This is a genomic window from Vibrio mimicus CAIM 602, from assembly GCF_000338875.1.
Taxonomy (GTDB): Bacteria; Pseudomonadota; Gammaproteobacteria; order Enterobacterales; family Vibrionaceae; genus Vibrio; species Vibrio mimicus.
In genome coordinates, this window is record NZ_AOMO01000030.1 from 1 (window position 1) to 57,671 (window position 57,671).

The 57,671-nt window shown below is 46.8% G+C and carries 50 protein-coding genes, 1 pseudogene, 1 riboswitch and 2 other annotated features (1 of these 54 running past the window's edge); of the genes and pseudogenes, 22 read left to right on the forward strand and 29 right to left on the reverse strand.

Annotated features, from left to right (window positions below; genetic code table 11):
* Positions 1–291: 291 nt before the first annotated feature.
* Positions 292–1,596 (forward strand): inosine/guanosine kinase, encoded by a 1,305-nt coding sequence (locus D908_RS10040; protein WP_005524403.1) that lies wholly within the window; start codon positions 292–294, stop codon positions 1,594–1,596.
* Between the two features lie 51 nt (positions 1,597–1,647).
* Here the strand turns inward: D908_RS10040 and D908_RS10035 are convergent, their stop codons facing one another.
* Positions 1,648–2,055 (reverse strand): H-NS family histone-like protein, encoded by a 408-nt coding sequence (locus D908_RS10035; protein WP_001290198.1) that lies wholly within the window; start codon positions 2,053–2,055, stop codon positions 1,648–1,650.
* A gap of 400 nt (positions 2,056–2,455) precedes the next feature.
* Positions 2,456–2,638: riboswitch (Lysine riboswitch) on the forward strand.
* Between the two features lie 115 nt (positions 2,639–2,753).
* Between D908_RS10035 and D908_RS10030 the strand changes: the two genes are divergently transcribed.
* The 9 genes from D908_RS10030 (at position 2,754) to hisIE (ending at position 11,873) form a co-directional block, all read left to right on the forward strand.
* A complete protein-coding gene (locus D908_RS10030; RefSeq protein ID WP_005524405.1) occupies positions 2,754–4,355 on the forward strand; it encodes a Na+/H+ antiporter NhaC family protein in 1,602 nt (533 codons plus the stop codon).
* Between the two features lie 190 nt (positions 4,356–4,545).
* Positions 4,546–4,677 (forward strand) — a sequence feature (His leader region).
* Between the two features lie 55 nt (positions 4,678–4,732).
* The gene (gene hisG, locus D908_RS10025; RefSeq protein WP_005524407.1) at positions 4,733–5,629 is read left to right on the forward strand and encodes an ATP phosphoribosyltransferase; all 897 of its coding nucleotides are present in this window, start codon (positions 4,733–4,735) and stop codon (positions 5,627–5,629) included.
* Positions 5,630–5,633: 4 nt separating this feature from the next.
* Positions 5,634–6,929 carry a histidinol dehydrogenase gene (hisD, locus tag D908_RS10020; protein WP_005524408.1) on the forward strand — a complete coding sequence of 432 codons (1,296 nt, stop codon included), beginning with the start codon at positions 5,634–5,636 and terminating at the stop codon, positions 6,927–6,929.
* A gap of 3 nt (positions 6,930–6,932) precedes the next feature.
* Positions 6,933–7,973: a histidinol-phosphate transaminase gene (gene hisC, locus D908_RS10015; protein ID WP_005524410.1), complete on the forward strand. Its 1,041-nt coding sequence runs from the start codon at positions 6,933–6,935 to the stop codon at positions 7,971–7,973.
* Between the two features lie 51 nt (positions 7,974–8,024).
* A complete protein-coding gene (hisB, locus tag D908_RS10010; RefSeq protein WP_005524411.1) occupies positions 8,025–9,098 on the forward strand; it encodes a bifunctional histidinol-phosphatase/imidazoleglycerol-phosphate dehydratase HisB in 1,074 nt (357 codons plus the stop codon).
* On the forward strand, positions 9,098–9,709 hold the full coding sequence (gene hisH / locus D908_RS10005; RefSeq protein WP_000193244.1) for an imidazole glycerol phosphate synthase subunit HisH: 612 nt from the start codon (positions 9,098–9,100) through the stop codon (positions 9,707–9,709). The genes hisB and hisH overlap by 1 nt, the downstream gene beginning before the upstream one ends.
* Positions 9,710–9,751: 42 nt before the next feature.
* Positions 9,752–10,489, forward strand: a complete 738-nt coding sequence (gene hisA, locus D908_RS10000) for a 1-(5-phosphoribosyl)-5-[(5-phosphoribosylamino)methylideneamino]imidazole-4-carboxamide isomerase (RefSeq protein WP_000586510.1) — start codon at positions 9,752–9,754, stop codon at positions 10,487–10,489.
* A complete protein-coding gene (gene hisF, locus D908_RS09995) occupies positions 10,471–11,244 on the forward strand; it encodes an imidazole glycerol phosphate synthase subunit HisF (protein ID WP_000880139.1) in 774 nt (257 codons plus the stop codon). The genes hisA and hisF overlap by 19 nt, the downstream gene beginning before the upstream one ends.
* Entirely contained in the window at positions 11,241–11,873 is a 633-nt protein-coding gene (gene hisIE / locus D908_RS09990; protein WP_005524412.1) for a bifunctional phosphoribosyl-AMP cyclohydrolase/phosphoribosyl-ATP diphosphatase HisIE, read from the forward strand. The genes hisF and hisIE overlap by 4 nt, the downstream gene beginning before the upstream one ends.
* Before the next feature lie 202 nt (positions 11,874–12,075).
* Here hisIE and rluE read toward each other — a convergent pair whose 3' ends face one another.
* Positions 12,076–12,801, reverse strand: a complete 726-nt coding sequence (gene rluE / locus D908_RS09985) for a 23S rRNA pseudouridine(2457) synthase RluE (RefSeq protein ID WP_005524413.1) — start codon at positions 12,799–12,801, stop codon at positions 12,076–12,078.
* A 308-nt stretch (positions 12,802–13,109) separates the two neighbouring features.
* On the opposite strand from rluE, the pseudogene D908_RS0119350 reads away from it, so the two are divergent.
* Positions 13,110–15,334 (forward strand): annotated as a pseudogene (locus D908_RS0119350) (NADP-dependent isocitrate dehydrogenase).
* Between the two features lie 101 nt (positions 15,335–15,435).
* On the opposite strand, the gene cspD reads toward D908_RS0119350, so the two are convergent.
* Positions 15,436–15,657 (reverse strand): cold shock domain-containing protein CspD, encoded by a 222-nt coding sequence (cspD, locus tag D908_RS09980; protein ID WP_000190602.1) that lies wholly within the window; start codon positions 15,655–15,657, stop codon positions 15,436–15,438.
* 472 nt (positions 15,658–16,129) lie between these two features.
* Between cspD and clpS the strand changes: the two genes are divergently transcribed.
* Both clpS and clpA read left to right on the forward strand, forming a co-directional pair.
* Complete coding sequence (gene clpS / locus D908_RS09975; protein WP_000041730.1) at positions 16,130–16,450, forward strand: ATP-dependent Clp protease adapter ClpS; 321 nt, start codon at positions 16,130–16,132, stop codon at positions 16,448–16,450.
* A 39-nt stretch (positions 16,451–16,489) separates the two neighbouring features.
* Positions 16,490–18,757: an ATP-dependent Clp protease ATP-binding subunit ClpA gene (clpA, locus tag D908_RS09970; protein ID WP_000932417.1), complete on the forward strand. Its 2,268-nt coding sequence runs from the start codon at positions 16,490–16,492 to the stop codon at positions 18,755–18,757.
* 100 nt (positions 18,758–18,857) lie between these two features.
* On the opposite strand, the gene D908_RS09965 is transcribed toward clpA, so the two are convergent.
* On the reverse strand, positions 18,858–20,534 hold the full coding sequence (locus D908_RS09965; RefSeq protein ID WP_005524414.1) for an aspartate:alanine antiporter: 1,677 nt from the start codon (positions 20,532–20,534) through the stop codon (positions 18,858–18,860).
* A 204-nt stretch (positions 20,535–20,738) separates the two neighbouring features.
* Positions 20,739–21,002, reverse strand: a complete 264-nt coding sequence (locus D908_RS09960; protein WP_000498418.1) for a GrxA family glutaredoxin — start codon at positions 21,000–21,002, stop codon at positions 20,739–20,741.
* Between the two features lie 307 nt (positions 21,003–21,309).
* Here D908_RS09960 and D908_RS09950 point away from each other — a divergent pair, with 307 nt between their 5' ends.
* Positions 21,310–22,557 carry an iron-containing alcohol dehydrogenase gene (locus tag D908_RS09950; protein WP_005524415.1) on the forward strand — a complete coding sequence of 416 codons (1,248 nt, stop codon included), beginning with the start codon at positions 21,310–21,312 and terminating at the stop codon, positions 22,555–22,557.
* A 73-nt stretch (positions 22,558–22,630) separates the two neighbouring features.
* Here the strand turns inward: D908_RS09950 and D908_RS09945 are convergent, their stop codons facing one another.
* The 5 genes from D908_RS09945 to D908_RS09925 all read right to left on the reverse strand — a co-directional run bounded on the left by D908_RS09945 (position 22,631) and on the right by D908_RS09925 (position 28,123).
* Positions 22,631–23,485 (reverse strand): MurR/RpiR family transcriptional regulator, encoded by an 855-nt coding sequence (locus D908_RS09945; protein ID WP_001093848.1) that lies wholly within the window; start codon positions 23,483–23,485, stop codon positions 22,631–22,633.
* 307 nt (positions 23,486–23,792) lie between these two features.
* Entirely contained in the window at positions 23,793–25,439 is a 1,647-nt protein-coding gene (panP, locus tag D908_RS09940) for a pyridoxal-dependent aspartate 1-decarboxylase PanP (protein ID WP_005524416.1), read from the reverse strand.
* A 109-nt stretch (positions 25,440–25,548) separates the two neighbouring features.
* Positions 25,549–26,058 (reverse strand): hypothetical protein, encoded by a 510-nt coding sequence (locus D908_RS09935; protein WP_000826837.1) that lies wholly within the window; start codon positions 26,056–26,058, stop codon positions 25,549–25,551.
* 218 nt (positions 26,059–26,276) lie between these two features.
* Positions 26,277–27,182 carry a LysO family transporter gene (locus D908_RS09930; protein WP_000948494.1) on the reverse strand — a complete coding sequence of 302 codons (906 nt, stop codon included), beginning with the start codon at positions 27,180–27,182 and terminating at the stop codon, positions 26,277–26,279.
* A 20-nt stretch (positions 27,183–27,202) separates the two neighbouring features.
* On the reverse strand, positions 27,203–28,123 hold the full coding sequence (locus tag D908_RS09925) for an HDOD domain-containing protein (protein ID WP_000019005.1): 921 nt from the start codon (positions 28,121–28,123) through the stop codon (positions 27,203–27,205).
* 378 nt (positions 28,124–28,501) lie between these two features.
* Between D908_RS09925 and D908_RS09920 the strand changes: the two genes are divergently transcribed.
* Complete coding sequence (locus D908_RS09920; RefSeq protein ID WP_001005359.1) at positions 28,502–29,092, forward strand: TfoX/Sxy family DNA transformation protein; 591 nt, start codon at positions 28,502–28,504, stop codon at positions 29,090–29,092.
* Positions 29,093–29,161: 69 nt separating this feature from the next.
* Here D908_RS09920 and D908_RS09915 read toward each other — a convergent pair whose 3' ends face one another.
* The 3 genes from D908_RS09915 to D908_RS09905 form a co-directional block, all read right to left on the reverse strand.
* A complete protein-coding gene (locus tag D908_RS09915) occupies positions 29,162–29,716 on the reverse strand; it encodes a hypothetical protein (protein ID WP_001232586.1) in 555 nt (184 codons plus the stop codon).
* Between the two features lie 190 nt (positions 29,717–29,906).
* Positions 29,907–30,404 (reverse strand): response regulator, encoded by a 498-nt coding sequence (locus tag D908_RS09910; RefSeq protein ID WP_005524419.1) that lies wholly within the window; start codon positions 30,402–30,404, stop codon positions 29,907–29,909.
* Positions 30,401–32,350, reverse strand: coding sequence for an ATP-binding protein (locus D908_RS09905; RefSeq protein ID WP_005524421.1), 1,950 nt, complete (start codon positions 32,348–32,350; stop codon positions 30,401–30,403). Before D908_RS09905 ends, D908_RS09910 begins: the two co-directional genes overlap by 4 nt.
* Before the next feature lie 222 nt (positions 32,351–32,572).
* On the opposite strand from D908_RS09905, the gene D908_RS09900 reads away from it, so the two are divergent.
* Positions 32,573–33,838 carry a DUF945 family protein gene (locus tag D908_RS09900; RefSeq protein WP_000835825.1) on the forward strand — a complete coding sequence of 422 codons (1,266 nt, stop codon included), beginning with the start codon at positions 32,573–32,575 and terminating at the stop codon, positions 33,836–33,838.
* Between the two features lie 121 nt (positions 33,839–33,959).
* On the forward strand, positions 33,960–35,054 hold the full coding sequence (serC, locus tag D908_RS09895) for a 3-phosphoserine/phosphohydroxythreonine transaminase (protein ID WP_000400860.1): 1,095 nt from the start codon (positions 33,960–33,962) through the stop codon (positions 35,052–35,054).
* A gap of 87 nt (positions 35,055–35,141) precedes the next feature.
* On the opposite strand, the gene D908_RS09890 is transcribed toward serC, so the two are convergent.
* The 6 genes from D908_RS09890 to D908_RS09865 all read right to left on the reverse strand — a co-directional run bounded on the left by D908_RS09890 (position 35,142) and on the right by D908_RS09865 (position 41,342).
* Positions 35,142–36,128 carry an alpha-L-glutamate ligase-like protein gene (locus tag D908_RS09890; protein WP_005524432.1) on the reverse strand — a complete coding sequence of 329 codons (987 nt, stop codon included), beginning with the start codon at positions 36,126–36,128 and terminating at the stop codon, positions 35,142–35,144.
* On the reverse strand, positions 36,128–37,636 hold the full coding sequence (locus D908_RS09885; RefSeq protein ID WP_005524434.1) for an inactive transglutaminase family protein: 1,509 nt from the start codon (positions 37,634–37,636) through the stop codon (positions 36,128–36,130). The genes D908_RS09890 and D908_RS09885 overlap by 1 nt, the downstream gene beginning before the upstream one ends.
* Positions 37,637–37,644: 8 nt before the next feature.
* Positions 37,645–38,382: an ATP-dependent zinc protease family protein gene (locus tag D908_RS09880; protein WP_000476331.1), complete on the reverse strand. Its 738-nt coding sequence runs from the start codon at positions 38,380–38,382 to the stop codon at positions 37,645–37,647.
* A gap of 119 nt (positions 38,383–38,501) precedes the next feature.
* Positions 38,502–39,473, reverse strand: a complete 972-nt coding sequence (gene cmoB, locus D908_RS09875) for a tRNA 5-methoxyuridine(34)/uridine 5-oxyacetic acid(34) synthase CmoB (RefSeq protein WP_005524438.1) — start codon at positions 39,471–39,473, stop codon at positions 38,502–38,504.
* A gap of 132 nt (positions 39,474–39,605) precedes the next feature.
* Positions 39,606–40,334 carry a carboxy-S-adenosyl-L-methionine synthase CmoA gene (gene cmoA / locus D908_RS09870; RefSeq protein ID WP_001068378.1) on the reverse strand — a complete coding sequence of 243 codons (729 nt, stop codon included), beginning with the start codon at positions 40,332–40,334 and terminating at the stop codon, positions 39,606–39,608.
* Between the two features lie 138 nt (positions 40,335–40,472).
* A complete protein-coding gene (locus tag D908_RS09865; protein WP_086028627.1) occupies positions 40,473–41,342 on the reverse strand; it encodes a DUF72 domain-containing protein in 870 nt (289 codons plus the stop codon).
* Between the two features lie 291 nt (positions 41,343–41,633).
* Here D908_RS09865 and aspS point away from each other — a divergent pair, with 291 nt between their 5' ends.
* Both aspS and D908_RS09855 read left to right on the forward strand, forming a co-directional pair.
* Entirely contained in the window at positions 41,634–43,406 is a 1,773-nt protein-coding gene (gene aspS / locus D908_RS09860) for an aspartate--tRNA ligase (RefSeq protein ID WP_005524442.1), read from the forward strand.
* Positions 43,407–43,665: 259 nt separating this feature from the next.
* A complete protein-coding gene (locus tag D908_RS09855; protein WP_005524444.1) occupies positions 43,666–44,244 on the forward strand; it encodes a thymidine kinase in 579 nt (192 codons plus the stop codon).
* A gap of 121 nt (positions 44,245–44,365) precedes the next feature.
* Here D908_RS09855 and D908_RS09850 read toward each other — a convergent pair whose 3' ends face one another.
* From D908_RS09850 to trpL2, 8 genes are all read right to left on the reverse strand, one after another.
* Positions 44,366–45,622 (reverse strand): dicarboxylate/amino acid:cation symporter, encoded by a 1,257-nt coding sequence (locus D908_RS09850; protein ID WP_000453422.1) that lies wholly within the window; start codon positions 45,620–45,622, stop codon positions 44,366–44,368.
* Between the two features lie 317 nt (positions 45,623–45,939).
* On the reverse strand, positions 45,940–46,746 hold the full coding sequence (gene trpA, locus D908_RS09845) for a tryptophan synthase subunit alpha (RefSeq protein ID WP_005524447.1): 807 nt from the start codon (positions 46,744–46,746) through the stop codon (positions 45,940–45,942).
* Complete coding sequence (gene trpB / locus D908_RS09840; protein ID WP_001096424.1) at positions 46,746–47,936, reverse strand: tryptophan synthase subunit beta; 1,191 nt, start codon at positions 47,934–47,936, stop codon at positions 46,746–46,748. Before trpB ends, trpA begins: the two co-directional genes overlap by 1 nt.
* Before the next feature lie 40 nt (positions 47,937–47,976).
* Positions 47,977–49,386, reverse strand: coding sequence for a bifunctional indole-3-glycerol-phosphate synthase TrpC/phosphoribosylanthranilate isomerase TrpF (trpCF, locus tag D908_RS09835; RefSeq protein ID WP_005524452.1), 1,410 nt, complete (start codon positions 49,384–49,386; stop codon positions 47,977–47,979).
* Between the two features lie 5 nt (positions 49,387–49,391).
* Positions 49,392–50,390 (reverse strand): anthranilate phosphoribosyltransferase, encoded by a 999-nt coding sequence (gene trpD / locus D908_RS09830; RefSeq protein ID WP_005524456.1) that lies wholly within the window; start codon positions 50,388–50,390, stop codon positions 49,392–49,394.
* A 20-nt stretch (positions 50,391–50,410) separates the two neighbouring features.
* A complete protein-coding gene (locus D908_RS09825) occupies positions 50,411–51,016 on the reverse strand; it encodes an aminodeoxychorismate/anthranilate synthase component II (protein ID WP_032467596.1) in 606 nt (201 codons plus the stop codon).
* Positions 51,017–51,018: 2 nt separating this feature from the next.
* Entirely contained in the window at positions 51,019–52,590 is a 1,572-nt protein-coding gene (locus D908_RS09820) for an anthranilate synthase component 1 (RefSeq protein ID WP_005524459.1), read from the reverse strand.
* 86 nt (positions 52,591–52,676) lie between these two features.
* Positions 52,677–52,779: a sequence feature (Trp leader region), on the reverse strand.
* Positions 52,726–52,863 carry a tryptophan operon leader peptide gene (gene trpL2 / locus D908_RS09815; protein ID WP_005524460.1) on the reverse strand — a complete coding sequence of 46 codons (138 nt, stop codon included), beginning with the start codon at positions 52,861–52,863 and terminating at the stop codon, positions 52,726–52,728. Its footprint overlaps the feature before it by 54 nt.
* 64 nt (positions 52,864–52,927) lie before the next feature.
* Here trpL2 and rnm point away from each other — a divergent pair, with 64 nt between their 5' ends.
* From rnm to rluB, 3 genes are all read left to right on the forward strand, one after another.
* Positions 52,928–53,800 (forward strand): RNase RNM, encoded by an 873-nt coding sequence (gene rnm, locus D908_RS09810; RefSeq protein ID WP_005524461.1) that lies wholly within the window; start codon positions 52,928–52,930, stop codon positions 53,798–53,800.
* 48 nt (positions 53,801–53,848) lie between these two features.
* Positions 53,849–54,424 (forward strand): L-threonylcarbamoyladenylate synthase, encoded by a 576-nt coding sequence (locus D908_RS09805; protein ID WP_050557228.1) that lies wholly within the window; start codon positions 53,849–53,851, stop codon positions 54,422–54,424.
* Between the two features lie 132 nt (positions 54,425–54,556).
* Positions 54,557–55,516 (forward strand): 23S rRNA pseudouridine(2605) synthase RluB, encoded by a 960-nt coding sequence (rluB, locus tag D908_RS09800; protein ID WP_005524463.1) that lies wholly within the window; start codon positions 54,557–54,559, stop codon positions 55,514–55,516.
* Between the two features lie 136 nt (positions 55,517–55,652).
* Here rluB and cydC read toward each other — a convergent pair whose 3' ends face one another.
* Together cydC and cydD are read right to left on the reverse strand one after the other, a co-directional pair.
* Positions 55,653–57,374: a heme ABC transporter ATP-binding protein/permease CydC gene (cydC, locus tag D908_RS09795; RefSeq protein ID WP_005524464.1), complete on the reverse strand. Its 1,722-nt coding sequence runs from the start codon at positions 57,372–57,374 to the stop codon at positions 55,653–55,655.
* On the reverse strand, positions 57,367–57,671 hold the 3' end of the coding sequence (gene cydD, locus D908_RS09790; RefSeq protein WP_005524465.1) for a heme ABC transporter permease/ATP-binding protein CydD. It continues 1,483 nt past the right edge of the window; only the last 305 of its 1,788 coding nucleotides appear in the window; its start codon lies beyond the right edge, outside the window; its stop codon occupies positions 57,367–57,369. The genes cydC and cydD overlap by 8 nt, the downstream gene beginning before the upstream one ends.

Sequence of the window (57,671 nt, forward strand, 5' to 3'; positions counted from 1 at the left end):
TGTTTGCACTGTGCTCTACAGACATCACTTATCTACCACTTGATGAACTTRGTACGGGGAGTTCTAACAGAAAGAATTTTTAGAGGACAGATCCGAGACGGTAATCACACTTCGTTGTGCCTTATCCAAATGTTGCTAAATCATTGAATCACTTGTGCTCCAAGCGCTAAAGATAGGGTGTGAAATAAAATCATTGCAATGCAAACGTTTGCTATTTTTTCCTTTGTTGCTGCACTAAAAGGTGCGCGGTAGAATCGGCGCTCCTTTCATCCCAGAACCCAAGTAACCCTTATGAAATTTCCTGGCCAACGCAAATCTAAGCATTATTTTCCGGTTCACGCGCGTGATCCTCTCGTGATTCAAGCGCAAGAAAATAAGAAGATGTCGCGCACTCATATTATCGGTATTGATCAAACGTTGGTGGATATTGAGGCCAAGGTGGATTCAGATTTGATCGAGCGTTATGGTCTGAGTAAGGGACACTCATTAGTGATCGATGATCAAGCTGCAGAAGCTTTATATAACGAATTAAAAGATCAGCGTTTAATTACTAATGAATATGCAGGTGGAACCATAGGAAATACGCTGCACAATTATTCAGTATTAGCTGATGACCGTTCAACACTGCTCGGTGTTATGAGCCAGGATATTAAGATTGGCAGCTACGGCTATCGCTACCTATGCAACACTTCTAGCCGTATGGATCTCAATTATTTACAAGGTGTAGAAGGTGCAATTGGCCGCTGTTTTGCTTTGATTACCGAAGATGGTGAACGCACTTTCGCGATCAGCGAAGGGCAGATGAACCAATTACGTCCAGAAAGTATTCCTGAAAAAATATTTACCAGTGCATCTGCATTAGTTATTACGGCTTATTTAGTACGTTGTAAAGAAGGCGACCCTATGCCTGAAGCAACGATGCGTGCAATTGAATATGCAAAAAAATATGATGTTCCAGTGGTATTAACTCTAGGTACCAAATTTGTTATTCAGGATGATCCTAAATTCTGGCAAGACTTTTTACGTGATCATGTCACTGTTGTTGCGATGAATGAAGATGAAGCATTAGCATTAACGGGAGAAAGCGATCCACTAGCGGCCTCTGATAAAGCATTGGATTGGGTAGATTTAGTGTTATGTACTGCTGGCCCTGTTGGTTTATTTATGGCTGGATATACAGAAGATTCAGCGAAGCGTGAAACCTCATTACCATTATTACCAGGTTCAGTTGCGGAATTTAACCGTTATGAATTTAGTCGACCAGCACGTAAAGAGAGTTGTATAAATCCTATCCGTGTTTATTCACATATTTCACCATATATGGGTGGCCCGGAGAAGATAAAAAATACTAATGGTGCAGGTGACGCAGCATTATCGGCCTTGTTGCATGATATGGCGGCAAATAAATACCACAAAGAAAATGTACCTAACTCAAGTAAGCATCAACATGAGTTTTTAACTTATTCCTCATTTTCTCAAGTTTGCAAATACTCTAATCGTGCGAGTTACGAAGTATTGGCTCAGCATTCTCCACGTCTTTCACGTGGTCTTCCTGAACGGGAAGATAGTCTTGAAGAAGCGTATTGGGAAAGATAATAAAAAGGCTCCTTCGGGAGCCTTTTTTGTATAGGTAATTTGCAATCTAAATTACAGAGCAAATTCTTCCAGAGACTTACCTTCATCCAGTGCTTTTTGGATCGCTGAAGGAGTACGGCCTTGGCCTGTCCAAGTCTTTTCTTCACCGTTGGTGTCGATGTACTTGTATTTCGCAGGGCGAGGAGCACGTTTGCCTTTTGCTTTAGTTTTAGTTTCGCCTGAAAGTGCAGAAATAAGCGCTTCTAGGTCAATACCATCTTTAGCAATTTGTTCAGCAATCGCTGCCAATTTTGCTTCTTGTTCTGCACGAGCTGCAATTTCTTCAGCTTCTGCTTCTTTACGCTCTTGAACTACGATAGTTAATTTATCTAAAGCTTCTTCAAGTTGCTCAATAGTCAGTTCACGCGCATAAGCACGTAGGCTACGAATATTTAATAAAGTCTTAGTGATTTCCGACATTACCATTTCCTGTTCACAATTTGGATAACGATTTAATAATAAACCTAGCTTATAATACTGACAAGTTTCCGGTGCAAATATTAAGTCAAAATAGTAAGAAAGTAAAAATATAAAAATAAATTAGATCTTTTTTTCTTAGTTTTTTGAAAAAACATCTGAGCATATAAAAGTAGCTGCACGAAACTTATCACACAGACAAATAATATTAGAAGCATATATCAAGAGTTGATGCGTTTTTATGAAATAAGTTTCTATCAAATGATTGTTATGTGAGCTGTGCCACTTGTTTTTCCTATCTATGCCTAGTTGCATTGATAATTTTGTTAAGTAGAATATCTCTCACCTAATGCGAAAAACGTCCGAAACTGAACCAAATGAGTTGGTCGGTTAGGGTAAATTTTTTCGCCGTAGAGGAGCGGTTACGAAGAGTATCCACAATTGGGGTGATGCCAATGAGTTGTGGGGAAAGGCGTTGTCGCCGAAGTCAACTTGCCGATCAAAGCAGTTGGCTGGGGTTGCATCAAACAGGTGTAACACTGCCATAGTCTATATTGTTGTTAAACTATGGAGCGCTACTGTAGGGTTGGGTGAAGTGTTCGCTTCCCTTTCGCTTAGTTCAACATAAATTAAGTTGACATGAAGTCGCTTAGTTTGTCTGCAGTAGATCTCTAACCATTTTTTACTGGTTTAGGAAGATCATGAATTTAATCGATTTTGCTTCTTCGCCACTCTCAGTTTTACCACCGTTAGTGGCATTGAGCTTGGCTATCGTTACTCGCCGTGTATTACTTTCTCTTGGTGTGGGTATTTTCTTAGGTGCTTTACTGTTGGCTGATTATTCTGTCGGTCAATCTGTGCAATATATTGCAACCCAAGTTGGCAGTGTGTTTGTTAAAGAAGGTGCCATTAATGCTTGGAATATGAGCATTGTGGGTTTCTTACTTTTACTTGGCATGATGACAGCGTTGTTGACTCTGTCTGGCGGCACTCGCGCTTTTGCTCAATGGGCCCAGATTCGGGTGAAAAGCAAACGTGGCTCAAAACTGTTAGCGGCATTTTTAGGCGTATTCATTTTTGTTGACGACTATTTTAATAGCCTAGCCGTAGGGTCTATTGCCCGTCCTGTGACTGATCGCTTTTACGTTTCTCGCGCTAAGCTGGCCTACATTCTGGATTCAACAGCCGCTCCAATGTGTGTTGTGATGCCAGCATCAAGCTGGGGCGCTTATATCATGACCATCATCGGCGGGATTTTGGTATCGCATGGCATTGAGGAGTATTCAGCATTAGGCGCTTATCTACGTTTAGTGCCGATGAACTTCTACGCGATTTTTGCTTTGTTGATGGTGTTTGCTGTGGTGTGGTTCCAAATGGATATCGGCCAAATGCGCAAACATGAGATTGCAGCTTCTCAAGGGCGAGGCTTTGAAGAAGATTCAAGCACGGATACCAAAGAAGCGCATGAACTGAATGAAGAGCTCGACATTCATGAAAGTGAACGTGGTACCGTTTTAGATTTGGTTTTGCCTATTGTTTTCCTTGTTGTCGCAACAATTAGCGCCATGATTTGGACTGGTGCCAATGCGTTAGCTGAAAGCGGCCAATCGTTTAATATTCTCGGTGCTTTTGAAAATACCAATGTCGGTAACTCACTGGTTTATGGTGGTTTAGTCGGTTTGGCCATGGCGTTTGTGACCGTGCTACGCCAAAAGCTAGCGGTAACAGAGATTGCAAACACGCTGTGGATTGGCGCGAAATCTATGTTTGGTGCGATTTTAATCCTGATTTTTGCGTGGACGATCGGTTCTGTAATTGGCGACATGAAAACCGGTGCGTATCTCTCTTCACTGGTACAAGGCAATATTGATCCACATTGGCTTCCTGTGATTCTGTTTGTTCTGTCAGGTGCAATGGCATTCTCGACAGGTACTTCATGGGGCACTTTTGGCATTATGCTGCCGATTGCGGGTGACATGGCGGGAGCAACCGATATTGCTCTCATGCTGCCAATGCTTGGTGCAGTGCTTGCTGGTTCAGTATTTGGTGACCACTGCTCGCCGATTTCCGATACCACCATCCTGTCATCGACAGGTGCGCGCTGTCACCACATTGACCACGTTGCAACACAGCTGCCGTATGCATTAGCAGTCGCATTCGTTTCTGCCATTGGGTATGTAGTGTTGGGTATTTTCGCTTCTTTGTGGCTTGCGTTGGCAGCAGCATCAGTATCTTTCGTGGTGGTGTGCATAATTTTTGCAGCTCTATCCAAAGCTAAAGTAGGGAAGCAAGTGTCTGTGTGACACAGAGCATCTTAACTGATTGAATGGAGGTCTTTGGACCTCCTTTTTTGTGTTCAAAAAAGTTGTCATGAAAAAATAACCAGAAAAGTATCAATTTGTGGTTGAAAAAAAAAACTCAGCTTGGTTAGTGTGAACGAAGTTCTCAAAAAGATAGAAAGTAACTAAGTATGCGTAATTTCGTAATGAACATTCATCACCATCATCATCCTAAGGTGTCTTTCGGGAGATGTACGCATACCCGGGGGACAGGAATCTCCCGGAGTTGAAATCAGAGCCATAAAAAGATTCTAACCCTCGGGAGACCAAACTCTCGAGGGTTTTTCGTTTTAGGCTTTGAAAAAATTAATAAATTCAACAAATTGCAAAGGAAGAATGGCATGCAAACACAACGACTGAGAATCGCGGTACAGAAGAAAGGCCGCCTGAGCCAAGAGTGTCAGGAACTGCTGAAAAAATGCGGTGTGAAATTCAACATCATGGGGGAGCGTTTAGTGGTTCATTCACTCAACATGCCAATCGACCTGTTGTTGGTTCGTGATGATGACATTCCTGGGCTGATCATGGATGGAGTAGTGGATTTAGGTTTTGTCGGTGAAAACGTACTTGAAGAAGCGCGTTTAGATCGCCTAGCGCTCAATCAACGCAACGAATTCACTACACTGCGTCGTATGGATTTTGGTGGTTGCCGTTTGTCGATTGCTATTGAAAAAGATGCACAGTACCTCGGCCCTCAGGATTTGAATGGCAAGCGCATTGCCACCACCTATCCACAACTGCTTAAAGCCTATATGAATCGCCAGGGCGTGGATTTCAGTACCTGTATGTTGACGGGGTCAGTTGAAGTTGCACCGCGCGCAGGTTTGGCAGATGCGATTGCGGATCTCGTCTCCACTGGCGCGACCTTGGAAGCTAACGGTCTCAAAGAAGTGGAAGTGATTTTTGAATCCAAAGCGACTCTTATTCAACGCCCAGGGGCTTTTGCTGCCGATAAAGCCGCGCTGATCGATAAACTCCTCACTCGCATGCACGGTGTGCAACAAGCGAAAGAATCCAAATACATCATGCTGCACGCACCGGTAGAAAAATTGGCTCAAATCAAAACCTTGTTGCCCGGAGCGGAAGACCCAACTGTGTTGCCTTTGTCAGCAGACAAATCCAAAGTGGCGGTTCACATGGTGAGTTCAGAAAACCTGTTTTGGGAAACCATGGAACAGCTGAAAGCCCTCGGTGCTAGCTCAATTCTGGTATTACCGATTGAAAAAATGATGGAGTAAGGCGATGAGAACCGTTGTTTGGCAATCGTTGAGTGAAGCTCAGCAAGAATCGATTTTAGAACGCCCTGCTATTACTGAAGGGGCAAACATCACCGCCGCAGTTGCACAAGTGATTGCGAAAGTGCGCAGTGAGGGTGATGCAGCACTGTTTGAATTAACTGAAAAATTTGATCGCGTAAAACCTGCTTCACTGCGTGTTTCTCGTGAAGAAATGGATGCCGCGGCCGCACGTTTGTCGGAAACGATGAAACAGGCACTTGAACAGGCTTACAACAACATCAGCAAATTCCACAAGGCACAAAAAGCGCAGCCAATCAAAGTGGAAACCATGCCCGGAGTGGTGTGTGAACAAGTGACTCGCCCGATCAATAAAGTGGGTCTGTATATTCCGGGTGGTAGCGCGCCGCTACCATCAACCGTGCTAATGCTTGGTGTGCCTGCACAAATTGCAGGCTGCCGTAAAGTGGTGCTTTGCTCACCGCCCCCGATTGCTGATGAAATTCTCTACGTCGCTAAACTGTGTAACATCGATGAGGTGTACAACTTAGGGGGCGGTCAAGCGATCGCCGCTATGGCTTATGGCACGGAAACGGTCACTAAAGTCGACAAAATTTTTGGCCCCGGGAACGCCTATGTGACGGAAGCAAAACGCCAAGTGAGTAACGATTTCCGCGGCGCAGCGATTGATATGCCAGCTGGCCCATCTGAAGTATTGGTGATTGCCGATGAGACGGCGGATGCCGATTTTATTGCCGCCGATCTACTCAGTCAGGCGGAGCACGGCCCAGATTCACAGGTGGTGCTGGTGACGCCATCTCCTGTGTTAGCCGATCAAGTGACGGACGCGGTACAACAGCAGCTTAAAGTGCTGTCGCGCGCCAGTATTGCTGAAAAAGCTTTGGCTTCCAGTCTGATCATTATTGCTGAATCACTCACCCAAGCGGTGTCAATTTCTAACTACTACGGCCCTGAGCACTTGATTGTGCAGACGCGCAACCCGCGTGAGTTGGTTCCACTGCTCGATAACGCCGGCTCCATTTTCCTTGGCGACTGGTCACCCGAATCGGTAGGCGATTACGCTTCTGGTACCAACCATGTGTTGCCGACTTACGGTTACACCCGCACTTATTCCAGCTTAGGTTTGGCTGATTTCAGCAAACGCATGACAGTGCAAGAGCTGACAGCCGATGGCTTGCAATTGCTCGCGCCAACTGTGGTAACGATGGCGGAAGCGGAAGGGTTAGACGCGCATAAACGTGCGGTTACGATTCGAGTAGAAAAATTACAGAAGGCTCAATAAATTATGGAAAAACTGGCTCGTCAACAAATTCAGGCGTTAACCCCATACCTTTCTGCGCGTCGTATTGGTGGTAGTGGTGATGTTTGGCTCAATGCCAACGAATCGCCTTTCAATAACGAATACAAAACCGATTTTGCGCGCCTTAATCGTTACAGTGATTGCCAACCTAAGGCGATGATCCAAGCTTACGCTAATTACGCTGGAGTACAGCCGGAGCAAGTGCTGACTTCGCGCGGCGCGGATGAAGGGATTGAGCTTTTGATCCGTGCTTTCTGCGAACCCAATCAGGACGCGATTCTGTTTTGCCCTCCAACCTATGGCATGTACGCGATCAGTGCAGAAACCTTTGGTGTTGAGCGCAAAAAAGTGCCGTTGACGGTCGATTGGCAACTCGATTTACCGAGCATCGAAGCCAATCTGGATCGCGTCAAATTGGTGTTTGTGTGTAGCCCCAATAACCCGACCGGGAACTTGGTGAAACGTGCCGACATCATCAAACTGCTTGAGATGACCAAAGATCGCGCCATTGTGGTGATGGATGAAGCCTACATCGATTTCTGCCCAGAAGCGTCGACGGTTGATTTGCTCGCCCAATATCCGAACTTGGCGATTCTACGCACGCTATCTAAAGCCTTTGCTTTGGCGGGGCTACGTTGTGGCTTCACGCTTGCCAATGCTGAACTCATCAATGTACTGCTCAAAGTAATTGCACCCTATCCGGTGCCGGTTCCTGTCGCTGAAATCGCGGTGCAAGCCTTGTCTGAAGCAGGTCTAGCTCGCGCGAAATACCAAGTGCTGGATCTCGGCGCGAATCGAGCTTACCTACAAGTGGGGCTTTCTATGGTTCCGGGAGTGCAGGTCTTTGAAGGATGGGGTAACTACCTGTTGGTGAAATTTCCTGATGGCAATGCGCTATTTAAAGCAGCGTGGGAACACGGAATTATTTTGCGTAATTCGCCGATTGAAAATTGTGTGCGCATTAGTGTTGGCAATCGCGAAGAGTGTGAAAAAACCGTCGCGTTCATTCGTAACTACTACCAGTAATTTTGTTTACAGCAGCTCGCAGTGCGGGCTGCTGATGAAAAGGACATTCTTGTGAGCAAACAACAAAAAATTCTTTTTATCGACCGCGACGGCACCTTAATTGTTGAGCCGCCAGTGGATTTCCAAGTCGACCGTTTAGATAAACTCAAACTTGAGCCTTATGTGATCCCAAGCCTGCTCAAGCTACAAGAGGCGGGCTATCGCTTAGTGATGGTGACCAATCAGGATGGTTTAGGTACTTCAAGCTACCCGCAAGCGGATTTCGATGCGCCACATGACATGATGATGGACATTTTTGAATCGCAAGGCGTTAAGTTTGATGATGTGCTGATTTGCCCGCACTTTGAACGTGATAACTGCTCGTGCCGCAAACCGAAACTTGGCTTGGTCAAAGAGTATCTGCAAGGTGGCAAAGTCGATTTCAAATCGTCAGCCGTGATTGGCGATCGCATGACCGATCTGCAACTGGCGGAAAATATGGCGATTCGCGGTATTCAATACCACCCACAAACCATGGGGTGGCTGGATATCGTTAAAGATCTCACCACCAAGCCACGTGTTGCCCAAGTGGTGCGTAAAACCAAAGAGACTGATATTCAGGTTCTTGTCAATCTTGACCAAACTGGCGGCAACCAAATTGAAACGGGTTTGGGCTTTTTTGATCACATGCTGGATCAAATCGCGACCCACGGTGGTTTCCAACTGCAACTGAAAGTGGTGGGCGATCTGCACATTGATGATCACCACACAGTGGAAGATACCGCATTGGCACTAGGGCAAGCACTGCGTGAAGCACTGGGTGACAAACGTGGTATTGGACGCTTTGGTTTCACATTGCCGATGGATGAGTGTTTGGCACAGTGCGCGTTGGATCTCTCGGGCCGTCCGTATCTGAAATTTGATGCGAGCTTTAGTCGCCCGCAAGTGGGCGATCTGTCGACTGAGATGGTGTATCACTTCTTCCGCTCATTGACCGATACCTTGGCGTGCACTCTGCACCTCTCATCCAGTGGCGACAATGATCACCACATCATTGAGAGCCTGTTTAAAGCGTTTGGGCGTACGCTGCGTCAAGCTATCACGGTGCAAGGTAATGATTTGCCGAGCAGTAAAGGGGTACTTTGATGACTCAGAATGTAGTGATTATTGATACCGGCTGCGCCAATATCTCCTCAGTCAAATTCGCCATTGAGCGATTAGGCTATGCGGTGACGATTTCGCGCGATCCGCAAGTGGTGCTTGCAGCTGACAAACTGTTTTTGCCCGGCGTTGGTACCGCGAGCGAAGCGATGAAAAACCTCACCGAGCGCGATTTGATCGAGCTAGTGAAACGGGTTGAAAAACCATTGCTTGGGATCTGTCTTGGCATGCAACTGCTTGGCAAATTGTCCGAAGAGAAAGGCCAGAAAGCCGATGACATTGTACAGTGCTTAGGGTTAGTCGATGGCGAAGTCCGTTTGATGCAAACTGGCGATCTGCCGTTGCCACACATGGGCTGGAACACGGTACAGGTCAAAGAGGGGCATCCGCTGTTTAACGGTATTGAACCTGATGCGTACTTCTACTTCGTGCACAGCTTTGCCATGCCTGTTGGCGATTACACTATTGCCCAGTGCGAGTATGGTCAGGCGTTCAGCGCAGCGATTCAAGCGGGGAACTATTACGGGGTGCAATTTCACCCTGAGCGCTCTTCAAAAGCGGGCGCTCGCTTGATTCAAAACTTTCTTGAGCTTTAGGGACAAGTGCTGGTGAAGGCTGGCGCAATACAAGGAACAACAATGATTATTCCCGCATTAGATTTGATTGAAGGTCAGGTTGTGCGTCTGTATCAAGGTGATTACGGACAAGTGACCGAATATAAAGTAGACCCAGCGGAGCAGTTTAATTTGTACCACCAAGCTGGGGCAGGTTGGTTGCACTTAGTGGATTTAACTGGCGCGAAAAATACCGCAGCACGCCAACTGGATTTGATTGCCCGCCTGCTCGCGAGCACACCCGCCAATATTCAAATTGGTGGTGGAGTACGCAGTGAACAAGACGTGGTGGATCTGCTTGAAGCTGGCGCACAGCGCGTGGTGGTTGGCTCTACGGCGGTTAAACAGTCGCAACTGGTAAAAAGCTGGATGGAAAAATACGGTGCTGAGAAAATTGTTTTGGCGTTGGACATCAACATTGATGAGCAGGGTACGCGCAAAGTGGCGATTTCCGGCTGGCAGGAAGATTCCGGTGTGACGATCGAAGCTTTGATTGATGACTACTTAACGGTTGGCTTAAAGCACGTACTGTGTACCGATATTTCCCGAGATGGCACGCTAGCTGGCTCGAATGTTGAGCTGTATCGCGATCTCTGTCGTCAATATCCGCAAGTGCAGTTTCAATCGTCCGGTGGCATTGGTTCACTCGCCGATATCGAGGCACTGAAAGGCACAGGCGTTGCGGGTGTGATTGTCGGGCGCGCTCTATTAGATGGAAAATTTACTGCGCAGGAGGCATTCGCATGTTGGCAAAACGGATAATTCCTTGTCTGGATGTACGTGATGGACAGGTAGTGAAAGGTGTTCAGTTTCGTAACCACGAAATCATTGGTGACATTGTGCCACTGGCCAAACGTTACGCCGAAGAAGGCGCGGATGAACTGGTGTTTTACGATATTACCGCTTCTAGTGATGGCCGCGTGGTCGATAAAAGCTGGGTCGCGAGAGTAGCGGAAGTGATCGACATTCCTTTCTGTGTCGCGGGTGGGATCAAATCGGCGCAAGATGCGGCGAAAATCTTGGAATTTGGTGCAGATAAAGTCTCGATTAACTCGCCTGCACTGGCGAATCCACAACTGATCACCGATCTTGCGGATCGCTTTGGCGTGCAATGCATAGTAGTTGGCATCGACTCTTATTTCGATAAAGAGACTGGTCAATATCAGGTTTATCAGTTTACCGGTGATGAAAGCCGCACCCGTGCCACGCAGTGGCAGACTTGCGATTGGGTGCAAGAGGTGCAAAAGCGCGGCGCTGGGGAAATTGTACTGAACATGATGAACCAAGATGGTGTGCGCAATGGTTATGATCTTGAGCAGCTCAATTTAGTGCGCTCGGTGTGCCGAGTTCCGCTGATCGCCTCCGGTGGTGCAGGCGCGATGGAACATTTCGCGCAAGCCTTTACTCAAGCGAACGTCGATGGTGCCTTAGCCGCTTCGGTTTTTCACAAACAGATCATCAATATCGGTGAACTCAAGCAGTATCTAAAACAACAAGGAATTGAGGTGAGACGATGAATCCAGCAAGCTCATTTGCCACGCTAACCGATCGTATTGATTGGCAGAAAGTCGATGGACTCGTGCCAGCCATTGTGCAGGATTTTCAGTCCAGCCAAGTCTTAATGATGGGGTATATGAACCCTGAGGCGTTACAAAAAACCCTCGATACTCAACAAGTGACCTTTTTCTCGCGCAGCAAACAGCGTTTGTGGACTAAGGGGGAAACCTCAGGTCATGTGTTGCAACTGAAAAACATCGCGCTGGATTGTGACCAAGATACACTACTGGTGAAAGTGAACCCGATTGGCCCAACCTGCCACACTGGCACCGTGACTTGTTGGGATGGTGATGCACAAGAAGAGTCACAAATGGTTTGGCTTCATCAGTTGGAACAGCTGTTGGCAGCGCGCAAAAATGCTGATCCCAGTTCTTCTTACACGGCCTCTTTGTATGCGCGTGGCACCAAACGCATTGCGCAGAAAGTGGGTGAAGAAGGGGTTGAAGTCGCGTTGGCGGCGACGGCAGGGGATAAGGAGGAGCTGATTTGCGAATCCGCCGACTTGATGTACCACTTGCTAGTGTTGCTGCAAGAGCAAGGCTTAGCCATGAATGATGTGATCAATAAGCTTAAAGAACGCCATAAGTAATTGGTAGAAGAGTTTATCCAATCCAACAATAACGCCCCATTATTGGGGCGTTATAGCCTTCCTACTTAAAGCTGCAGCGGTGTTGGCTGCATTCATTCACCCCAATCACATAGTGTATCTATGCTCATGGGGATTCACTCATTTCCCGCCTACCTGCAACTCCAAGTGGTTTGGCTGTATATATCGGTTATTAATCAGAGTGTTAAAGAGTCACTTCACGCCACTCGCCGGGCTGCAAATCACCCAAGTTCCAATCGCCCATGGAGTAACGAATTAAACGTAGAGTCGGGAAACCGATGTGCGCAGTCATGCGTCGCACTTGGCGATTACGCCCTTCCATCAAGGTAATGGCTAACCATGTGGTAGGAATCGCAGCGCGAAAACGCACCGGGGGATTGCGTGGCCATAGCTCTGGCTCGGACATGATGTCTACTTTCGCCGGTAAAGTCGGGCCATCTTTTAAGGTCACTCCGTGGCGCAATGCCTCAAGGTCGCTCTCTTGTGGTACTCCTTCAACTTGCACCCAGTAGGTTTTTGGCGCTTTGGATTGAGGCTGAGTCAGTCTGGCCTGCAAAATCCCATCATTGGTTAAAATGAGTAGTCCTTCACTATCACGATCCAAACGGCCTGCTGCGTAGACATCCTTAATTGGGATGTAGTCGGCCAAGGTTTTTCTTCCGTCCCCATCGGTAAATTGGCTTAAAGTGTCATAAGGTTTATTAAACAGGACCACTTTACGCTCACTGGGTGAAATCGCGCGTTTGGGTGAGGTGATGTCGTTAGACGTAGCTCTTTTCTTGGCTGAGAAGCTTTTCTTGCCCGATGTGGTATGAGGGCGAGCGGTGTTTTTTGTCGTCCTCTGTTTAAAATGCGACTTTCGTTGAGCAGGGGAAGAAGAGGCGGTGTCGCTGGGTGAGCGAGATGACATGTTAAGCACCTTGCAAAAATGTAAATAAACTGTGTTTGAAAGTTTTCCGCAGGGGCGATATCGGCTATCATTTGCGCGCCCTGGAAAAGGTTTAGCGAACAAGATAATAGACTATTGTCTTCAATTTGTTTAATTATAAATACCTTCACTCAGGACGAGCTCGAAGGCGGCTCAACGTCATTCGAACACAGGATTTGCAAGAGTGAGAAGATCGTACTCAGGTTGAGGGGATGTCGCCGACTTGAGAACGGACAGTCACACAGTGTCATTGCATCCGATGGTGCTGTTAGAACAGATAGGGAAAGTTCATGCCTACAAATAAACCTACAATTATTTATACCATCACTGACGAAGCCCCGGCATTAGCCACGTATTCATTACTTCCAATTATTCAATCATTTACTGCTTCTTCAGGCATTGACGTAGAAACACGCGATATTTCATTAGCTGGTCGTATTCTGGCTAATTTCCCTGAGCATTTGACCGAAGAACAACGTATCGGTGATGCGTTAACCGAACTGGGTGAACTGGCGCAAACGCCAGAAGCCAACATCATCAAACTGCCCAATATTTCAGCTTCTATTCCACAGCTCAAAGCGGCAATTAAAGAACTGCAAGACAAAGGCTACGCACTGCCAAATTACCCAGAAGAACCAAGCAGCTACGAAGAAGAAGCGATCAAAGCGACTTATGACAAGATCAAGGGCAGTGCGGTAAACCCAGTTTTACGTGAAGGTAACTCAGATCGTCGTGCACCCGCATCGGTGAAAAACTACGCCAAGAAAAACCCGCACTCAATGGGCGCTTGGAGTAAGGATTCTAAATCTCATGTTGCGAGCATGAATGATAAAGATTTCTTTGGTAGTGAAAAGTCAGTCACGGTCAGTGGTGCAACTAAAGTTGCGATTGAGTTTGTGGGTAAAGATGGTGCGGTGAAAGTGCTGAAAAAGCCATTTGCGCTGCAAGATAAAGAAATCATCGATACCAGCGTGATGAGCAAAAAAGCGCTGATTGCTTTCTTTGAAAAAGAAATCGCGGATGCGAAAGCACAAGACGTGCTGTTCTCACTGCACATGAAAGCGACCATGATGAAAGTCTCGGATCCGTGATCTTCGGTCATGCGGTGAAGGTGTACTACAAAGCGGTTTTTGATAAGTATGGCCAACTGTTCGATCAACTGGGTGTGGACGTCAATAACGGCTTAGGTGATGTTTACGCGAAAATTCAATCGCTACCAGAAGCGCAACGCGCAGAGATTGAGGCGGCGATTCAAGCAGTGTATGCCACTCAACCTCCTCTAGCTATGGTGGACTCTGATCGCGGCATTACCAACCTGCATGTACCAAGCGATGTGATTGTCGATGCGTCAATGCCAGCGATGATCCGCACTTCTGGCCAAATGTGGGGCCCAGATGGTAAGCAGAAAGATACCAAAGCGACGATTCCAGATCGCTGCTACGCGGGTGTTTATCAAACTGTTATCGATTTCTGTAAACAGAACGGCGCATTTGATCCAACCACAATGGGCAGTGTGCCAAACGTTGGCTTGATGGCGCAAAAAGCAGAAGAATACGGCTCACACGATAAGACCTTTATTCTTGATGCTGAAGGTGTCGTGCGTGTGATTGATGAAGCGGGTAAAGTGCTGCTGGAGCAAACTGTCGAAGCTGGCGATATCTTCCGTATGTGTCAGGTAAAAGATGCCCCTATCCAAGATTGGGTAAAACTGGCAGTGACTCGTGCTCGTGCTTCAGGCACACCAGCAGTATTCTGGCTTGATCCAGAGCGTGCACATGATGCGGAACTGATCAAGAAAGTGAATCAGTATCTACCAAATCACGATACATCAGGCTTGGAAATCAAGATTCTGTCACCAGTTGAAGCAACACAATACTCACTTGTGCGTATGAAGGCAGGACAAGATACCATTTCCGTAACGGGCAACGTGCTGCGTGATTACTTGACTGACTTATTCCCAATCCTTGAGTTGGGTACTTCAGCTAAAATGCTTTCCATCGTTCCACTGATGAATGGCGGTGGCTTGTTTGAAACGGGCGCGGGCGGTTCTGCACCGAAACACGTTCAGCAAGTACAAAAAGAGAACCACTTGCGTTGGGATTCACTGGGTGAGTTTTTGGCGTTGGCCGCTTCTTTGGAACATCTGAGTGTGGTTACTGGCAATCGCAAAGCGCAAGTGTTGGCAGATGCCCTAGACAAAGCGACTGGTAAGTTCCTCGATATGAACAAATCGCCTTCACGTCGTGTGGGTGAAATCGACAACCGTGGTAGCCATTTCTATCTTGCGACTTACTGGGCACAAGCGCTGGCTGAACAAACGGCAGATGCTGATCTAGCGGCTGAATTTGCTCCAATTGCAAAACAGTTGGAAGAAAAAGAAGCACAGATTGTTGCTGAGCTTAATGGTGCACAAGGTAAGCCTGCTGATTTAGGTGGTTATTATGCGCCTGAATTTGCTAAAGCATCTCAGCTAATGCGTCCTAGCGCGACATTTAACGCTGTGATTGACCGTTAATTTGTACATACGCTAGCCTAAAACAAAACCCGCCAAAATTGGCGGGTTTCTATTTTTGTGCTGATCAAAATTGAAGCACAATTGGTGTGGCAGTTAACCTATTATTTAGCTAGTTGTCCCTCGATCGGCACAACGCAGCTGGCATGGTATCCCTTAGGTCCTTGCTCCACCTGATAAGAAACCTGTTGACCGGCTTTGAGTGTACGGTATCCGTCCATTTGAATGGTTGAGTAATGAGCGAAAATATCTCCGTCTTCACCTTCTGGGCAAATAAAACCGAAGCCTTTGGCATTATTAAACCATTTCACTGTACCTGTAGCCATGCTATACATCCCTCATGCATTTTATAACTGATGTTTTAAGAGAAACTTCATTGTGTTAAATGACGTTGATGAGTTCTCAAAAGTGAATAGCGATTCAGCCTATGCTTAACGTTAGTCACTAATTGACCAATTTAGACGATGATTGAACGCAGTCAATAGGACTAACGTATAAAAGCACACAGTTTTATATGAAAACTCAATTTTGCAATTGCAATTATATGAATTTGTCATTTGCAAATCGCGAAGCAAATTATAAGTAAGATTGCATATTGGTGCTGTTAAATTAAGCAATCGCGTCATTCGTGATCGTCATTCGCAATGTTTTATTTGCAGCGTTACAATTGCTGCATTAGTCTCTAAGTAAGGGGCGAAATTCGTTGAAGTGCGAATTTAATAAGCGAGTCCAAATGGCTAGTTTTACAGCACTTTATAGTTGAATTCTCTGTAAGAAGTCCTCAAATACTGAAGTGTCATGAGTAAAAATTTTGAATGGATCTCTCCAGACCTTGATTTGCTGGAGAAAGAAAAAACGGCAGTTAAGCCACCATCCATGTACCACGTTGTATTAAACAATGATGATTACACGCCGATGGACTTTGTAATTGAGATTCTTGAGCGCTTTTTCTCTATGGATATTGAGAGGGCGACACAAGTGATGCTCAAAGTGCATTACGAAGGAAAAGCAATATGTGGCACGTTTACTGCAGAAGTTGCAGAGACGAAAGTCGCTCAAGTTACGATGTACTCAAGGGAAAATGAGCATCCACTCTTGTGCACGATGGAGCAGGCATAACGTCTGCCAAACAACGTGGTTGTTCCTTAAGGAGGCCTTATGCTTAACAAAGAATTAGAGTCGAGTCTAAACGGCGCGTTCGCTCGGGCGCGAGACAAAAGACATGAATTTATGACCGTCGAGCACCTCCTACTTGCATTGTTGGAAAACGATGCAGCGCGGGAAGCCCTGTTAGCCTGTCAAGCCGATATCGATGTATTGCGTCGTGAACTGGACACCTTCATTGACCAGACAACGCCACTCATCCCCAAAAACGATGAAACCCGTGAGACTCAACCAACGCTGAGCTTCCAACGCGTGTTACAACGTGCAGTATTTCATGTGCAATCTTCTGGCCGTAGTGAAGTCACAGGGGCTAACGTGCTTGTCGCGATTTTCAGTGAGCAAGAGTCGCATGCGGCTTATCTGCTCAAGAAAAACGACATTAGCCGCTTGGATATTGTTAACTTTATTTCCCACGGCATCACCAAAGCCTCTAATCAAAACGAAGATTCTTCCTCAGACTCGTTTGGTAACGATAGTTCTGAAGAAGTGAGTGCAGATGAACGCTTAGAGAGCTTTGCAACTAACTTGAACCAACTTGCCAAACAAGGTCAGATTGACCCTCTTATTGGCCGTGATAAAGAGTTGGAACGCACTATTCAAGTACTTTGTCGCCGCCGTAAAAATAACCCACTGTTGGTGGGTGAAGCTGGCGTGGGTAAAACTGCGATTGCTGAAGGGCTGGCTTGGAGAATTGTGGAAGGCAACGTGCCTGAAGTGATTCAACGCAGTGTGATTTATTCTCTCGATATTGGCTCGTTGTTAGCGGGTACAAAATATCGCGGTGACTTTGAGAAACGTTTTAAATCGATTCTCAAACAACTCGAAAAAGAAAAAGATGCGATTCTGTTTATCGATGAAATTCATACCATCATCGGTGCAGGTGCTGCATCCGGTGGTCAAGTTGATGCGGCGAATCTGATTAAGCCTCTGCTCAGTAGCGGTAAACTGCGTTGTATTGGTTCCACCACGTATCAAGAATACAGCAACATCTTTGAGAAAGAGCGAGCACTCTCTCGACGTTTCCAAAAGATTGATATTGTTGAGCCTTCGCTTGATGACACCACCAAAATTTTGATGGGCTTAAAAACTAAGTACGAAGCTCACCACGATGTGCGATACACCAATAAAGCGCTGCGTGCTGCGGTTGAGCTTTCAGCGAAATACATCAATGAGCGTCATCTGCCAGATAAAGCAATTGACGTGATTGACGAAGCAGGCGCACGTGCTCGTTTGATGCCAGCGAGCCGTCGTAAGAAAACCGTCGGCGTGGCTGAAATTGAATCCATGGTAGCGAAAATGGCGCGTATTCCTGAAAAATCGGTTTCTTCGTCCGATAAAGACATCCTGAAAAATCTGGATAAGCAGATGAAGATGTTGGTATTCGGACAAGATACAGCGATCGATGTGCTAACCGAATCCATCAAACTGACTCGTGCAGGATTGGGCGCGGAGCATAAACCAGTGGGTTCATTCCTGTTTGCTGGCCCGACAGGGGTTGGGAAAACAGAAGTGACACTGCAGCTTTCAAAACTGCTAGGCATAGAGCTACTGCGTTTTGATATGTCTGAGTATGGTGAACGCCACTCTGTAAGCCGTTTGATTGGTGCACCTCCGGGTTATGTTGGTTATGACCAAGGTGGTTTGCTGACTGATGCCGTTATCAAGCATCCTCACTCAGTGGTTTTACTGGATGAGATCGAAAAAGCCCACCCCGATATCTTTAACTTGCTACTGCAAGTGATGGATAACGGTACGCTGACGGATAACAACGGCCGTAAAGCCGATTTCCGCAACGTTATCTTAGTGATGACGACCAACGCGGGTGTTGCGGAAACAGTGAAAAAGTCGATTGGTTTGATCCAACAAGATAATAGCCATGATGCAATGTCGGAGATCAAAAAGGTATTTACGCCTGAGTTCCGCAACCGTCTTGACCATATTATTTGGTTCAACAGCTTGGATGAGCGTGTGATTCATCAAGTAGTTGATAAGTTCATTGTGGAGCTGCAAGCCCAATTGGATGCCCGCGGCGTTTCTCTGGAAGTTTCAGAAGATGCTCGTCACTGGTTAGCGGTGAAAGGCTACGATAGAGAAATGGGTGCTCGTCCGATGGGACGTGTAATCCAAGAGCAATTGAAGAAACCTCTGGCTAATGAGCTGCTGTTTGGTTCACTAGTGAATGGCGGAACGGTAAAAGTTTCATTGAGTGATGACAGACTCGCTTTCGAGTATTTCGCGACTCGTGAAGAGGTTGTTCACTAACACATATAAGTGTTTCGTGAAAAATACAAAAGGCACCGTAAGGTGCCTTTTTAATGCGCTGTGTGTATTGCGTTTATCTTGCTTCGGTTAAATCAATCAGTTAACTCAGCAAGATAAAAATGGTACCCGTTAACGTCATCAGAATATTGGCAATCGCATAGGTGCCAGCATAGCCGAGTGCCGGAATAGTTGATTTGGCGTACTCATTCACAATATCCATCGCGGGAGCACAAGTTCGTGCACCGATGATTGCCCCAAACAGAAGGGCACGGTTCATTTTCAGTATGTAAGCACCCACCAGATAAGCTAACACGACAGGTACTACGCTGACTAAGAAGGCGAGCCCCAAAACCTGTACACCTACTTCAGAGAGGTGCTGGAACATTTTACTACCCGCATTAAGCCCGATACCGACCATAAAAATCGCCAGCCCCAGATCTTTGACCATATTCAGTGCCCCTTGCGGTACATAGCCAAAAGTCGGGTGGTTGGCACGCAGAAAGCCCAAGGTGATACCTGAAAGCAGTAGTCCTACAGCATTACCAAGGCTGAAAGAGACCTGGCCAAAAGTCATGGTGACCAGCCCAAACAAAATGCCAAGAATAAAGAAGCTACAGAAAGCGAGTAAATCAGCCATCTGACTGTGTACTGAGATAAAACCGATTTTATCTGCTAACCCTTTCACCTTGCTCTTTTCACCGCTGACCTGAAGTACATCTCCTTTGGCAAGGACGATATCCAGATCCATCGGCATCTCAATCTGCGCACGCACAACGCGGTTTAGGAAACAGCCGTATTCAGAAAGATTAAGGTCGGAGAGTCGTTTACCCGCGATACTGTCACTTTTTACGACGATTTCTTCTTCAGAAATACGTAGGTCAAGTAAGTTGCGGTCAAACACCTCTTTACCGTTACGGAAACTTGGGTCAAGGCGTGCATGGCTATCCGGGAAACCTACTAGCGCAATTTCGTCGCCTTCTTGCAAAATCGCATCCCCATCAGGGTGTGCCAGAATGCCATGACGACGGATACGCTCAATATAGCAACCCGTCTGACGATAGATGCCGAGTTCACGTAGGTTACGTCCATCGATCCAGTTAATCAGCTCAGGCCCAACGCGGTAAGCTCGAATAATAGGAAGATACACTTTACGTTGGCTGCCGAGGCCGCGTTCTTGAGCGATTTGCTGCGCTGAGTCAGACAAGTTTTGCTTTTGCAACTTGGGTAGCAGCTTCGCGAACATGATCATACTGATAAGGCCGATTAGGTAAGCCATTGCATAGCCTACCGAGACATTATCTAAAACCAGTGATAGATCCATATGTCTTGGAACAGAGGCCAAACCTGAGTTGAGAGCATCTTGTGCACCTACCAACACTGGTGTTGATGTTAGTGCCCCCGCCATCATGCCAGCGGATAAGCCGTAATCTAAATCGAGGTAATAACCACCAAAGTAAGCAATCCAAGTGGCAGTGATCAGAACCACCAAACTTAGAATCAAGTAATGCTTACCATCACGGAAGAAGATGCCAAAGAAGTTCGGGCCAGCCTCAATACCGACGCAGTAAATAAACAGCATAAAGCCGATAGTCAGCGCTTCAGGAGTAAAAGAGAAGCCAAGGTGTCCCATAATCAGAGACGTGATCAGCACACCGATTGAGTTACCTAACTGGAAGCTACCAAAGCGTATTTTCCCGAAAGAAAGGCCAATAGCGAGTACTACAAAAATCAGCAAAATTGGATTTTGCTCTAACAACAAAACGACGTCGATGTTCACGATTTAACTCAATTCACGCGTGACAAGAGGGGAAATAATAAAATTTTGGGAATTGTATCTGAATATTGCAAAAAGATAAGTGAATTTTTGCGCGAATGCGCATTCTTTGGAGCGAAATAGCTAAAAAATTTCAGTTAACGAGGATAGATAGCATTAAACAAAAAGCCTGCGATATTCGCAGGCTAATTAAGGATTAATTTTTAATTAATCAAACAGACCCAAGTTTTCTTTTGCGTATGCTTCGAAATCTGTACAGCCACCGATGTGTTGTTCATCGATGAAGATCTGTGGAACGGTTTCGACTGGCTTGCCGATGGTTTTTTCCAGATCTGCTTTCGTGATGCCTTCTGCGTGGATATCCACATAACGGTAGTTAAAATCATCGCGTTTTGCTTTTAATGTTTCAGCATGCTCTTTCGCACGAACACAGTAAGGACAGCCAGGACGACCAAAAATTACCACAAACATAACTTTCTCCTTCATTTTGTTTGCGCGTACTATGCCCGATTCAAGTGGGGAAATAAAGCGTGTTTTTTCCGTTTGATTCAATAGGTAAAACCGATGATTTATTCGAAGAGTCGCTGAGTTTTTACAAGCGCTTTTCGATCGCAGTTGTGATGGAAGAGATTGAAACTGTTCAACTTAGGTGTGAGTTTGTGCAAGAACTTGCAGTTTATTTGTGGTTAATTTCGGCAAGTTGCACTTGGTCAAATAAATTTCCTCACTTTGAGCGCAAGCTAGACTCTGTATGGCGTATGAGAACATTGGAGGGAGCATGTTTCAGTTTATGACAGCGACACGGATCATCTTTGGTGAAGGGTCGTTAGAAAGCTCTCTTTCGGTAATCAGTCAATATGGATATAGCGTGTTGCTGGTTTCAGGGAAAAATCCTGAACGCTATGCATCACTTATCAACTATCTGCACCAGCAAAATATGCGTTATCAGCATGTCGCAGTGTCAGGGGAACCCAACATTACAATGGTGGAAGAAACCGCCATGCTGGGACGCCGATTTAAACCTGATATGGTGATTGCGATTGGTGGTGGCAGTGTGCTGGACATGGGGAAGGCTGTCGCGGCGATTATTCCCAACCAAGGCAACGTGTATGACTATGTTGAAGTCGTGGGGCGTAGTGTTCCGCTGAAAACCAAACCACTCCCTTTTATTGCGATTCCGACAACTGCAAGTTCTGGTTCTGAAGTAACGCGTAATGCTGTGCTGAAATCGGCGCAAGATAGAGTCAAAGTCAGTCTGCGCAGTCCTGATATGTTAGCCGATGTCGCTATTGTTGATCCTACGTTGACCTATGGCACCGATCCTTTGACTTCAGGTCGAGGAGCGATGGATGCTTTTACCCATCTTATGGAAGCCTATGTGTGTGGGGATCCCAACCCTTTAACCGACACCATTTGCGAGGAAGGTCTACGTCGCTTAACTAGAGCCATGGTGCCTGGCTGTCTGCGAGATGATAAAAAAGCGCGTAGCGATTTATCGTTTGCTGCCATGCTGGGAGGCATGGCGGCAACGAATGCCAAACTGGGTGCTGCTCATGGGCTTGCTTCTGCTCTTGGTGGTAAATTGGATGCACCACACAGCGTGATTACCGCGCGGCTAGCCCCTCATGTGATGCGTGAGAATATAGAAGTGGCTAGGGATGCGGGGCGCAGCGATATTTTACAGCGTTACAAGACCATTTCTCAGATTCTAACTGGGCGCAAAAACGCGTGTGTGGAAGATGGAATACTATGGGCCAATATGATGTTGGAAAGATTAGCCATCCCGAATCTAACAGATTTTGGTGTTTGTGCGACTTCATTCGAACGGGTTGCTACTGACGCGCTCAAATCCACATCTATTAAAGGTAACCCTATTCCTCTCACTATGGAGCGTTTGACCCATATTCTTCACCAAGTTTGCTCCTGCCAACAAACGGATTCTATTGAGCCAAAAACCTCGCAAGGAGAAGTTGAAATTCTTCATTTGCTGCAGGAACAGAGTAGTTGGTTAAGCGGACAGCATTAGAGATAAGCTCAATAATATTTCAGGTATGACAACGGAGCCTTTTGGCTCCGTTGATTTAACTTTCTACCGATAATTAGTAAGGCGGTAATTTGTCGTAGCGAGAGTCTTTCAAAACCTCTTTAACGCGCTTGAGGTTCTCTCTAAAGCCAGAACCGCGGCGCAGAGTGAAACCCGTAGCCAACACATCAATCACCGTCATTTGTACCACTCGGCTCGCCATAGGCATGTACACATCGGTGTCCTCAGGCACATCAAGACAGATGGATAGAGAGCTAGCTTTGTCGAGCGGTGAATCCTTGGCGGTAATCGCAATCACAGTGGCGCCATTCTCGCGCGCTAGATTAGCGATTTCAACTTGGCTTTTAGTGCGACCAGTGTGCGAAATCAGCACAATCACATCATTATCCGTACAGTTAATGCAGCTCATGCGCTGCATCACAATATCTTCAAAACAGCTGATCGGAATGTTAAAGCGGATAAATTTGTTTTGTGCATCGCGTGCGACAGCAGACGACGCCCCCAAGCCAAAGAAGGAGATACGCTTGGCTTGAGTTAAAAGATCAACTGCACGGTTAATTTGTACTGGGTCTAGACTGTTTTTGGCAACATCCAAACACGCCATGGTCGATTCAAAAATCTTGTGGGTGTATGCGTCTGGGCCATCATCCTCTTCTACGTTACGGTTAACGTAAGGAGTACCGTTAGCAAGACTTTGAGCTAAATGTAATTTAAAGTCTGGAAAACCTTTAGTATCAAGGCGGCGACAGAAACGGTTCACCGTTGGTTCACTCACGTCAGCCATTTTCGCCAGCGTAGCAATGCTGGAATGAATGGCAGTTTGTGGTGATGCCATAATTACTTCGGCAACCTTACGCTCAGACTTGCTGAAATTTTCCAGGTTTTTTTGAATTTTTTCTAATGTATTCATAGTGTTCACGCAGGCTAGAGAACAACTCGTTGGTTTGGGATTCAGAAACAACAGGGGAAAAAACAATGGTTTCTGAATGATAAACCCACCAACGCCAATAAACGGAGTATAAACCTAAGCGTGATGAATTCAGAAACGAAACTCTCATTAAGACCGTGAGAATATGACAAGCCTCAACTAAATTTTATAAAAACTACACTTTTGAGGCCCGGCTATGTCCATATGTGGTGCTTCTAGCCCATGATTGACGCAAGAGTTACAACAATCTGAAATTTTATTTCGGTTTGCTGTAACTCTTGGCTAGGGTTTATTGCTTGAGGATGCTTTGAGCTAAATGCTCGATTTGTTGCATCAGTCTTGGCGCTTGCTTAGCGATTTCACGTTGTTCATCCAACACATTACGCAAGATATCCTTGGTTGTAAGTGGGTTGGCTAACACGACTCGGAAGACAATGGTTGCAAGCTTATCCCATTGATGCGGATGAAGTTGAGTCCGCGAGACAAAAGATTTGCCTGTTTCTCGTTGTTTTTTCTGAATGAACTTCGTCATTTCATTGAGCAGTTCGTTGAGTTGTGCTCGCTGCGCACCTTGCGATTGTTCTAACGCCACGCGGACATGAGCTGGCAGATAGCGGTAAGTTAACAAGCAAAGTTCAGGTTGAGAAACCAGTTCAAAATCCGTTTGCGCCTCAATCAAATCAGCGAAATAACGCGCTTTCTCGATACTTTGGTCAATCAGGAGTTGATAGCCTGGGCGGCTAATAATATGCATGCTGGCGTAAACCAACATTGCCATGCCTGAACGTGAGCCTTCCAAAGTATGGCTACCCAAGTCTTTAGAACCTTGGCGCAGGATGTATTGGGCATGATGTTCAATTGAACGCATCGCATTCGGATCTTTAAACAGCACCATTCCTGCACCCATAGGGATGTAGAGTTGCTTATGCGCATCTATTGTGACGGAATCAGCAAGTTCAACCCCATCGAGAAGCCCGCGATAGCGGTTTGACATAAGCGTCGCACCACCCCAAGCGGCATCAATGTGGAAATGGATCTGTTCACGCTGACAAATCTGAGCCACGGTACGCAGTGGGTCGATATTGCCCGTTTCTGTTGTACCCGCAACTCCAACAACGGCAAATACCTTGATATTGCGCGCCTTAAGTTCAGCGAGTTTTTGTTCAAGATCTTGTGGGCAGATACGGTTGTTGGCATCGGTTTTAACTGCAATCAACCCTTCTTGACCAATGCCTAATACATCGGCGGCTTTTTTCAAAGAGTAGTGACCACGTTCAGAAACTAAGATCGCCAAGCCTTCATGCCCGTAGTGACACATGGCTTTGAATAAACCTGCTTTTTCTACGCCGGGGAAATCACCTTCTGCTTTTAGGGCATTATTACGAGCCACCCATAGGGCGGTGATATTGGCAATTGTGCCTCCAGAGCAGAATGCCCCCAAAGAATGCTCAGCACTATGCATCCATTGCTGATAAAAATGGTCAGTTTGACCGTATATCAAACGATGGATCATGCCCAATACTTGGCGTTCTAAAGGTGTGAAAGCTTTAGAAGTTTCAATTTTGACCAGATTCTGGTTCAGGGCGATCATGATTTTTGACAACGGCATCAAGAAATAGGGCAGTGCTGAAGTCATATGGCCGATAAAGCTTGGTGATGCGGTGTGTACCGAATGCGAAACCAAGGTATCGAGTAGGTGTTGGGTATGATCGGAAACAAATTGAGGTTGTTCAGGAATATGAGCGTTGGAAAAATCTTTCTCAATCTCTTTGAGTGGTTTTTCCTCGGCTACGATGTGTTTACGCAAGAACTGATTTAAGTTGCGAGAGAGTTCCTCGTCGATTTTCGTTAATGTCGAATCAGGACCTTCAGGGACAGTGAAGATCTTGAGCAGGGATTCGAAGTTAACTTGCGCAGATTTGTGTTCTGATACCATACAGTGTCGTTGTTATTCTGATTGATGGGTTTCAAGCGGGACAATCTAATTCAAAACGGGAGCAATGTCCCGTCTTAATTCGGAAAGCCTTGATTGCATTAGCGAGAGATTATGGGCACTCAATCGTTTCGACTTTTTCAATCGCTTGGTTGTAGCGATTCAGCGCAGACTCGATTTTTTTAGGGTGACTGAGGAGATCGGCTAATGCAGAACGTAACTCGTAGTTTTTCGGGTGGGGAACGGCTTGTCGGTCAGCAAAAGTCACACTGGCTAACTTACCTAATTCATCGTCACGGGTGGCCAGTTGTTTGATTTCTGGTTGCTCCAGTTTTAACCAAGATTCAACGTGTTGAGCAGTAGCCACTTTTGAAGGGTCATGTTGTAGGTAATAGTGTACCGCGGCACGATTCAATTCAAAGTGATGCTGTCTGCCAGTTAAAAACCATTGACCCACTTCCGCTAAGTCCGGGTATTGCTCGCTGGTTAGCTTTGTTAGGTCGGCATACCAATTAAGGGAAGCATCGATATAAGCATCGTATTTTTGACTTAGGCAAGTGTTATCGGCGTAGGCAGACGCGGAGATGACCGACATCAGTAAAGCAGTGCTCAAGCGTTTCATAATCTTTCCTTTTGAATTTTTATATTTGGTTGTTTTCCGATGGGACTTCACTGAGATAAAGCATTATTCCCTTTCTACTTGAAGCTGCCGCATTGTTGACTGCGTTGACTTACCTGCAACTTCAAGCAGTTTGAGGATATTTGTTTAAAATATTGTTTGCTAAATTGTAAAACTCAAGGCGAAACATTGTAAATGAGCCGAGGGTGAAATCCTGCGATCTAGCTTGCAAGTGACACAAAGAACAGGATTAATACAGGCACTAACAAGCTGAGAATAAAACCACTGACAATGGCCACGGGAACGCATTTTACTCCGCCTGTGGTTTGAATGACGGGCAATGTAAAATCCATAGCAGTCGCGCCTGCATAACCAATAGCTGTGCACGGTTTACGTCGGATAAGCATAGGGATTAGCACTAAAGCGACCAATTCGCGTAGCAGCTCAATCATAAATGATGCTCCCCCGAGTACAGGGCCAAAAGCTTCGCCAACCAAAATTCCTGCTAATGAGTACCATCCAAAACCAGACGCCATAGCAAGTGCTTGGTAAAGGGGCATATCTAAGATCCAAGCGGCAATTATGCCACCTAACCAGCTAGTAAGGATGATAACGGCAGCGATCACCATACCATGTTTGTTGAGCAAGATTTGTTTCAGTGTCAAACCACTATTACGTAGCTGAATACCAATAAAAAACAGCAGGATAAATAAAATCCAGCCGCTAGCGGATTCCACCCAACTTAAATCTTGATTAAGCAGTACACCAACGATGAGTCCCGCACCTACGACTAAGATTAATTTAGCTGATTCCAGCATCATGCTTGAAAGAGGAACTTTCTTATGGGTGGTATCGGTAGTGAGTGGCAGGTAGCGATCTACTAGAGGTAGAGCAAGTAGATTGCAAGCACCTAAAACTACGAAAAAAACCGCCGTATATTTGACGATAGTTTGTAAATTACTTTGTAGATTATCCAGCCCAGCTAAACTTAACCCCATTAAAAACAGAATCACATACACTAGGTGAGAAGTAGCACTGCTTAATAAATGAAGGCGAGATGGGTTACGAACCGTAAAAAGGTAACCCACCACAAGTGGTGCAAATATAAAGATCATCCCTGACAGCATAACATCCTCGTAGCGGTCTTTCAGATGCCACTGGCACTGATGACATCGCTCAACTTATTTTTAAATTCCATTTCACTTAAGTTGCTGAGCTTATACAGCACTTCAGCGCCTTCGGAGTTAATCTCGACATCGTGCTCGTCAAGCGCATCATCTTGTTTTCTGAACATCAAAAGATGATGGGCAATACGTGCAATATCTAAATAACTGACTTCTGAACGCTGTGCAGCAAGCTCGCAATTGCAGGATACTTCTAAGAAGTCGGTATCGAATCCCCAGTGACGCAGTACTAACTGGCTGATCGGAGAACATTGAGACTGGAAAATTTTCAATGCAATGTTTGGATCCAGATAATTACCGTTTTGTAGGTATAAATGGTATTCATTGACTAGGCAGAATAAACCGATATCCGCTAAAAGACCGACTAACAGAGCTTTTTCTAGTTCAAGGTATTGGTACTTTTTAGGATCAATACATTTGAAGGTTTGAGTCACCAACAACATGGTGGCGCCCAGTTCCCGTGAAATGGTGGCACTTTTAACCAGTATTCGGTTGCAGTCTTTGCTGAGATTAACAGAATACTTCAATTGTTCAATCGCTTGGGCTGTCACAATATCGCGAACTCGCAAAATACCCAGCCTAGAAACAGCGGTGACAATATCGGTACAGGTGATATTGCGTCGGTTAAACACAACAGAATTCGCCACACGAATGACGGTGGCAGAGAGACCGGGATCCTCAATTAAACAGTCGGCAACGTCAGTAATTGATGTTGATTCAACCAAGCAAAGACGCTGAATTTTTAAAACGACATCCGAAATCGGCGGAAGAGATATTTTGCCAGTACTGATAGAAAGCTCGACCAATTGCGCAAATTCACTTTCCAATCCTTGGATGAGTTTATGTTTGGTTTCTGGTAGCCAGTAAAAAGATAGATGACTCATAAAATACACGATCAAGCAAAGTTGTGAGCATTTTAACTATCGCTAAACTAAATAAGCAAACGGTTCCCCATATTTTACGCAGTAGGTTGGGTTTTTCGTTGAACTATTGAGCAATTCGATAAATGTAATTTAAGCGTCGTAGAGCAACAAAAAATTGACGATGTGATACTGATCTCATAATGTGGCGCAAAAGAATCGTACTCGTGTGAGATAAGTCCGGACTTATTTTTCTCTGTTAACTATCATTAGCTTCACAAAATAAGCAAGCTCATACTAAAGATCGAATAGACTTGCTAACCGTTTCATTTTTTTTCGCTTTATTGCTGCTATCTGGTGATCTTCCTTAATCGGGGAATAATGATTAAAGGATCAATGGATATGAATGAGCAACAGTTTTTCGACTACGTAATTAAGTTTGGCGCATACCAAAAACGCTCTATGTTTGGCGGAATTGGACTATTTCAACACGACGCTATGTATGTGTTGGTCAGTGATGATCGTATTTTTGTTCGCGGTGGTGAAGAACTCGATCCGGAGCTGGTGGCTTTAGGCTGTGAAAAATATCGCCATGTAAAAAAACAGACCACGGCAACAGTAAATTATTACGATGTCACTGATCTCTATGAACAAAATCATCCAGAGCTAGACTCTATCATCGAACGTTCTATTCAATTTTCGGTAAATCAGCGCGAATTTCAGCGCTCAGCCGCAAGTCGTCGTTTACGTGACTTGCCAAACATGCAGCTCACTCTTGAACGTATGGTGAAAAAAGCGGGTATTGATGATGTCGAAACGTTTATGAGCTTGGGCGCACCAGAAGTATTTAATAAAGTGCGTGAAGCGTATGGCAGTGATGTCGATGTGAAATTGCTATGGAAATTTGCAGGAGCGATTGAGGGCATTCATTGGAAGCTTCTGCAAGAGCCGCGTAAACGCCAATTGCTTGAAAGCTGTCAGCAACGTCAGTAATTGTCACTGTTATTCAAGAAGCTAATAAATAATTAAGCCGGGGTTTCCCGGCTTAATTATGTCGATCGCTTAGAAATTAAAGCGAGCAGTAAACATCAGCTGGTCGTTATAAAAATCGTTAAAGCGTGCTTCTGCGCCGAGAGAAAAGAGTTCGGTAGAATGAAAACGCGCATAAACGGAGCCTAACCAATCGTCATTGTTGTCGATGGAAACGTAACCCGCTTTACCACCCACTTCTAGTTGAGGGCCTAACCATTGACGGATACCGACATTGAGTTCCATACCGGTATCGGCACTTGAACGGCTACGGTCATCGACTAAGCGGAATAGCATTTCACCTGTCAGGTCAGCCCAGTTGTTGATTGGAGCATGGAAACCAAATCCAGCAGCAAGGTCGTAATCGCTCTCAAATTCTGAATCGATACGAGCAATAGCATGAGCATTAGGATGCACAGAACGGCTCATCGCAGCACCAAAAGTAACCGGGCTAGCGCCGATGCGCGCTTCTACGTAGTCATAGCTAAAGTTGCTCATTACGGTACGGCTATCATTATTATTACCATCAACAGCGAATGCTGAACCAGCGGTAAGAAGTAGTGCAGTTGCAATGATTGTTTTACGCATAATTTAGATAAACCTATATCTTCTGATTAATTCCAAGGCCACTGCCCGCATATTTGCAGCGACTGAAGCCATAAAATCGACTCCGGATTCATGGTTTGACATCATAAGGCATTGATGTATCAAGCTACTATCAAAAAATGTCAGAGTTTCGTCGTTCAGATGAAATTTAAGCAAGTTGAATGCCAAATTGCTACTCACCGAAGCTCATTCTTTTGGCCGAGATCGCATTCAGGATTTTTTCCGCATCCAAAACTTGAATCCAAGGCATTAAATCATTTTCCTGTTCAATCACATATTGAGTCAGCTGTTCTTTCACTGCTTGGCGTAACTGCTCACCGTGCCAAGGTTTGGCAATATAAAAGTGCAAACTGGCATGGTTGACTGCTTGAACTGTGTCTTCAAGCCCCGCTTGGCCAGTGAGTAACATTTTGCGTGTTTTAGCGGTGTCGGTTTCTTGATTGAGCTCAATCAAGAACTGGATTCCCGTTTGTTCAGGCATTATGTGGTCACACAAAATGAGGGCAAGAGGCACATCTTCTTGTCGGTAGTCATCAATCACTGATTTTGCTTCTGCAACCGATTCGGCGGCCTCGATAATGAAGTGTTCTTCGAAACAGTCGAGATCTTGCACCACACTGTCGAGCACTTCGCGTTCATCATCCACGCATAAAATCAAAAATTTGTTCATGGCTTGCTCCTTGCCACTGTGGGCGCGACTAACGGTAGCCACACCGTCATGGTGGTGTAATGGTTCGGTTGGGAGTCCACTTCAATCCAACCCTGATGTTGCAGGATAATCTGTTGGCATACCGACAGACCAATCCCAAGCCCAAAGTTGCCTTCCCGTTTGGTGGTGTAGTTGAGGGCAAAAATTTGTTCTTTGAGCTCTTCGGGAATACCGCACCCGTTATCGGTGAAACGGATCACCGCATATTCTGTGTCCTGATGGCGCTGTTGCTGAGTTTCAATGCGTAATACGCCGTGTTCAGGAAAGGCATCAATCGCATTGGATATGAGGTTAGTCCACACTTGTTGTAACGCGATAGGCAAACAGTAGATCAAAGGCAATGGCGCATACTCTTTTTCAACGCTGTGCCTTTTCAGTCGATTTTCAAAAATCACCAGCGTATCTTCAATTCCCTCATGAATATCGACTTGTCGATAGGTTTCATCATCCGGTCTGGCGTAGCCTTTGAGGCTTTTCACCATATCGGCAATGCGTTGGGCGCAGACTTGAATAGAGCGCAGTGTACTGCCAGTGAGGTGATAGCTTTCCAATTGTTCGAGCTGCTTTTGCGCTGTTTCTGGGCGACTCTTAGCGAGTTGAATCATTAGCTCATCTTCATCCAGCCCTAGTTTGACCATTTTTTTCGCGATTAAACGATGGTGAATAATCTCTTCTAATTGTTTTGCTTTGCTGCGTTCTTCAGAGGTTGAAACGGGCTTGGCCTGCATTGCTTTGTGCAACAATTGTGCGCCTAACTGTTCTGTTTGTGCACGTTCACCACCTTCAATCAGATGCCCGATATGGCTGGATAAGGTTTCAGTTCCTCTCAAAATAGCGGCTACAGGATTATTTAGTTCGTGGGCAACCCCAGCCACAAGTTGTCCGAGCATGGCCATCTTTTCTCGTTCCATGAGCTGCTGATGTGCGGACTCAAGCGATTCGAGCGTTTTCTGTAGCTCAAGTTTGGTCGTAATGCTGCGTTGTAAACGGCGATTAAAGTGGCGCAGAAGGAGGTTAGTAAACAGTGGCAGCAAGCTTGTGTCGTTATGCATAACTTTGGCAAACACATCGCGATCCAGTTTAATCACCTCAGTCTTGGTTACGGTGATCGCAGTGGAGAAGGAGGGTTCTCCTGTTACAAACGACATGCCTCCGACAATATTGCCTTTTTTATGGCGTACCACTTCACGTTGCTGGCCGAGCTCATCTTTTTTATACAGGGCGACTTCACCTTCGGTGATAAACCATAAAAAGCGGTTTGGTTCACCCTCTTGAGTGAGTAAATGCTGTTCAGAATAAGTTCTGCACGCCTGTGTTTCGTCTTTCTCATCGAAGAATTGGTACAGTGCACCAATCACTTTTTCAGCCAGTTCACTATCTGATAAACGGTGATAATCGGTAATGAAACCTTCGCGGTAGCTGCGCATTTTGTTATCGATGTGCGCACGCAATAAGCGCTGCTGATCGAGTACAGTGCTAAAACTGAGAATGTTATCTTTGTCGTGCTCGAGCACAAAAGAAGTCAATTCCTGAACTGCAGTTTTGCGTAATACATGATCTTGCAACGGCTTGGTTAAGCAGTAGTCCAAACGTCCTTCATTGACGGCATTGAGTATCGCTTGAATATCCTGTCCACAACTGACGAGAACTTTACGCGCGTGTTTAGTGTGGGCAATCTTGTCCAACCGAATCAAAAAATCCGCACCGTTGAGCGTTTCATGATGACTGGCCATCACTAACGCTACGATCTGCTCTTGTTGTTCAAGCGATTCAAGGCGTTGTTGAGCTTCTTCGACGGACTCTGCGCTGCAGATATCGAATTTACCGGTGAGGCCAATCAGCTCTTGTCGCCAATGTTCAATGCTGGCTGGATTATTGTCTAAAATGAGCAGCGCGTACCGATTCACAACCTTTTCTCTGACAACTTTTGACGTGCTTACTGTAGCAGGGATGGGAGTAGGGAAGTGGGAGCGGGGTTAGAGAATTTCTAATCGACAGCGTTGCAGTTCAATACTCTGATTTAATTCATACTTTTCCCGTTGTTTGCATAAATGTTGACAATTATTTGTATCTTGTACGACTTTCGTCACCTAAACTAAGCAAACTCAATCCCAAGGAAAACTTCGACTATGAAATCAATAAAAATTATCGGTGCAGTGGGTGGGGCCGTTGCGCTAGGTTTATGCTGGCCGCTCGCGGTCGGGCAAATTGGTGAGTCTGCGATTAAAGATGGGCTGGCTAACTTTGACAGTTCGTCAACCGCTGCTGAGTTGGTGAACTATCAACGCGGCTATCTATCATCACAAATGCAGACTCGTTACCGCATCACTGATCCTGCCATTGTGGCGCAATTAGAAGCTGAAGGGATCCCAACCGAAATTGTAGTCGACAGTAAATTGACGCATGGTCTGATGGGCGTTTCAGCAGTTTCTACGCTACCTCAATTCCCAGAGTTTCCACTGCAAATTCTCTCGAACACTCATTTGAACGGCAATACCGATTACACAGTGAAGTTGGAACAGTGGAATTATGTATTCCAAGGTGAAGAGCCTGTGGCTTTAACCATTGAACCAGCACAGATGACCGGCTCAATTACTACTCTTGGTGAGATGACTTATCAGCTCAGCATGCCAAAAATGGTGTTAGATTTTGAAAACCAAGCGCAAATGGTGCTTAGCCAAATCAGCGGTGATGGCCAAGGTAAAGAAAGCGATGGTTTGTGGCTAGGTGCTCAGAACTTTAAGCTAGATAAACTCACTATCAACCAAGCAGGTCAAGCTGAGTTTGATGTAGATGGTGTGACTTATCACTTTACTTCTGCGCTAGATGCTACTCAGACACGCTTTACGACTGCTCACCAAATGAAGATTGCCAACGCGAAATACAGTGAAGGTGAGTTTAAAGATTTCGCGCTAGATTTCACCTTAGGTGATTTAGATGCTGCTGCGACAAAAGCGCTTTCTAAGCTTTATCAAGGCTCACCAGAAATGACAGAGCAAGAAGTTGAGCAGATTTTGCCACAAGTAGAAGCACTGTTCAGCAAGGGTTTCTTTATCTCAATTGATAATTTCTCAGCCAATATTGCAGGTGGTGATTTTGCGTCTAACTGGCGTTTCAACGTTCCAGAAGGCACTGAAAATCTGCTGCAAGATCCGATGGCGGTTATCCCAGCACTGACAGGGCAGACGAAAACCTTTATCTCCAATCAATTGGTTACCAGCTTCCCATTTATTGAGCAGGGTATTGATCAGTTGATGATGATGGAAATGATGACTCAGGATGACAAAGGCTACACCTTAGAAGCTGAAATCAAAGAGGGTAATGCCGTTTTCCCAAGCGGAAAAACCATGCCATTAGTGATGTTGCTAATGCCGTTGATGATGTCGCAAGGCTAAAAATACGTTTTGTTGTTATTTGCTCAGGAAAAGAGGCCGTAAGGCCTCTTTTCTCGCTTTTTATCTGACTGAAAAAGTGGTATTAATCACAGAACATTTCGTTAGCAGGAGCAAATAACACATGGAGCACAACACCGATACGGTTTATAACTTTAGTGCAGGTCCAGCAGCGTTGCCTAAGGCAGTGATGCTACAGGCACAAGCCGAATTTATAAACTGGAATCACCTGGGCACTTCGGTAATGGAAATTAGCCACCGTAGTAAGCCGTTTATTCAAGTTGCCGATGAGGCAGAGCGCGATCTGCGCGATCTACTTAATATCCCTGATAATTACAAAGTCCTGTTCTGCCAAGGTGGAGCACGAGCGCAATTTGCTGCGGTGCCGCTTAACTTGCTTGGTGATGCAGAAACGGCGACTTATATCGACGCGGGTTATTGGGCTGCAAGTGCGGTGAAAGAAGCGAAAAAATACTGCACAGTGGATGTTTTCGACGCCAAAATCGAAAAAGAAGGCAAAACTGCCGTATTGCCGGCTAGTGACTGGCGTATCGCAGATAATGCTGCTTATGTGCATTTCTGCCCTAACGAAACGATTGATGGTATTGAGATTAATGATCTGCCGGTGACTGATAAGCCGATCGTCGCTGACATGTCATCAACCATTTTGTCACGTGAAATCGATGTGTCGAAATACGGTGTGATTTACGCAGGCGCACAGAAGAACATTGGCCCAGCAGGGATCTGTATTGCTATCGTACGTGATGATTTACTCGATTTAGCGAGTGATTTGCTACCTGGTGTACTGAACTACAAAATTCTTGCTGAGCAAGACTCCATGTTTAACACACCGCCAACTTTTGCTTGGTATCTCTCAGGTCTTGTATTCAAGTGGTTGAAAGAACAAGGCGGTGTGAAAGCGATCGAAGTTGTAAACCGTGCTAAAGCGGCACTGCTTTATGACTACATTGACTCCTCTGATTTCTATCGTAACGACATTCACCCAGCTAACCGTTCATTGATGAATGTGCCATTCCAACTTGCTAAACCAGAGTTGGACAACACTTTCTTGGAACTGGCAGAAGCGCGTGGCTTAGTTTCATTGAAAGGCCATCGTGTAGTCGGCGGCATGCGTGCTTCCATCTATAACGCGATGCCTTTAGAAGGCGTACAAGCTCTAGTGGATTTTATGAAGGAATTTGAAGCGCAATACGCGTAATTCAATGCTTTCATGGCTAACGAAAAAGGCTTCCCGAAGGAAGCCTTTTGTCTTTCAGTAACAAAGCAAAGTGCTTAGAAAATTCTTTTAAGCCTTTGTTGTGTGAACTCCAAACTTACGAACGGAATAGGCTACTCGTTCTGCTGGTGTTGGGTAAATCAGTGACGAGCCTAGGCTTTCGATATGCTGCAAACGAGGTAATAGTCCTGCTCCGTTGGCGATTTGAATCGCAAGACCAGGCCGAGCATTGAGTTCTAACACCATTGGGCCTTCCTCTTTGTCCAATACCATATCGGTACCAAGATAACCCAATCCGGTCATTTCCCATGCGCTTGCCGCTAATGTCAGCAGCCTCTCCCAGTGTGGAACGACTAATGTTGAAAGCTCTTTTCCAGTATCGGGGTGATGCGTTACGGGCTTATTAAATTGCACTGCACGTACCGCTTTGCCCGTGGCAATATCAATACCCACACCAACTGCGCCTTGGTGCAAGTTGGCTTTACCATCGGAGGCGGAAGTGGATAGACGCATCATCGCCATCACAGGGTAGCCTTTAAACACGATAATGCGCACATCGGGCACACCTTCGTAGCTGAAGCCATCGAAACAGTCATCAAACTGAATGAGGTTTTCTACTACCGCAACGTCATTTTTCCCGCCAAGAGAGAAGAGTCCAGCCAGCGCGTTACTGATGTGGCGCTCTACATCCTCTTTGTTCATGGTAGAACCTGAAGGTTTGGTGTAGACGCAATCTTGGTGCGCAGTAACCACCAAGATGCCTTTACCGCCACTACCACGCGCAGGTTTAATTACAAACCCCGGCCAGCTTTTGACCATCTCGTGGATGTTTTTCACTTCAGCTTGATTGCTGATCACACCAATGAGTTTCGGAACCGTACATCCAGCCCGCTGTGCGATGAGCTTGGTTTTGAGCTTATCGTCCACCAAAGGGTACTTGGAGCGATCGTTATAACGCCCGATATAAGCGTGATTACGCTTATTCATCCCCATAATGCCCTTACGACGCAGCTTAAATGGGGATGTGTAATCAGAGAGCGAAAATGAAAACCACATTACTTCTCCTCCACCAATGGCTTGAAGCGACGTAGTTCAGAAATTCGATACCCGGTGTAAGTCCCCAACAGCAAAATTGCCGCAAGCACAACAAGTTGTAACCCGATGAAATTAAAGGTTAAGTGCTGTACATAGGAGTTGGTCATTGCCAAGTAGATCAGGATGGCTGTCGATAGAGAACCGCCACCTTGCAGTAGGACTTCTTTGGCGCCTTCCTCTTCCCACAGAATAGACATTCGCTCAATGGTCCAAGAAAGGATGATCATTGGGAAGAAGGTGATGGTTAAGCCTTCAGTCAAACCGACTTTGAAAGCCACAACGGTAAAGACTGAGATAATCAAAATTACCGTGATGATCACTGCGGAGATCCGCGCGACCAGCAACAAGTTGAGCTTTGATAAATAGCTGCGGATCACAAGGCCCGTACCCACAATCAGCAGAAAACCTATGATGCCCGTGGTCAATTGTGTTTGTACAAAAGCCACCGCAATGAGCACTGGCATGAAGGTGCCAGACGTCTTCAAGCCGACAATCACGCGCAAAAATACGACGATCAGCGCCCCAATTGGGATCAGCATGATGGTCTTAAACATCGCTTGCTCTTCGAGCGGTAAGCTGTGGATCGATAAGTTCAGTAAACCATCGGCCTCGACTTTGCTATCAGTGGCTTGTTGTGGTGTGACTTTTTGCGAAATCATACTGAACATGACTTGGCTGTTTTGTCCACCAATCACATCAAGCAAAGAGATGTTCGATTCGTCCCACACTAACAAATTCGGATGAGTGGGCTGAGTACCTGTTTCAGGGTTAAACAAAATCCACGCCTTGCCATTCCACACTTCATTCATGTGTTGGATCGACTGACGACGACGACCATCTTCAAGTTGAATGACGCCAACCACCTTATTCGGTACTTGAGCGTAAGAGAGCAGCTTTTGGGTGGCTTCCACTTTGCTCATTTTGTTGAGTAACAAGGAAGCATTTTGGCTTTCTGAATCGTTCAGCGTTTTGATCAGCTCACGGGTAAACGTGATGTGATCGGCAGAGCGCTGTGCGGCGCGATCAATCAAAGCAATAGCGGCCGATTCTTCTGGGCCTTCAAAAGTGGGTTTCACGATCTCTTGATTAGGTGGGATCTGTACAGCTTTTGCTTGCGGGTCGACCAGAAACTGCGCTTTGTAGTAGATAGTTTGTGGGCCGCTTGCTTGACGAATTGACCACTCAATACGGCGGCCAGAATCGGTGTTGAGGTAGGAGATGCCGTAACCTGGCGATGAAGCGGTTTCGTTAATCAGGGTATAACCTTCCTGAGTCAACGGTGCGGCAAGGGAGACTTTGGCCTCTTTACCTTGCGCGGCAAATTCAATTCTTGCTTCAACATCCCACACTTGGCGGGCTTCACCGGGTGTCCAAGGCACACCATAGTCTTGATGGCGTAGAACACTGAGCGTAATGCCAGTGGCAAACAGCAGGAAGACTGAAATATAAAAAGGGATTTTAGAAGTCATCATCTCGCCTATTTTTGTTCGGTCTGAATGTATTTTCGGCTGACATCAACCAGAGCGATATCACGAATAAACTCTCGGCCAAGCAGAACTGGGTGGCTCATCTGCGAACGGTCAGCGAGGGTAAATTGTGCTTTTTCATGGATAGAGCCGAGTTTTACCCAAAGTTCAACCACGGCCCGGCGCTCAGTGCTTTCATTGGTGGATTGACGAATGCGTACATAACGTAACACTGGAGCTTCAATCCAGTTGCTATCGGTGTTAGCGCTCTTATCATCAGCCAAGTGGAAACGCACCCAGTTTTTGCCATTACGCTCAAACTCTTCAATATCAACCGCGTTGAGTGATGATGTCGCAGCACCGGTATCGATACGGGCGTCAAATGCTTGTTTGATGGCATCAATGGTGACACTTTCAATTTCACCAAGTACCACGTCATGGCGAGGCTTAGTTACGTTCGCACTTTGATCATTAGAAGGTTTTGTTGATTGCGCACGTTTTTGAACGGGAGGAGGTGGCAGTTTGATTTGGCTGACTTGGGTCTTGAGTTCAACAATCTGCTGCTCAAGGCTTTCAATATAATCATTTTGTAGACCCAATTGAGATTCTAAATTGGTCATTTGTTGGGTCATGTTAGTTTCGGTACTTTGAATCGCGGCGAGAGTCGCTTGGTGGTATTCATCGCCATTGGTGAGTGTACAGCCAGAAAGCAAACTCAATGCGGCAAAGGGGGCAATTCGCTTAAACATTCGCGACCTTATTATTTTTTATCAGTAAGTGTATAGAAGAAGTTATAGCAAAGGATGCGTTAAACATCCTTTGCCAAGGGTAACGTTATACCCGAATGAGCGAGTTAAAACTGTGTCAATTATGGCTTTTTGGCAATCAGAATGGCGCGGCGTGGTGCCGGATAGCCTTCGATGGTTTTGCTTGGATCTTGTGGATCGACGTAATCTGGCAATGAATTGTGCGTCATCCACTCGGTGGTACGTTGCTCACCTAAAGAGGTGATGTTTTCATCAACAATACGTACATCGACAAAGCCCGTTTTCTCTAGCCACACTTTGAGAGCCAATGCAGAAGGGAAGAAGTAGACATTGCGCATCTGAGCGTAGCGATCAAACGGGACCAATACGGTATGTTCATCACCTTCTACTACCAAAGTTTCGAGGATCAACTCACCGCCTGAAGCTAACTGGTTTTTCAGTTGCAGCAGGTGATCTAGCGGCGAACGGCGGTGATACAGCACACCCATGCTGAATACGGTATCAAACGCGTTCAGTTCCGGCATCTGTTCAATGCCGAGCGGTAGCAAGTGGATGCGTTGGTCATCACCCAGCAGTTTACGCACCGCTTCAAACTGGATCAGGAACAGCTCTGAAGGGTCAATACCGAAGACTTGCTGAGCACCTTCACCCAGCATACGCCACATGTGATAGCCGTTACCGCAGCCGACATCCAGCACCAGTCGGTTTTTCAGCGGAGAGATGTGTGGGAGTAAGCGATCCCATTTCCAGTCTGAGCGCCACTCTGTATCAATATGAATACCGTGCAGATGGTAAGGACCTTTACGCCAAGGATGGAAGGTTTTGAGCACCGCTTCCAGCTTCTTCTGTTCACCTTGTGCGAGTGGCTCATGATTGTGTGCCGCTACCGCGTTTTTCAGATCAATCACATCCGGCTGGCCGACCGGAATTTTCTTTAGATTGCGCATCCAGCGATCCAGATCACCGTGCTGCTTAGCTTGCCAATCCGTCAGTTGTTGCGGCAGGGTATTAAGCCACAGCTGTAGTTGAGGATGTTGGGCGATCTGTTGGTAAACATTGGCGAAGTTGAACATGGGGCTTAATACCTAAACTATGCTCTCTGCAAGTTTTCTATGGTTCATGCTTGGCGCAGAGAATCACCAAGCATGAAAACAAGTTACGCAGACGAGCTACGGAAAAAATGGGCTTACTTAACGGCGAACAAGTTATTTAATTGCGAACATTGAGCCGAAGTTGAAGCACTGGAACCAGACTTCAAAGCTAGAGAATCCCAGCTTAGCAAAGCGTTCTTTATGATCTTGGATTGAATCAGGGCGCATCACATTCTCGATGGCACTGCGTTTTTGGCTGATTTCCAATTCGCTGTAACCGTTGGCACGTTTGAAATCGTGGTGCAAATCAATCAAGAGTTCGTGAGCTTCTTGATCAGAAAACACAAATTTTTCCGACAAGATCAAAATGCCACCTGGACGCAGTCCGTTGTAGATTCTCTCTAGTAATGCGTAACGATCATCCGGCGCGAGAAACTGCAATGTGAAGTTGAGTACCACAACAGATGCATTTTCAATCGCGATATCACGAATATCGGCTTCTACCACCTGTACTGGCGTATCTGAGCGATAAGCGTTGATGTGTAGCTTGCAGCGCTCAACCATGGCCGCAGAATTATCGACCGCAATGATTTGGCAGCCTTCTTGTTTGATATGGCGGCGCATAGAAAGGGTAGCCGCACCCAGTGAGCAACCTAAATCGTAAATTTGTGAATGTGGCTTAACAAAGCGTTCTGCCAGCATGCCAATTGCGGAGATGATATTGCTGTAACCCGGCACCGAACGTTGGATCATGTCTGGAAAGACTTCAGCAACGCGCTCGTCAAATGTGAAATCACCGATTTTATCGATGGGTGCGGAAAAGAGAGTATCTTTTGGGTTCATAGCAGACCTCATGGCAGCGTTTTGTATCTGATCAACTTGAGCAGGTTCGACAAAGGGCGCGTATTTTATGAAAAATCGTGGCGTCTGTCATTACACACGTTGTCTTTAAGGTAAATCGAGTGAAATGGACTATTTCATTCAGAACATACTCAGTTGCGGCTGCTCAGGCGTTGCGGGAAACGGCGCTAGATCAGGTAAAGCGATAGCTTGTTGTAATTGTTGATAAAGCAGCAGTGCGAGCTGAGGTGCCAAATCATTATCTGGCGTATGAATCATCAAATAAGGCTGTTTGCCCTGAGCAATCCACTCTGGCAGTTTGTTTTGCCACGCACTGAAAAAGGGTAGGTTAGCCTCCAATTCAGGATGGCCGATAAAACGGATCATTGGATGCTCGGCGGTGGCAATCGCATGTACGGGAACTTTCGGTTTTTTCTGCTGCGCATCAATTACCGCTTCTGTGTTCGGTAGCGCCGCAAAAACGGGACGACTGTCCATAATGATGCGATCAATGTTCTGTTCAACGAGCCATTGGTTGAGCGCTTTTTCCGCTTCGCCTTTGCCAAAAAAGGCCAAATGACGCACTTCCACGCCCAGTGGAAAATCCGCCGGAAACCATTGGCGAAAATTTTTCAATTGAGCCAGATGCTCAGGACCAAAAGCCGCAGGCAGTTGGATAGTCCACATCCCAATTCGAGAGTGTAATGGTTCCATTAAACGTAAAAAGCTCAGCAGCTCTTCTTTACAATCACGCAGCAGATGTTGATGAGTGATGCTTTTGGGCAGCTTAAAGGTAAAGCGAAAGTCATCGTGAGTCGCGGCGCGCCAGTTGAGTACGGTACTGGGCGAAGGTGATGCATAAAAAGTAGTATTGCCTTCCACAGTGTGAAAAACGCTGGCGTATTTGGCAAGCCGATCGGCTGCTTGCGTGCCGCTACCATAAAATTCACTCTGCCACGCAGGATGAGACCACAGCGTTAAACCGAGTCGCAAGGGAAGAGAAGGCATCACTCTGGCCGGGCTCCTTAAATCATCATCACGAGAGTTTTGAAGAATACGGGATTTTAGCGCTATAATCAGCGCCTATTTTTCCTTGCTGGTTAGCCTTTAATCTCTACTTAGAAGGATTATTGCGTTAAAAAGCAGCAAGGGGTAAGAAAAGACAACAAATTGTACGTGGGAAGGTCGATCTTAAATCCCTTTCGGCGTATAAATGGAACTTTGCTGAAATGGCAGTCTGCTAAGCACACCACGACCTTTCAGCGTTAAATTTGATGACTAATTGAGATTGGGAAATTCACTATGCGTAGCCATTATTGTGGTCACCTGAACAAGTCCTTGGTAGGACAAACTGTAGAGCTGTGCGGCTGGGTTAATCGCCGTCGTGATTTAGGCGGTCTAATCTTCATTGATATGCGAGATCGTGAAGGTATTGTTCAGGTAGTAGTGGATCCCGATATGGCGGATGTGTTCGCTGTGGCTAACCAACTGCGTAGCGAATTCTGTATCAAACTGACCGGTGAAGTGCGTGCGCGTCCAGAAAGCCAAGTGAATAAAGACATGGCGACGGGTGAAGTTGAACTGTTGGCGCGTGGTCTTGAGATCATTAACCGTTCAGACGTTCTGCCTCTCGACTTCAACCAAAAGAACTCTGAAGAGCAACGCCTTAAGTACCGTTACTTAGATCTGCGTCGCCCAGAGATGAGTGACCGCATTAAACTGCGTGCGAAAGCATCAAGCTTTGTGCGCCGTTTCCTTGATACACACGGTTTCCTTGATATCGAAACCCCGGTGCTGACCAAAGCAACACCAGAAGGTGCACGTGACTACTTAGTACCAAGCCGTGTACACAAAGGCAGCTTCTACGCTCTGCCACAATCACCACAGCTGTTTAAACAGTTGCTGATGATGTCAGGCTTTGATCGTTACTACCAAATCGTAAAATGTTTCCGTGACGAAGATTTGCGTGCTGACCGCCAACCAGAATTCACCCAGATCGATATCGAAACGTCTTTCATGACCGCAGAACAAGTGCGTGCTGTGACTGAGAAGATGATTCGTGAAATGTGGCTTGAATTGCTGAATGTGGATCTGGGCGATTTCCCAATCATGCCATACAGCGAAGCAATGCGTCGTTTCGGTTCAGACAAACCTGACCTACGCAACCCAATGGAGCTGGTGGACGTTGCTGATCTGCTGAAAGACGTGGATTTTAAAGTCTTCTCTGGTCCTGCGAATGATCCAAAAGGCCGTGTTGCCGCACTGCGCATCCCTAGTGGCGCAGCGCTGACGCGTAAACAAATTGATGAGTACACTGCATTTGTTGCTATTTACGGTGCGAAAGGCTTGGCATGGCTGAAAGTGAATGATTTGGCTGCGGGCATGGAAGGCATCCAATCGCCAGTAGCGAAATTCCTGACTGAAGAGATCGTCCAAGCCATCATCGAGCGTACTCAAGCGCAAACGGGCGATATCATTCTGTTCGGTGCAGATTCTGCAAAAGTGGTGGCTGAAGCCCTAGGTGCACTGCGTCTGAAAGCGGGTAAAGAGTTGGGTATTACTAATGAATCTGCGTGGGCTCCACTGTGGGTTGTTGATTTCCCTATGTTCGAAGGTGATGACGAAGGTAACGTGGCGGCAATGCACCACCCATTCACTTCACCACTAAACCTGACTCCTGAGCAGTTGAAAGCGAATCCAGAAGAAGCGTTGTCAAACGCTTACGATATGGTGTTGAACGGCTACGAAGTGGGTGGTGGTTCAGTACGTATCCACAACGCAGAAATGCAATCTGCTGTATTCGACATTCTGGGCATCACGCCAGAAGAGCAGCGTATCAAGTTCGGCTTCCTGCTGGATGCGCTGAAGTTTGGTACGCCACCACACGCAGGTCTGGCATTTGGTCTGGATCGTCTGGTGATGCTACTGTGCGGCACTGAAAACATCCGTGATGTTATCGCGTTCCCGAAAACCACTGCAGCCGCGTGTTTAATGACCGATGCGCCAAGTTTGGCTAACCCAGCAGCGCTGGAAGAGTTAGCGATTGCGGTGAAGCTTGCGAAAGATAAAGCGTAATCAACGCCTTGCAAAGGGTGGCATTAGCCACCCTTTTTTATACTCTTCCTACTTGAAGTTGCAGCGGTGTTGGCTACGTTCGCTCACCCCAATCGCATAGTTTATCTATGCTCATCGGGACTCGATTACTGGCCGCCTACCTGCAACACCAAGTCGTTTGAGTAGTTGTCACTGATTTAAATTTATGGAAGTCAGTGACCGATTCACCTGCGCTGTACGAGAGCGCAGACAGTAAGATGATACAGACAGGATTTCTCCTTTGGCTCAGATGTACTTTTATTACTCGGCAATGAATGCGGGTAAATCGACCACCTTATTGCAATCTGCATTTAACTACCAAGAGCGCGGCATGAACCCACTGATTTTTACTGCGGCGATCGATGATCGTTTCGGTGTGGGTAAAGTGAGTTCTCGGATTGGGCTTGAGGCCGAAGCACACCTTTTCCATGCAGATACCAACCTGTTTCAAGTGATCGCAGAATTGCACGGCGCTGAATCTCGTCACTGTATTTTAATGGATGAGTGCCAGTTTCTTTCTAAAGAGCAAGTTTACCAACTGACCGAAGTGGTGGATAAGCTGGATATTCCCGTGCTGTGTTATGGTTTGCGTACCGATTTCCTCGGTGAGTTGTTTGAAGGCAGTAAATATCTGCTGTCATGGGCAGATAAACTGATTGAGCTGAAAACCATTTGCCACTGTGGGCGCAAAGCCAATATGGTGATTCGTACTGATGAACATGGCAAAGCGATTTGCGAAGGAGATCAGGTGGCGATTGGTGGTAACGATAAGTATGTTTCAGTCTGCCGCCAGCACTACAAAGAGGCTCTGGGTCGCTAAGTTGATTAGCCTCCTTCCCACTGACTGAAATAGTCAGAGACTTGGTAAAGAAAAAAGCCAGACAACATAATGTCTGGCTTTTGCTTATGAGTTATTGCTTATCCGCTATTGAGAAGCGTGATTACGCTTTGCTTTTTTCCAATTCAGCGGCAGCTTCTTCAGTGATCATCGAATCCACGATCACGGCACAGGCAGCATCACCGGTAATGTTCAGAGCAGTACGAATCATGTCGAAGATACGATCCAGAGCAAACAGCAGTGGTAGACCTTCAATTGGAATACCAGCGGCAAGCAGTACAGCAACAACGAGGAAAGAAGGACCCGGCACGCCCGCCTGGCCAACAGCACCCAGAGTAGCAGTCACGATGATCGCAATGTAAGCACCCATGCTCAGGTCAATATTGAACAATTGAGCAAAGAAGATCGCGACCAGACCGTAGTAGATCGCGTTACCTGACATGTTGATGGTCGCACCTAGCGGTAGTACGAAAGAAGCCGTCGAGTTGCGTACACCTAGATCGTTTTTCACCGTATCCATAGTGACAGGCAGTGTCGCCATCGAAGAGGCGGTAGACAGTGCAACCGCTTGTGGCTTTTTCATTGCTTGAATGAACTTTTTCGCCGACATTTTGCTGAACAGTTGGATCATCAGTGGGTAAGCAACAAAGCCGAAAATCGCAATCGCTGCAACGTAAACCACAAACAGCTTAAACACCACCATCAGTGCGCTGAAACCGAAAGTACCTACAGCATCAGCCATCAGACCAAATACACCGATAGGGGCAATCAGCATCACTTTGTTGATCATCCATACCATGGCATCAACAATCGTGTTCACTGCGTTGATCACAGGGTCACGTTTTTCTTTGGCTTGCTTAGAAATTGCAATGCCTAAAAACAAACAGAAAACCAAGATCTGCAGGATGTTCGCTTCGTTCAGTGACTGGAAAACGTTGGTTGGGATCATACCAATAATGGTTGCCCAGAAAGTTGGAAGTTCACCTTTTGATGCGTATTCTGCCGAGAACATGCTCTCAACACCGGAAACATCGACACCGACACCCGGTTGGAACAGTTCACCCATAACCAATGCCAGAGCAACTGCCGCGGCTGAAGTGAGTGCAAAGTAGCTCAGAGTTACTGCGCCTACTTTACCCGCTGAATGACTGTCGCCCAGACCTGCTGCACCTGAAATCAGTGCTACTGCAACCAAAGGGATCACCAGCATTTTGATCAGATTAATAAAGATTGCACCCAATGGAGCAAACAGCGTTGCATCGTGACCCATCGCGGCACCCACGGCAGTACCCGCGAGCATGGCGATCACAACTTGCACGCCAATGTTGTTTAGTAAACCCTTCGTCTTTAACACTTCCATAACCTCTGTGCTAATAAATTGTAAATTCCTAGTGTTAGCCACTAGTGTCATATCACTATATGGGCAAAAATTTTGCTCCTGCTTTTTACACGGAATATTTACATTTAGCAATAAGCACATCGAGCGTTTTCTCAATAGCAGAATAAAAATAGCGACAGGCGGTTGATTTTTGTGCAAAGAAAACGTTTGCTATAGGTGGGCGCAATGATTTTTGCGATTCAAATCAAAATTGGAGATGTGTTGGTGTGGAAGTGGAATTGTTAATAAAATGATGCGGCGCATCGGGCTGATACGCCGCATGTTAACCCTAATTTGGGTTAAATTTGTGTTGCTTGTTTCATGGCTTGAGTGAAGTTTGCTAACTCAGCCAACTGTTTAACTGGGCTATCCAGATGAGTTTCAATGATTTTCACTACTGCAGAACCTGAAATTGCACCGGCTGCCCCAGCTTCAATCGCTTGTTTGACCTGAGCGGGTTCTGAAATGCCGAAACCCAGTAACGCAGGTGGCGCATCGAATTGTTGCAGACGTTCAAGTAAAGCATGTACTGGCATATTGGCTTTAGTTTCTGCCCCAGTTACCCCCGCGCGTGACAGCAAATAAGTGTAGCCTTTACCGAGTTGAGCAACTGCTCGTAAGGTTTCATCACTGGCCGTTGGTGGCGCAATAAAGATTGGTTGAATGCCAAATTTCTCTGCGGCCGCCACAAAAGGCTGGCTTTCGTTGGTGGGTACATCGGCAATCAGTACCGAATCCACGCCAGCTCTTTGGCAGCGTTGATAAAAATCGTCGATGCCGCGTGCGTAAACCAAGTTGGCATACATCAGTAAACCAATCGGAGTCTCAGGGTTACGTTCACGAATCTGTGCGATCAGCTCAAAACAGATATCTGGCGTGGTTTTCGCCGCTAATGCACGCAAGTTCGCCCCTTGAATCGTCGGGCCATCGGCCAGAGGATCTGAAAACGGCATGCCAAGCTCAAGCGCATCCGCTCCTGCATCAATCAGGGTTTGCATGATGGCGAGTGACTGCTCGGGGTTTGGGTCACCAATGGTCACGAAAGGAACGAAAGCACCTTGTTGCGCGGCGCTCAGGCGTTGAAATAGGGCTTGATAACGGTTCATTACAACGCTCCTTTGTCTTCAAGTAATTTGTGTACGGTGAAGATATCCTTATCACCACGACCCGAAAGGTTAACCACTAACAGCTGCTCTTTGTCTGGCTCGGCATACGCCATCTTGATCGCATGCGCGAGAGCGTGTGAAGACTCCAGCGCTGGGATGATGCCTTCGTTTCGTGCTAACGCTTGGAAGGCATCGAGTGCTTCATCATCGGTGATGCTTTCATATTCAGCGCGGCCAATTGCATTCAGGTAAGCATGCTGTGGCCCCACCGATGGGAAATCCAGTCCCGCAGAGACAGAGTAAGATTCTTCCACTTGGCCATGTTCATCTTGCATCAAGGGTGCTTTCATGCCGAAGAAAATGCCGGTTTTACCGTGCTTAAGTGGCGCACCATGTTGATGGGTATGAATGCCTTTACCAGCTGGCTCAATACCGATCAAACGTACCGATTCTTCTTCGATGAAATCGGCAAACATACCAATAGCGTTTGAGCCACCGCCAACACAAGCGATCACCGCATCGGGCAAACGACCTTCACGAGCAAGGATTTGGTTTTTGGTTTCTTCGCCAATAATGCGTTGGAATTCACGCACAATGGTTGGGAATGGGTGAGGACCTGCCGCAGTGCCGAGCAGATAATGCGCAGTTTCGTAGCTGGCTGACCAGTCGCGCAGTGCTTCGTTACACGCATCTTTTAGAGTTGCTGACCCCGAATGAACAGGAATCACGGTTGCGCCCATCAAGCGCATACGGAACACGTTCGGGCTTTGGCGCTCAACGTCTTTCGCCCCCATGTAAACGCGGCACTTTAGGCCAAGCAGCGCACAGGCTAATGCAGTCGCCACACCGTGTTGGCCCGCACCAGTTTCGGCGATGATTTCATGCTTGCCCATGCGTTTTGCTAGCAGGGCTTGACCCAAAACTTGGTTGGTTTTGTGCGCGCCGCCGTGCAGCAGATCTTCACGCTTCAAATAGAGCTTGGTTTTGGTGCCTTTGGTGATGTTGCGAGTCAGCGTCAGCGCCGTTGGGCGGCCCGCGTACTCCTGAAGCAGAGTCATAAACTCAGCGCGGAAGGCATCATCTTGCTGGGCATCAATGAAGGCTTGTTCCAGTTGATCGAGCGCTGGAACCAAAATTTGTGGCACAAACTGCCCACCGAATTCGCCAAAATAGGCGTTTAATTTAGCCATGCTTACATTCCTTTTCTATGCATGTTGCCATGCTGATAATCTAATAATTCCGTAACTGTTGGAAAACGTGTTGTAACTTGTTGGCGTCTTTTTTACCCGGAGCGCTTTCCACGCCAGAGTTGAAATCGAGTCCGCGGCAGCCAAGTTGTGCCGCTTGGGCTACATTCTCAGCGCTCAATCCACCAGCGAGCATCAGGTCGCTATGTTTTGGCAGCAAGCGCCAATCAAAACTGTGTCCTGTGCCGCCACTTTGTTCGCCGATTTTGGCATCGAGCAGATGTCGGTCGATGTGCTCTGGCAGTAGCTCAGGTAAGGCATCACTCACGCCATAGGCTTTCCAAATTTCAATCGAGGCGGGCAGGGCAGCACGTAGTTCGCTTACATACTCAGCTTCTTCCTCACCGTGAAGCTGCACCGCAAATAAGCCAAGTTTGGTCGCAATATCGGCGACTTGCGCTGCTGGGTGATTTTGAAACACGCCGACATACTGTAGCGGTGCGCCGCTCATCGTCAGGCGAGCTTGTTCTACATCCACAAAGCGTTTGGACTTCTCAACAAAAATCAATCCACCAAAAACTGAACCTGCTTGGTAGGCTTTAACTGCATCATCAGGATGAGTCAAACCGCACACCTTATGTTCACCCAGCACAATTTTACGCACCGCAAGCTCAAGATTAGGTTGCGCCATCAGCGAGCTACCAATCAAAAAACCATTGGCAAACTGAGCTAAATCACGCACCTGCTGGTGGGTGTAAATGCCTGATTCGGAAATAATGATGGTGCCTTGTGGGATCAGCGGAGCCAACTGCTTGGTGCGATTAAGATCGGTGGTCAAATCACGCAGATTGCGGTTATTAATGCCCACTACTTTTGCTTGCAGAGCAATCGCGCGCTCTAGCTCTTGCTCGTTACTGACTTCGGTGAGTACGCCCATACCAAGATCGTGTGCCACAGCGGCCAGTTCACGATATTGATCATCGTTGAGCACAGACAGCATCAGCAAAATCGCATCCGCTTGATAATGGCGCGCCAGATAAACCTGATACGGGTCGACCATAAAATCTTTGCACAACACAGGCTGAGCCACTTGAGCGCGCACTTGCGGCAAAAACTCAAAACGACCTTGGAAATATTTCTCGTCAGTCAGCACCGAAATGGCACTGGCGTACTCGCCATACACAGAGGCGATGTAATCGAGATCAAACTCTTCGCGGATCAATCCTTTTGAAGGTGAGGCTTTTTTGCATTCGAGAATGAATACGGTGTTATCGCCGCTCAAGGCTTGATAGAAATCGCGCTCTGAGCGAGTCAGTAATGGATGAAAGCTAGCAAGAGGTTGCTTGGCTTTGCGCTCCTCAATCCATTGGTATTTATCGTTGACGATTTTGACCAGCACTTGCGCCATTTGCGCGGTTTGTACGGAAATATGCTCAGACAACTGCTCGGACATTCTACTTAACCTCGTTGTGCTAACTGCTGAACCAATCCATAGGCTTGGCCCGATTTCATCACGGCGATCGCTTGTTGGGTGTTGGCTTTCAGATCTTCTTGACCAAATAAACGCAGCAGAAGTGCGACATTGACTGCTACTGCCGCCATTTGTGCTTCTGTGCCATTGCCCGTCAGGATCTGGGTGATGATGGCGCGATTCTCTTCCGGCTCTCCGCCACGGATCGCATCCAGTGGGTAACGGTTAACACCAAAATCTTCCGGGGTGAGTGTGTACTCAATCAATTCGCCTTGGCGAATTTCTGCTACTTGCGTTTCGCCATGAATGGCGACTTCATCCAGACCTGAACCATGCACCACCGCCGCGCGTTTCAGACCCATTTGTAACATGGTTTGCGCAATAGGACGAACCAAATCCTTGCTGTAAACCCCCATCAATTCAATATTGGGACGGGCAGGGTTAATCAGTGGGCCTAAGATATTGAAAATCGTGCGAGTTTTCATAGTCTGGCGGACTGGCATCGCATGGCGTACACCGCTGTGGTATTGAGGGGCAAACAAGAAAGCCACGCCGAGATCATCTAAGGCTTGACGCGAATCTTGCGCGCTCATGGCAAGGTTGATTCCAAATGAGCTGAGTAGATCGGAAGAGCCTGATTTGCTCGACACCCCACGGTTGCCGTGTTTGGCGACTTTCACGCCACAAGCTGCAGCGACAAATGCCGCTGTAGTGGAGATGTTGATGGTGTTTGAGCCATCGCCACCGGTGCCTACGATATCGGCAAAGTCGTAATCAGGACGCGGAAACGGATTCGCGTTGGCAAGCAGGGCTTTAGCCGCACCAGCAATTTCATCTGGCGTTTCGCCTTTGATTTTCAGCGCAGTCAGTACCGCAGCCATCAATATAGGATCCATTTCACCGCGAATAATTTGGTCGAAAAGCTGTTGGCTCTCGGCTTGCGTTAGCCCTTGCTGTTCATAGAGTTTATTAATAATGGTTTGCATAACATTCTCTCCCTGTGCGGTTACGCGAATTGAGTCTGTGCTGGTGTTGCAGACAATGCCCAATCAATAGCATTAGCCAGCAAGGTAGCGCCGTGGGTGGTCATGATCGATTCTGGGTGAAATTGAAAGCCGCACACCTTGTCAGCTTCATTAATGACCGACATCACCAAGCCATTCACTTCTGCCGTCACGGTCAGTGTTGCCGGTACTTGCGTTGCGACCAGCGAATGGTAACGCGCAATCGCCAACGGTGAGGGTAGCCCGCGATAAATGGCGTGGTTTTGGTGCTCCATCATCGACACTTTACCGTGGATGATTTCACCCGCGCCTGCGACCACGCCACCATAAGCCTCAACAATCGCTTGATGCCCTAAGCAGATACCAATCATAGGCACCTTGCCTTTCAGGCGTTGCAGTAGCTCTGGCATGCAGCCCGCTTCAGACGGCGCACCTGGCCCTGGGGATAACACAACCACAGGATTGTCCAGTTGTTGCAGTGCTTGTTCGATCACATCCGCAGAAATGTTATTGCGGTAAATCGTTACGGCATGACCGAGTGAGCGAAACTGATCCACCAAGTTATAAGTGAAGGAGTCAAAGTTATCGATAAACAGAATATTGGCCATGATCATTCCTTCCCTTGATGAGCATATAAAATGGCGGAAATTACCGCTTGCGCCTTGCCGCGCGTTTCATCGGCTTCGGCTTGTGGGTCGGAGTCGTAAACGACACCCGCGCCGGCTTGAACTTGGGCGATGCCGTTTTCCACATAAGCGGAACGGATCACGATACAGGTATCTAAGTCGCCTTCACCAGTGAGATAACCCACAGCACCGCCGTAGCTGCCGCGCCGCGCTTGTTCAACATCGCGGATTAACTGCATCGCGCGAATTTTCGGTGCGCCAGTCAGCGTGCCCATATTCATGCAAGCTTGATATGCGTGCAGAGCATCCAAATCTTCACGTAACTGACCAACCACGCGTGACACCAGATGCATCACATGGCTGTAGCGATCTACTTGCAGCAAGTCAGCGACATGGCGAGTGCCTGCTTGGCTAATGCGCGCGACATCGTTGCGTGCTAAGTCAACCAGCATCATGTGCTCGGCGTTTTCTTTTTTATCCGTGCGCAGTTCAAGCTCAATGCGGCTATCGAGATCAAAATCAATGCTGCCATCTGCGCGCTTACCGCGGCGGCGAGTGCCAGCAATCGGATAGATTTCTACTTGGTTGGTGTGCATTTCGTACTTGAGGGCGCTTTCTGGGGATGCACCAAACAGGGTAAAGCGCTCATCTTGCATGTAGAACATGTAAGGGCTTGGGTTACTCTGTTTTAGGCGTTGATAAGCTGCGAGCGGTGAGGGGCAAGGTAAGCGGAAACGGCGTGATGGCACAACTTGGAACACATCGCCCTTGACCACGTACTGTTTGAGGTCACGTACGATGTCGCAAAACGCTGCATCGCTAATATTGGTGGTCACTTCCACTTCAGCTAAAGATTGCGCACTTGGTAAAGGCAGTTTTTGGTTGACCTGAGAGCGGATTTCACGCATTCGGCTTTTGAGTTGGCTGTGTAGCGCATCGCCCGGTTGGAATTGGGTAGCCTGCAGTTGGCAAGTTTCACGCTGATGATCAATCACCATCAGGGTTTCTGCTACATAAAACACGTAATCAGGGCATTGATTGTCTGCAGGTGCTTCACCTAACGGTTCAAAGTTAGCCACTAAATCGTAGGCAAACAAGCCACCTAAAAACAGCGCGAATTTACCGTGGTCAGTGAGATCAAAACTGTGCTGCACTAAACGTAGCGCATCGAAAGAGGAGGCTTCGCGCAAGCGTGAGTCTTCATCCAAAGTATCACAGGGGGTAGAGAAGGTGAGGGTAAGTTTCGCTTTCTCTACTTTGCAAGGAATCAGATCTGTGATGTTGCCATGAATGATGTTGAGCAGCGCTTGGCCGTTTGCACTGAGCGCATGATAAGTCACCTGATGGCCTTCACACACAATGCGCACTGCCGCATCCACCAATAAAAGGCTTTTCAGATTTTGCTTGGAGTCGATTTCTGCGGATTCCAGCAGTAGACAGTCGCTGCGCCCAGCGCAAAGAGCATGAAATAAAGCCGTAGGATCTTGCGTATAAGGCAATTCACTGTGTAGCACCTCAAGCGGCGCGGTTTTCTTTATGTTGATGGCCTTATTCATAAGACCTCCTTAACCATGATTCGATTGAGCACTCATCACCGCGATGAGAAAGTAAATAAACAGCAGTGATATTGTGGAAAAAGACGAATAAAAAGCCCGCTCAAATTGGCGGGCTAGGTGTGTGAGTATCTAAACTTAGAAATACACGTGAGCCCACCAAGAACTTGTCCAAGTGCGCCACCAAGTCAGCTCAGCATTCGCTGGACTGAAATTGGGTTTATGATTTGGGTTAAATTCTTGTAACATAGTGAGCCTTAGTAAAGAGCCTTGCATTTTCGTACTAGTTAACTAGTGCGGTGATAAAAAGTCAAGCCTAAAAATCAAGCAAATAAAAAATATGAGAATTGACCTGCATAGTCATACGACCGCTTCTGATGGGCGGTTTACGTATCAGCAATTGATTGAACGAGCCGTCAGTTTCAATATTGATGTTTTGGCGATCACTGACCACGATACAGTGGCAGCTTTGAGTGATGCTCGCGCTTACATTACAGAGCAGCAATATCCGCTACAATTAGTGAACGGCATTGAGATTTCAACTGTTTGGCAAAATAAAGACATTCACATTGTCGGTTTAAACATTGATCCAGACAGCGAGGTTTTAGGGCAGCTCATTGCGCAGCAGCAGCGCCGCCGGGTGGAACGTGCCGAGTTAATGGCACATCGTTTACAAAAGGCCACGCGTGAGGGCGTGTTGCAAGAGGTTCAGCAAATTGCTGATGGTGCACCGATTACGCGCGCTCATTTCGCCAAATGGTTGGTGGATAATGGTTATGCGGCGAATATGCAGCAAGTATTTAAGAAATACCTAACCCGAGATAATCCGGGTTATGTACCGCCTAACTGGTGTTCAATGAGCGATGCAGTGACCGCGATTCACGCCGCGGGTGGGCAAGCCGTATTAGCGCATCCCGGACGATATGACTTGACGGCCAAATGGCTTAAGCGCTTAATGACCGCGTTTGTTGAAGCGGGTGGGGATGCAATGGAAGTCGCCCAGCCGCAGCAATCACCACAGGAAAAACGTACCTTGGGTGATTACGCTATGGAATACCAACTACTCGCCTCTCAAGGCAGTGACTTTCACTATCCTTCTCCTTGGATGGAGTTGGGACGAAATCTTTGGTTACCTGCCGGAGTAGAACCTGTATGGAAAGATTGGGGCTTATCCCCAAGCAATAGAGTCGAGAGACTCGATGAAGAGGAATAACCATGAGCCAGTTTTTTTTATGTCCATCCTGAAAACCCTCAAACTCGCCTGATCAATCAAGCTGTCGCGATTATTCGCAACGGTGGGGTAGTGGTTTACCCAACCGATTCTGGTTACGCAGTCGGTTGTCAGCTAGAAAATAAACACGGGATGGAGCGTATTTGTCAGATTCGTCGTCTGGACGATAAACACAACTTCACTCTGTTATGTCGTGATTTGTCTGAGTTATCTCTGTATGCCCGAGTGGATAACACCGCGTTTCGCTTACTGAAAAACAACACACCGGGACCTTACACTTTTATCTTTAAAGGAACCAAAGAGGTTCCACGTCGTCTGATGAATGAAAAGCGTAAAACCATCGGGATCCGTGTGCCAGACAACAAAATTGCGTTGGATCTTCTAGAGGCTTTGGGTGAACCACTGATGTCGACGTCGCTGATTCTGCCGGGCAACGATTTTACAGAGTCTGATCCTGAAGCCATCCGCGATAGTTTAGAGCACGCAGTGGATGTGATCCTCAATGGTGGCTATTTAGGTCAGCAGCCGACCACAGTGATTGATTTCAGTGATGATGAGATTGTTGTGGCTCGTGTCGGAGCTGGTGATCCAACCCCCTTTCAGTAGTTGAATGACGTGGCCGTGAATACCTGACAAAACGGATGCTTTTATCCACAAAATTTGCGATACTACGCGGCCGCGATTTTGAGATCGCAAACTGTCATTCGACGTCTGAGAAGACGACACATAGGTAGATAAATGAGCGAAAAGTTACAAAAAGTTTTAGCACGTGCTGGTCATGGTTCTCGTCGTGAGCTTGAAGCTCTGATCCGAGCTGGGCGTGTAAGTGTTAATGGCAAGGTAGCTGTATTGGGTGAACGCCTAGAAGATGATAACGCTTTAGTGCGTGTTGACGGACACGTTGTGTCTGTAAAAGCGCAAGAAGAGGTCATCTGTCGAGTTCTGGCTTACTACAAACCAGAAGGCGAGTTGTGTACCCGTCATGATCCAGAAGGTCGTCGAACGGTGTTTGACCGTCTGCCGAAAATTCGTGGTTCGCGCTGGATTTCCGTTGGTCGTTTGGACGCCAACACCTCAGGTTTGCTGCTATTTACCACTGATGGTGAATTGGCAAACCGTTTGATGCACCCAAGCCGTCAGGTTGAACGTGAGTATTTAGTTCGCGTATTTGGTGACGTCAATGAAGAAAAAGTTCGCAACCTCGTTCGTGGTGTGCAGCTAGAAGATGGTATGGCGCGTTTTGAAGATGTGATGTACGCCGGTGGCGAAGGCATCAACCATACTTTCTACGTTGTGATCAACGAAGGCCGTAACCGTGAAGTTCGTCGTTTGTGGGAATCACAAGGTACAACGGTTAGCCGTCTGAAACGTGTTCGTTACGGTGATATCTTCCTTGATAAGAAACTGCCTCGCGGCGGTTGGATGGAACTCGATCTGAAGCAAGTGAACTACTTGCGTGAATTGGTAGAGCTGCGTCCAGAGAAAGAAACGGTATTGAACACTGCCCCTGATGCGGCAACTCGTAAGCGTGAACGTACCCGTAGCCAGAAAATTCGTCGTGCGGTTCGTCGCCATGAAGAACGTGTATCGACAGCACCTGGCCGTAGTGGCTCAGCTCGTCGTAAGCCGGGTGGCGAGTCAAGTACTCGTAATAAAGTAGCGAATAAGCAGCAAAGTGCGCGTAAGCCTCGTGGCTAATTGCTTGCGCAGTTCTGCTTTTCAATGATTAAAAAGCCAGTCATATCGACTGGCTTTTTTCTTACCTATTTTTTATCACCCGATTATGAGGGGAGTGATAAAAACCCCACTGCTCGTGAGCAATGGGGTCAGCAGGTTACAGCGTTTGGGTTAATTGATGATAACGACCTTGCTGAGCGAGTAGGGTATGGTGATGGCCGAATTCGACCAGCTTGCCATGTTCAATCAGTGCGATTGCATCCATCTGTTCAAGATTGATTAAACGGTGCGTAATGAACAGCACAGTTTTATTTGCAAAGTGGCTGTGCAGTAGTTGCATGATTTGCTGTTCAGTCTGCTTGTCCAAACCTTCAGTCGGTTCATCTAACAATAGGATAGGGGCATCATGCAGTAGTGCTCGTGCGATACCGATACGGCGCTTCTCGCCACCTGATAACTGACGACCACCATCACCCAACCATGCGTTAAGCGCGGAATCTTGCAACAGTTTTTCTAAACCCACTTGGCGCAAAATTTCACTTAATTGTTCATCGGTTGCGTCTGGTTTCGCCAGTTTTAGGTTGTCGCGCAGAGTGCCATTGAGAATATCGACCCGTTGACTGACCACACTGATCGCTGCACGAAGATCGCTTTCTCGCCATTTTCGAATATCGATTCCGCCAATCGTAATTTGTCCCGATTGCACATCCCAATAACGGCACAGCAACTGAATTAGAGTTGATTTTCCAGAACCAGTTTGACCCACAATCGCGACTTTATGACCTTGAGGCAGCGATAAAGTGAATTCATCAATGGTGTTCGGTTTATTGGCTTGGTAAGCAAAGTTAACCCCATTGAACTCAATGCCGTATTGGCCATTATGTGGGGTGGGTTGATCAGTAAACTCGACCTCCGGTTTGGCTAGAATTATCTCATTTAGGCGGCGTGCTGAAGTGAGTGTTTGCCCCAAATGCTGGAATGCACCAGCAATCGGCATCAGCAACTCTACACTCGCCATTGTGGCGAAAGCGATGAGGGCAATCATAGGATCTGGGGTTTGACCACCGACACCATCGGCAGCCAACCAGAGCATCAGCACCAGTATCCAACCATTGGCGAGCAGGAGTAAGGATTGCGCTAAACCAGAGACATGCGCGTTGGCGTATTGGTTACGTAGCAGCTTTTCTTGTGCCGTGAAGATCGCCTGGCGATAGGTTTGTTCCGCGCCGAAAATGGTTAGCTCGCTATAGCCTTGCAACCAATCCAAAGTGCGAATTCTTAGCTCTGCTTTATGCTGTGTAAGTTGTTGCCCGTTGTGCTTACCAAGTCGATAGAACAAGATTGGCCAAACCAACAGCACTAACAGTAAAACGCCACCAAGGGTAAGACCAAGAGTGGTATCAAACCAAGCCACCAGTGCTGTGAGCGCAGCGATGCCCAACACACCAACGGTCACTGGGTTAATCAGGCGCAGATAGACGTGATCCATGGCATCCACATCGGCCACGATTCGGTTGAGCATGTCGGCATCGCGTACGGCGCTCAAGCGTCCCGGAATCAGCGGAGTCAGTTTTTCAAAGAAGAACACACGCAAATCGGTGAGCAACTTAAAGGTCGCGTTGTGTGTGACAACACGCTCACCCCAACGTCCTGCAGTTCGTCCCATGGCAAAACCACGTACAAAAGCGCCGGGTAGCATGTAGTTGAATGTCTCTCTGGCGATGGTCAGCCCAGCTACCGCAGCGGCAGACAAGAACCAGCCAGACAAAGTGAGCAAACCAATTGAGGCGAGCACTGTCAGCAATGCCAAAAGCATGCCTAGTGTCAGACCGAACCAGTGTTTTTTATAAAGCTTGAGATAAGGTAGCAGTTCACGCATCGAGATTCCCCTGATTCGCAGCTTGTAATGCTTGGTTAGCGGCTAACATAGTGGCAAATAAACCCGGTTGCTGGCTCAACTCTTCGAAATGACCGGCTTGGACTAAGGCACCGTTTTCCATCACTAAGATCTGCTCAACAGATTGCAGCGGCTGTAACTGGTGAGTGACCAGCAAGGCGGTGCGTTGCTGAATGCTTTCATTCAGACCCCGCATCACATATTGCTCGCTGCGTGCATCTAAACTTGCGGTGGGTTCATCGAGTAACCAGAAGCGGCCGTTTTGCAAAATAGCCCGAG

Excerpts from the sequence above, each read along its gene's own strand:
- D908_RS10040 (WP_005524403.1), top strand. The coding sequence starts at position 292 with ATGAAATTTCCTGGCCAACGCAAATCTAAGCATTATTTTCCGGTTCAC.
- D908_RS10035 (WP_001290198.1), bottom strand. The coding sequence starts at position 2,055 with ATGTCGGAAATCACTAAGACTTTATTAAATATTCGTAGCCTACGTGCT.
- D908_RS10030 (WP_005524405.1), top strand. The coding sequence starts at position 2,754 with ATGAATTTAATCGATTTTGCTTCTTCGCCACTCTCAGTTTTACCACCG.
- hisG (WP_005524407.1), top strand. The coding sequence starts at position 4,733 with ATGCAAACACAACGACTGAGAATCGCGGTACAGAAGAAAGGCCGCCTG.
- hisD (WP_005524408.1), top strand. The coding sequence starts at position 5,634 with ATGAGAACCGTTGTTTGGCAATCGTTGAGTGAAGCTCAGCAAGAATCG.
- hisC (WP_005524410.1), top strand. The coding sequence starts at position 6,933 with ATGGAAAAACTGGCTCGTCAACAAATTCAGGCGTTAACCCCATACCTT.
- hisH (WP_000193244.1), top strand. The coding sequence starts at position 9,098 with ATGACTCAGAATGTAGTGATTATTGATACCGGCTGCGCCAATATCTCC.
- hisA (WP_000586510.1), top strand. The coding sequence starts at position 9,752 with ATGATTATTCCCGCATTAGATTTGATTGAAGGTCAGGTTGTGCGTCTG.
- hisF (WP_000880139.1), top strand. The coding sequence starts at position 10,471 with ATGTTGGCAAAACGGATAATTCCTTGTCTGGATGTACGTGATGGACAG.
- hisIE (WP_005524412.1), top strand. The coding sequence starts at position 11,241 with ATGAATCCAGCAAGCTCATTTGCCACGCTAACCGATCGTATTGATTGG.
- rluE (WP_005524413.1), bottom strand. The coding sequence starts at position 12,801 with ATGTCATCTCGCTCACCCAGCGACACCGCCTCTTCTTCCCCTGCTCAA.
- cspD (WP_000190602.1), bottom strand. The coding sequence starts at position 15,657 with ATGGCTACAGGTACAGTGAAATGGTTTAATAATGCCAAAGGCTTCGGT.
- clpS (WP_000041730.1), top strand. The coding sequence starts at position 16,130 with ATGAGTAAAAATTTTGAATGGATCTCTCCAGACCTTGATTTGCTGGAG.
- clpA (WP_000932417.1), top strand. The coding sequence starts at position 16,490 with ATGCTTAACAAAGAATTAGAGTCGAGTCTAAACGGCGCGTTCGCTCGG.
- D908_RS09960 (WP_000498418.1), bottom strand. The coding sequence starts at position 21,002 with ATGTTTGTGGTAATTTTTGGTCGTCCTGGCTGTCCTTACTGTGTTCGT.
- D908_RS09950 (WP_005524415.1), top strand. The coding sequence starts at position 21,310 with ATGTTTCAGTTTATGACAGCGACACGGATCATCTTTGGTGAAGGGTCG.
- D908_RS09945 (WP_001093848.1), bottom strand. The coding sequence starts at position 23,485 with ATGAATACATTAGAAAAAATTCAAAAAAACCTGGAAAATTTCAGCAAG.
- panP (WP_005524416.1), bottom strand. The coding sequence starts at position 25,439 with ATGGTATCAGAACACAAATCTGCGCAAGTTAACTTCGAATCCCTGCTC.
- D908_RS09935 (WP_000826837.1), bottom strand. The coding sequence starts at position 26,058 with ATGAAACGCTTGAGCACTGCTTTACTGATGTCGGTCATCTCCGCGTCT.
- D908_RS09930 (WP_000948494.1), bottom strand. The coding sequence starts at position 27,182 with ATGCTGTCAGGGATGATCTTTATATTTGCACCACTTGTGGTGGGTTAC.
- D908_RS09925 (WP_000019005.1), bottom strand. The coding sequence starts at position 28,123 with ATGAGTCATCTATCTTTTTACTGGCTACCAGAAACCAAACATAAACTC.
- D908_RS09920 (WP_001005359.1), top strand. The coding sequence starts at position 28,502 with ATGAATGAGCAACAGTTTTTCGACTACGTAATTAAGTTTGGCGCATAC.
- D908_RS09915 (WP_001232586.1), bottom strand. The coding sequence starts at position 29,716 with ATGCGTAAAACAATCATTGCAACTGCACTACTTCTTACCGCTGGTTCA.
- D908_RS09910 (WP_005524419.1), bottom strand. The coding sequence starts at position 30,404 with ATGAACAAATTTTTGATTTTATGCGTGGATGATGAACGCGAAGTGCTC.
- D908_RS09900 (WP_000835825.1), top strand. The coding sequence starts at position 32,573 with ATGAAATCAATAAAAATTATCGGTGCAGTGGGTGGGGCCGTTGCGCTA.
- serC (WP_000400860.1), top strand. The coding sequence starts at position 33,960 with ATGGAGCACAACACCGATACGGTTTATAACTTTAGTGCAGGTCCAGCA.
- D908_RS09890 (WP_005524432.1), bottom strand. The coding sequence starts at position 36,128 with ATGTGGTTTTCATTTTCGCTCTCTGATTACACATCCCCATTTAAGCTG.
- D908_RS09885 (WP_005524434.1), bottom strand. The coding sequence starts at position 37,636 with ATGACTTCTAAAATCCCTTTTTATATTTCAGTCTTCCTGCTGTTTGCC.
- D908_RS09880 (WP_000476331.1), bottom strand. The coding sequence starts at position 38,382 with ATGTTTAAGCGAATTGCCCCCTTTGCCGCATTGAGTTTGCTTTCTGGC.
- cmoB (WP_005524438.1), bottom strand. The coding sequence starts at position 39,473 with ATGTTCAACTTCGCCAATGTTTACCAACAGATCGCCCAACATCCTCAA.
- cmoA (WP_001068378.1), bottom strand. The coding sequence starts at position 40,334 with ATGAACCCAAAAGATACTCTCTTTTCCGCACCCATCGATAAAATCGGT.
- aspS (WP_005524442.1), top strand. The coding sequence starts at position 41,634 with ATGCGTAGCCATTATTGTGGTCACCTGAACAAGTCCTTGGTAGGACAA.
- D908_RS09850 (WP_000453422.1), bottom strand. The coding sequence starts at position 45,622 with ATGGAAGTGTTAAAGACGAAGGGTTTACTAAACAACATTGGCGTGCAA.
- trpA (WP_005524447.1), bottom strand. The coding sequence starts at position 46,746 with ATGAACCGTTATCAAGCCCTATTTCAACGCCTGAGCGCCGCGCAACAA.
- trpB (WP_001096424.1), bottom strand. The coding sequence starts at position 47,936 with ATGGCTAAATTAAACGCCTATTTTGGCGAATTCGGTGGGCAGTTTGTG.
- trpCF (WP_005524452.1), bottom strand. The coding sequence starts at position 49,386 with ATGTCCGAGCAGTTGTCTGAGCATATTTCCGTACAAACCGCGCAAATG.
- trpD (WP_005524456.1), bottom strand. The coding sequence starts at position 50,390 with ATGCAAACCATTATTAATAAACTCTATGAACAGCAAGGGCTAACGCAA.
- D908_RS09825 (WP_032467596.1), bottom strand. The coding sequence starts at position 51,016 with ATGGCCAATATTCTGTTTATCGATAACTTTGACTCCTTCACTTATAAC.
- D908_RS09820 (WP_005524459.1), bottom strand. The coding sequence starts at position 52,590 with ATGAATAAGGCCATCAACATAAAGAAAACCGCGCCGCTTGAGGTGCTA.
- trpL2 (WP_005524460.1), bottom strand. The coding sequence starts at position 52,863 with ATGCAAGGCTCTTTACTAAGGCTCACTATGTTACAAGAATTTAACCCA.
- rnm (WP_005524461.1), top strand. The coding sequence starts at position 52,928 with ATGAGAATTGACCTGCATAGTCATACGACCGCTTCTGATGGGCGGTTT.
- rluB (WP_005524463.1), top strand. The coding sequence starts at position 54,557 with ATGAGCGAAAAGTTACAAAAAGTTTTAGCACGTGCTGGTCATGGTTCT.
- cydC (WP_005524464.1), bottom strand. The coding sequence starts at position 57,374 with ATGCGTGAACTGCTACCTTATCTCAAGCTTTATAAAAAACACTGGTTC.